Origin of the sequence: Sphingomonas suaedae (assembly GCF_007833215.1) — a bacterium.
GTDB classification, from domain to species: Bacteria; Pseudomonadota; Alphaproteobacteria; order Sphingomonadales; family Sphingomonadaceae; genus Sphingomonas; species Sphingomonas suaedae.
Genome location: NZ_CP042239.1, coordinates 1,917,877 through 1,975,547, shown reverse-complemented (window position 1 = coordinate 1,975,547; position 57,671 = coordinate 1,917,877). Strand labels below are relative to the sequence as shown.

Below are 57,671 nucleotides of genomic sequence, written 5' to 3'. Positions count from 1 at the left end.
CTGTTGACCGCGTCGGAAGTCGCCGAGCTCAAGATGTCGGCGGACCTCGTCGCGCTGTCCGCCTGCAACACCGCCGCATCGAGCGGCAAGGCGGGCGCCGAGGGCCTGTCGGGCCTCGCCCGCTCCTTCTTCTTCGCAGGCGCCCGCTCGCTGCTCGTCAGCCATTGGGCGGTCAGCGACGCGGCGACCTCGCTGCTGATGCAGCAGACGTTCGACAATATATCGAAAGGCGACATTGCCGGCCGCGCGCGCGCGCTTCAGGCTGCGATGAAGACGGTGCGCAACGAAGGCACCGGTCAGTTCGTCAGCCCCAAATATTGGGCGGCGTTCACGCTGGTCGGCGAACCCGGCAAGTGAGATGGCGGCGCTGATGCATGTCAGACCCTGTCGGTCGTGCTGGCAATCCGCGCCAGCCACAAAGGAACCAGTTTCTCACTGGCCTGCAGGACAGCCGATAACCCGATGAAGTTTCTGAACGCCCTTGTTTTCGCCCTCGCCGCGCTGCCCGTCGCGGCGGCGGCTGTGCCGCCCGAAAGGGTGAGCGCGGAGACCGCCGCGTCCGATGCGACGATCGAGCGTGCGGAGTTGGTTCGCGACCTAATCGCCCGCGCCCGCGCCGACCGCGACGTCGCGATGATGATCGTCGCCGCGCGGATGCTGGGGGAGGGGGATTTCGTCCTGGTCCCGGCCGAAAATGCGCCACTGGTGCTGGGCCGTGCGCGTACGGGCGATGAACTGCCGGTCACCGCGCCCGCCGCATTGCTGGTCGAGGCGCGCGACTGGGCCGAAGGCGACGCTGACAAGATGGCCGCGATCGAGGTGGCGCAGGCGGAGGCGAGCAAGGGCATCCTGCCCTCCGCGATCGTCTATACCCATGACTTGCCCGCCGAACGGACGCTGACGATGCGCGCAAAGGCGGAAGGCGGCCGCGTCGCGCTGGTGCGCGTGCGCGGCGATGGCGATGCTGCGCTGGAGCTGGCGGTGACCGACAGCGATGGGCGGGTCGCCTGTACCGATCGCCCTGCTGTCACCAGTGGCATCGCGCGCCGCGACCTGCTGTGCCGCTGGACTCCCGGGCGCACCGAAGAATATCGTATCACGTTGAAAAACAAGGGCCGCGTCTGGACACGCGCGATCCTGGTTTCGAACTGAGGGTGAAGGGGGAGGCTTGATGTTCAGGCAGCTGGCACTGGTATTTGCGGCATTCGGGCTGACGGCGGCGGCGATGCCGCCCGCGCCGGTCGCCGCGCCCCAGCCCCCCGCGCCGGAGGCCAAGGGCCGCATCCGCGCGCTCATCATCGGTGTCGTGAACTATAAGGAGGGCATCGCCTCCCCGATGATCGGCGCGTTCAACGATTCGGTGCTGATTGCCGAGACGCTGCTGCGTGAAGGCGCCAAGCCGGACGATGTGACGCTGTTGCTCGACGCGCCGACCCCCGAACTGCTCGCCGCGCGCGGCAATCCGCGGATGCGCCAGACCAAGCTCACTCCCGATGGCGTCGGCACGCGCGCCAACATCCTCGCCGCGATGAAGCGCATCGCCGATACGACGCAGAAGGGGGACGAGGTGCTGCTGAGCTTTTCGGGCCATGGGATGCAGCAGAACGAGGCGGTCGCCGGGTCCGAGCCGGACGGGCTGGACGAAGTGTTCCTGCCCTATGACACCGGTCCGGCCAATGGGTCGGAGAAGATTCAGAACGCGGTGACCGACGATGAGATCGGCGCGGTGATCGACGCGATCCGGGCCAAGGGCGGCAACGTCACCTATCTCGCCGATTTCTGCCATTCGGGCGATTCGAATCGCGATGCGGCGGGCAAGGACAATGGCGCGCCCACCTCGGCAAAGCTGGGGCTGAAGCTCAACCGCAAGTTCGCGACCGTCAGCGACGGCAATTTCGTCCGCGATCTCGCGGTCGAAACCTCGAAGGGCAAGGCGGGCTGGGGCGCTTATGTCGGGATGCTCGCCGTCCCGTCCTCGCTCCAGGCCAAGCAATATCAGGCGCCGCGCTATGCCGATCCGCTGGAACAGGCCGCGCACGGGCTGCTCACCGTCTATGCGATGGCCAATTGGAACAATCCGCGCGTCTATTCCTATCGCGATCTCGCCAACCGCATCACTGCGGGCATTGACGGGCACAAGGCGCCGCGCCCCGAATTCGACGGCGATCTCGACCGCCCGGTGATGGGCGGCCTGATGAAGACCGCTGCGGCGGCATCGGGCGGCGGCAGCTGGGCGGTGTACAAGCCCGCCCGCGTGTTCACCGCCGAAACCAAATCGACCGATCCGGTGAAGCTCGAGCGGCTGGAAATGAGCGCGGGTCAGCTCCAGGGCGTGGTCGAAGGAACGATCGTCGGTCTCGCGCTCACCTCGCCGGAGGGCGACAAGACCATCCTCTATGGCCGCGTCGACAAGGCCGATGCGTACAAGGCGATCCTGGTGCCGGTGGATTTCGGCGATATCCCGGCGACGACGTGGAACGATGTCCGCGATATCGACGGCAGGCCGCTGTCGCGTGAGGTGCGCCTGATCGCGACGATCGAGCAACAGCCGGTTCAACTGGACTATCGCATCGCGCTGCCCGCAGCACCCGCGAGCCCCACGCCTGCCCAGGCTGCGGCGCTGGCCGCGCTCAAGGAGATCAAGCCCGCCGATATCGGCGCCACCTTCGTTCAACCGGGGCAGGAGGCGGATCTGATCCTTGCCTTCAACGGCGACAAGCTCTCGCTCGATCAGCCTCCGGGGCGGGTGACCGCATCGTTCGGCGATGTCGACCTGGGCGCCGCGATGGCGGCGGGGGGCAGCAACCCGGCAATCCGCGTGCGCTTCACGATCGGCGGCGCGCTGGTCAAGGCGACCCGCTTCAGCCGCCTCCAGCGCGTGCTCGCCAGCCCGGCGATGGAAACGGGCGGTCCGGGCGAGGACCCGGCCCGGAACGTCAAGGTCAAATTCTATGTCGCGCGGCCCCAATCGCTCGCCGCGGGTGCCGAATGCCCCGATACCAGCGCCGACTATTACGCCGTCGCCAAGGATGCGCGTCTGGTCGGCGGCGATGGCAGCGAAGCGGGAAGCTTTTCCTTCCAGCGCTGCGACTGGCTGTTCATCAAGGTGACCAATAGCGGCAAGAGCGACCTTTATGTGAACCCGCTGATCTTCTCGCCGGATGGCGGCATCCTGCTGGTCGATGGACAGGATGGGCGGAGCGCCCTCAAGGCCGATAATCCCACCCGCTTGCGCGCGGGCGAAAGCGGGGTGATCCAGTATAATCTCAGCGACGCCCAGCAAGGTGCGGAACTGCGCGACGACCTGGTCCTGCTGGTCAGCGACGTCAGCGATGGCGTGCCGCTCAGCTATGCGCGGTTGGTCCAGTGTCCGGTGGTGGTCGGGCCGGAGGACGGCGAAGCCTGCGCCGCCTCTGCCGGGCCGACGCTGGCGGGAACGCGAATGCGGAACAATGGCGCGGCGGGGACGGCGATCGAGGATCTGATCGATGCCGCGCTGGTCGGATCGACGACCCGCAGCGGCCCCGTCAAGAAGCCGACGGCGGTGTCGGCGCTGCGCTTCAGCTGGCGGACCGAACTGCCCCCGGCCCAGCGCTGACGATTGCGCTGATCGCGGCGATCGGGCAGGCTGCGTCCGATCGCTGAAGGGGTCAGTGGTGACGGTTCGTTTGCTCATGCTGGGATGTTGCGTGTCGGTCGCGGTGCCGATCTGTGCAAAGGACCGGTCGGCGCCACCGGCAAGAGTTCCGGTCGAGGTGCGCGCGATCCTGCTGGCCGATCATGCGGCGCGCGCTCCTGGCACCGGCAACGGCGAGCTTGAGGAGGAGCTGGCGCGGTTCGAACTTGCCGATCTGCCGCACGCGCGCGCCGATTTCTCGTTCGCGGCACTGCCCGTCACGCCGCGGGAGTGGCGCCTCGCCGCGCCAGCCCCCCCATGTGATGCGGAGCGAGGCCAACGCTACCGATCGCATGGCGCTTGCCGGGATCACGGGCGATCGTCGCCACCGTGCCACCGCTCTCGATGCGCGTCTCGTTCTGCGGATCGACGGGCGCGAGGAGAGCGAACCGTTCAGCCTGGGCGGTGGCGTCGCCCGCGCGGTCTGGACCGCCATGCACGACTGACGCGAAGGCGGAGCCGGTGATTGCGCCGGAATGCCCTTCTTCGGTGTGAACAATGCGGGCACCATCGATGATCCGCTTCGTCCTGGGCGGCAACGCGCCCCAGCGCGGTTTGGTCGTCCGCGAGCACGCAAAGTGCGGAGGAACCCGGCGAACCAGCGATTGAATTGCTTCAGGAAGCGGCGCGATTCTTCTTGCTCCGGCCGCAATCCGCAATCGGGGTTCGAGAATCGGGAACGCAAAACCGAGTATAACGATCGATTTCGGGAGAGTGATTGTCCTGAACTGAAATAGTCCAGTTGAGAGATGTTGTCAGTGGCGTGGACAGTGATCTTGCGGTCTAACATGATCAAAATGTCTTGAGCGGGGGCAGGTGACATGGTCGGGTCGGCGCGTGAACATGTAATCCGGTTGGAAGATTGCGTTCCCGAACGCCTGGACTGGATCAGTCATGAGGCATTTTACGAATCGGCGAACCTGCACCGCCTGGTCGCTTTTGTCGGTTCGGGGCTCTCGCTCGTTTACGGAAGCCTCACCTGGCCGGACTTCATGGCCTCCATTCTGGAAATTTCCAAGGACGCGGTCGGGCGCGCTTTGGGCTTGGCGAATGACCCGGAGGACGACGCGATCATCGAAGACGCGGCGGAGCGCCAGCGGCTCAAACACCTGTTGCGGGTGTCCGAACGGCAGCTGAAGCTGTTCGACGCCAAGAACAAAGAGCCTGTCGTGACGCTGGAAATATGCCAGCAGGCATTTCGGGCGGTCGAACGCTTTTACAAGGCGGCAGGCCGGTCGCCCCCCGGAGCGGCGACATTCGGAGAGGCGCTGCAGGAAGTCTTTCGCTCGGACGCCTATTTCGTGAGGCGCTCCCTGAGCGCCAGACTCAAACTGGCGCTTCGTGCAGATGATCTCGGAAGTGAACCTCTTCAGGCGATCCTCGACGAAACATGCGATTCGTCAAAGGCCCTCGCCGAGGGCAATCGGCCGGGAGAGGATGGTTTTCAGAGGAGCGTGACCCGCGCCGCTTCCGCTTTTTACTCCGGCGCGATGATCGGCCGCCTTGTGGCCGACGACTCCGAAATCGCGCCGCTCGCAAGGCGGCTGATCGACACGCTCGAGGCGCAAGGTGATCGCAACGCTCCGCTTCCGATCGACAGACGCAGCATTCTCAACATTCTCATGGCGAAAAAGATCGTCGCCAGCGGCGATCTGCTTGGAAAAGAGGTGCTTGCGGTCGGCGATCCGGGGGCGGAGGGGACGAGGCTCGCATCCCCCAGGCCGCTGCTCGACCCGATCCACAATATGAGCCGGGACCTCGGGATCAGGCGGTACCTGACGACGAATTATGATATCGAGCTGGAACAATATTTCATCGTCGATGACGTGCGCGATCGTGAGCGATTGCCCCCCAACCTCAGCCGCCTTCCGCACCATTCCGGCACTTCGTTCGGCTCATCCGCGCCAACCGACGCCAGTTGGCTGCGGGACCGGGCCGATGGAGGACAGGTCGCGAGCGATGTCTATGCCGATGGCAACAGCGCCGGGCTGATCGACTTCGCCGTCGGAAACAGCAACCGCGCTGCGCACATCTATCATCTGCATGGGCGGGCCGACCTTCCCGAGACGATGGTCGCCACTGAAAGCGACTATAATCGTATCTATTGGCATTCGGGTCGCGATCGATCGGATTTCGACCGCGCCTATGAAGTTCTGCTGGCCGGCAACCCGATCGTCTTCGTCGGTTCGGGTCTTGCCGAGGTCGAACTCAACCGGCTGTTGCGGCAACAGGTGAGCGATGCCGCGTCGCGCGACGACGCCTTCGTCCTTTGGATGGCGCGCGATCGTGCAGAACAGCTGACCCGCCAGCAGACAAGCCTCAGGACCAAGTTCAGCGTGCACACGTTGCACTTCGGCCATCCGCGGCGCGGGTCGGGCGTCAGCTTGCGTCGGCACCAGATCGCCATCGATCTGGTCGCGCGCAAGTTCGGGATCGCAGGCAAAGCAGCAGATTGGGAAGATTGCGCAAGCGACGTGGACCAACTGTTGATGCAGGAGGCTGCTGCGCTGCTCGTAAGCGCCGGCGACGGTCAGATTCGATTGCCGGACGATCATATGGGAGATTGTGATCTGAAGGATGTGAAAGCCATCCTCGGCCTCGGATCCGTGTCCTACCCAAGCCTGGTCCGGGAAAGCACCGATCCGCAGTCGTTCGGTCACGAACTCACCCTGCTCTCGACACTCGACTTGGACGCGGATGTGTTTGCGTGGCTCCTGTCGAAAGACAGCAACGACTTCGCGTCGGCGGTTCGGAATGCCCCTCGAACCACGGGGCCCGCGGACGCAAACGCAAACGCGCAAAAGCTGATTGCCGAATATCTCCACAAGCTCGACCAGAAGATCGTCACCGCCGCCCTGCGCGTCGAGATCAGGGAATTGGGCCGCGAGAAGAACCGGTTTTTTCTGGATCGCGCGACCCCGGTCCAGCCGCGAAGCGTGACCATTGCCGACGAAAAGGATAAGCATCTGCCGATGGTCCGCCATATCAGTGCGGAAGCCGGACTGTATGCTCCGCCAAACCATTGTCGCGAGCTGATGCTCGATGAGATGGTGATCAGACCGGCGGGCTGGCGTCAGTTCGACATTTCGCCGGACCGGTTCACAAATGCCGCGACCTTCATTGTCGGCGCAGTCGGATGCGGAAAGGGCGCGTTTCTTCGCCTGCTGCTTGAGCAGTGCAAACCAAGAATTGGAACCCAGGGCAACGCGATCTGGTCGTCGGCGCTGTTCGTCAACTGCTGCTTCGGACAGGAATTCGATTCGGTGCTGTCGTTGGTCGAAGAGTTTCTGGACCCGGACCGTCGGATACGAACAGACGAAGAACCTGCGCGCAGCCGACGGGACCGTATCGAGACCGCGCTCGACGATCTGGGTGCGAACCGGGGACCGCGCCTGTTGATCGCATTCGGTGCGATCGACCGGCTTTTCGGGCTGGAGGGGGAACTTCTTTCGACCGACTGTCACTGGCTGTTCAAGGCCCTGATCCGCTGTCGGCGCATTGATCTCGTCGTCACCGGCTCGGAGAAGGTCCTCCCCTATATCGCCAGGCGGAAACGCGAATATCTGAAACGCAAAGGGCACAATCCGAGCCGGTTTCGAATGTTCGAGGTAAGCCGTTCGAAAAGCAGCGTCGCAGCCATGGTCGGATCAACCTCGGCGCAAACCGACGCAAGCGAGCCAAATGAAGGCAATGACGGCACGCAAGCTGGCCAAAGCACCCTGGCACCCGCCATCTCGTTCATCGGCCAGCTTCGAAAGCAAGGGCGTGAGCGCGACAGAAAGGCGCGCAATCTGAACGTCCGTTTTGGTGTGCATGAAGATGTTGCCGCCGACGATGTCGACGATGACGCACTTGAATCGATGCGCCTGAGCGGGGGGCGTCGTGATCGCCTTATCATCGAGCGTGAGATCGATGGGCTGATGCGTGACGATGCCGGAAAGCCGACGAACCGTGATTTCGGCACGCTCGCGCAGGAAATTCTGAAGGTGCTGGCATTTATCGGCCTGCCGGTCGAAGGCGAAGTCCTCATCACGCCGCCAGGCGTGCGAAACCAGGTCGATATCCTCACGCGCGGCAAGCTGAAGGAAGACAAGTCGTCCAGCAATCTCGCGATCAAGGACGGCGTATTCCTGGCGGCGCTCGACCTGCTGCTCTCGCGCAAGCTGGTGACCACGATAGAGCCCTATGGCTTTCGTCCGGCAGAGCCTTTCGAGGCCGTCGAGCCCGACGCTTCCAAGGGCGTTGCCGACGTCAATCGGATCCTGCACGAGATCGACGATGGCGTCGGCGATCGCCCGGTCCGCAGGTCGTTCCCGATCGATAAAAAGGGCAGAACGCCTGCCCAGCACGCCATTCTGCACCGGCATCGCTTCGCGCTACACCGGAGCATTCTCGCCTATGTGCGAAGCAGGCACGATGTGCCGATCGGCGAGACGACTCTGAGCGACTGTTTCAACATGACATTGTTCGTCGCGCAGCCCGACGACATCCCCACGCCGCGCCCGCAGCTTGCGAGCGAACTTGCCGAGTTGGTCGACTGGCTCCAGCGGGGGTGGAAGGATGTGGAACTTTCGAAGAGCCGCATCACCGATGAGATCGTGGAACTCAAGAAAGGAATTGAAGAGAATTATTACGGCGATCCGCGCAATCCGACCCGGGAGCGCAGACTGCGCGAACTGGTGAAGCTGATGCAGATGCGCGGTTCGCTCGCGCCCGCTTCGTTGCGCGCCGCAGGGGGGATCGTGCGGAGTTTCTTCTCCGCCGCCACCCTTTTCGGCCTCGATGTGACCGATATGCACGGGCGTCTGACGCCAGCGGGCGCAATCACGGCCCACAAACAGCGTATTCGGGAGATGCTCAACGCCGCCTTCCTGATGCAGTCTGCCCGAGAGCCGCAGTGCGACAAATTCCAAAAGGCATGGAACGACCATCTCGTCAGCCGTGTGACGATCCCGAACCCGGTGAGCAGCGGGAGCGACCTCAACCACGAATATGAAATGTTCGACACCAATCAGCGCGAAAAGCTCGACACCATTCTCGAGTTCTTCTCCGAGACGCAGCCCTGGTCCGACGCGCGACCCGAATCCGAAAAGTGGAAGACAACGCGCTATTGCGACCATGCCATCGTGCCGCGGTGGGCCCGTATGGCGGGGGTCGCACAGGCGTCGCCCCAGGCTGTGTTCGGTTCTGCCGCACCATCCAACGATCTCGCACGCCGACCTTTTTATGCGGACGAGGTGGCGTGGATGCACAATGAGCGCGCAGTCATGGCCCTGGGGCAGGGCGACCTTTACTCCGCGCAGACCAGCTTTCATCTCGCATTGCAGGCGAATGAGGCGATTGAGGGGACCGAATACCAGCCCAACCGGTGCCGTATCCTGCTCAACAAGGCGCTTGTGCAGATCGAGCGCGGGCGCATCCGGGAGGCATGGCACGAACTTAAGCGGCTGCGAAATGCGATCGATCCCCAAAAGCCCCACCGCCCCAACTCGGTCGATCCAGACACCCTCGAACATGGCCGCATTTTCTGGCTCGCGACTGGCTATATGGGTCTTTGCGAGCATCTGAACGGACAGGTGGACCTTGCACGCGACAGCTACGACGCGGCGCTGAAGTGGCTGATCGCGCATGGAGAGCATCGCGCAGTGGCCATGTTCAGTATGCACCGGGCATCGCTGCTTCAATCAGGGGTTGGCGACTATGATGGCGCGATGGAGGGGTACCGGATCGCGCTGGCGGCGGCTGAATCCGGCCCTCACGCGGATCTCGCCTATCTGATCCAGGTGTCTCGAACCGGCCTTCAGGTGTCCAAGCTGGCGCGCCGCCTCGGCAAGGCGCCGACCCCCGAGGAGCCGCTTGAAATGCTCAGCCGGGCGATCCGCTATGGTGAATTGCTCGACATGTATCGCGTGACGGCGTTTGCACGCAACGTGCGTGCGGCGCTCCGCCTCGATCTGGGCGATGTCGAGGCGGCGGAGATCGACATTGCGCGCGCGCTCGCGATTGCGGCGCGGTGCGGGATGAAGCTGCGTCGCATCTCCCTGCGCCTTCTGAAAGGCCGCGCCTATACCATCCGGGGTTCGCTCGACAATGCGCGCCTCATGTATCAGACGGCGTTAAGCGAGGCGGAGGTCCATGGCTATCAGCAGGGCATCCACCAGGCGCGCGACGGTTTGAAGCGCGTCCTGAGTTCCGGGCAGCTTGAAAAGCTGGAGAGATAGGGGGGGGTGGTCACGCATGTTGCCGCTCCGCATGTCGGGCAACGACAGGTGCGCGGACAAGGCCAAACAGGTCGCGGGGGTCTGCCGGTTCTGCGATCAAATCGAGCCTGCGCGTATAATCGCCTGCACCCAGCAGATCGTAAAGATAAGACAGGGCAGAGAAATCCTCGATTCCAAATCCGACCGAATCGAAGATCGTGATCTCGTCCGCCGAACTGCGGCCCGGCGCGTCGCCGGTGATCACACGCCAGATTTCGGTGACCGGAAAGTCTGCCGGCATTTGCTGGATCTCACCCTCGATCCGGGTCTGCTCGGGATATTCGACGAACACCGTGCCCCGCGAAAGGATGGCGGGTGCCAGTTCGGTCTTGCCCGGGCAATCGCCGCCTACCGCATTGATATGCGTCCCGCTGCCGATCATGTTGTCGGACAGGATTGTCGCTCTGGCCTTGTCCGCGGTGACGGTGGTGACGATATCCGCCCCCAGCACGGCGTCGGGCGCTGACCGGGCAGCGACGACGTCGAAGCCGAGGCCTGCCATATTGGCGCGGAACTTGTCGGTTGCGGCCGGGTCGATATCCCATATTTGCAACCGATCGATGCCGAGCAACGCGCGAAAGCCGAGCGCCTGAAATTCGGACTGGGCGCCCAGGCCGATGAGCGCCATGACGCGGCTTGCGGGCGGGGCCAGGTAGCGCGCGACCAATGCCGAGGTTGCAGCGGTCCGCAGGGCGGTCAGCAGGGTCATCTCGCTCAACAGCACGGGATACCCCGTATCGACATCCGACAGCACGCCGAACGCGGCAACGGTCTGCAGGCCGTGCCGGGTATTTTTCGGATGGCCGTTCACATATTTGAAGCTGAACCGCGCGCGATCGGCCGCAGGCATCAGTTCGATCACGCCGTCGGGCGAATGGCTGGCATAGCGGGGTGCCTTGTCGAATTCCTCCCAGCGGCGGAAATCGGCTTCGATCCGCTCGGCGATGCCGGTGATGAACGGTTCGACCCCGATCGCCGCCACCAGCCTGCTGAGATCCTCCACACCGACATAGAGTGTCATGTTGCGCCTTCCTCCTGGCAATTGGAGAGAGGTTAGCCAGGCAGCTTGTCAGCAAAAATTGCAGGATTGCCAATCATACGGCGCTCTGCTTGGCATAATGAAATGCAGCATTGGACAATTTGCACATGATCATCCTCGACTCGCTCGATCGCCAGCTGATCGCGTTGCTTCGTGCCGACGGACGCGCGCCGGTTTCGCGGCTGGCTACCGCATTGAAAGTGTCGCGCGCGACGGTGCAGGCGCGGCTCGACCGGCTGCTTCAGTCGGGTGCGATTCTGGGCTTCACCGTGCGCGCCGAGGAACAGGGCGGGCGCGAAGGGGTGCGTGCGATCACGATGATCGAAGTGGCCGGTGCCTCGACCAGCGCCGTCATCCGCGCACTTCGCGGCCTGCGCGAAATCACCGCTCTGCACACCACCAACGGCGCCTGGGACCTTGTCGCGGAAATCCATGCCGAGTCGCTGAGCGATCTCGACCGCATCCTTCGCGAACTGCGAACGGTGAACGGCGTGCTGAACAGCGAGACGAGCATCCTGTTGCGCTCGGTGCAGTGACGGTGGGAAACGGAACCATGGCGCCGGGTTCGCGACGTCTGCGCATGATCACTCTGGATACCGCGTTGCGACCGCTCGCCATGCAGGACAGCAGCGCGCTGGCGGTGGCGGGGTGGCTGATCCGCTCTCCTGCAGGCCACTAGACCCTTCCGACGGGTCACCCGGTTTCCGCGCTCCAGTTTATGCAGGACGTGTGATGCGCAGTTCGGCTGCGGCAAGCGCCCCCGGATCGTTCAGATTTTCGAAGGGGTCGTCACCCGGCATGTGAGGCCAGATGACGTCGACCAGATCGCGGGTGACGGCAAAGCGGCGCAGCGACATGCCCCCGGCCAGCAGATAGACATTCAGCGCGGGCTCGTCCACGCGCCACAGGGCCGCGAGGGGCTGATGCTGCTGATTGATGACCGGCATTGCCACATCACGGCTGGCAATCGCATCGACCAGGGTCGCGACCAAATTTCCGGGCAGGAACGGCTGGTCGCATCCGATCAGAAGAACATGCTGGCGCCCTTGAGCGCACGCAAAGCGGAACGCACTTTCAAGCGCGCTGATCGGGCCGATGCCGGCGCGCGCGTCGTGAAGCAGCGGCAGATGGCTCGTGGTCACCTGGTCCCGGTCGCGCACCGCCAGCGCGACGCAATCGGACTGAGCTTCCGCGATTGCGATCGCCCGGTCGAGCAGACTTTGTCCGCCAAGCTGGCGAAGGGGCTTGTCTCCGCCCATCCGCAGTCCTGCGCCGCCAGCGGCGATGACGATAGCGGGGGCAATCATGGTTCTGGCCTGTTTGGGTTCACTGCCTGCACTGCATAGCGATACCCGGCGGCGTTGGAAATCGGACCGGTGCGTGGTGCCCCGCGCCGCGCCGCCGGTATCGAGAGGCTCAACCTTCTCGACAAATTCGAGCAAACGGTGTCGGCGGGAGCAAGCGCCGCGTGCCGGAAAAGAACCACCGACGTCGTCGGATTTGGGTATCCGAGGCCAAGTGTAACTTGAGTGCACCCGATTTGTAACACGCGGTGGTTAGGCGCGCAGCATGTCAGTGCCTTCGCACCATCGCGCGCAATGGCTTGCCCGCTTCATCCTGCCACATGAAGGCGAGTTGCGAGCGTGGCTGGCGCGCCGTCCGCTGGTGGGGCTGGACATCGACGACGTCGTGCAGGAGTCCTATGCGATCCTGGCCGGTCTCGCGGCGGTGGATCATATCCGCAATCCGCGCACGTATCTGTTCGAAGTCGCGAAATCGGTCTGCCTGCAAGCGCTGCGGCGTTCGCAAGTGGTCCCGTTCGGCGCATTGACGGATATCGAGGCGCTGGAGATCCCCTGTGACGCGCCCGGCCCGGAAGCGGTCGCGGCGGGGCGGCAGGAACTGGAACAGGTCGCGGTGTTAATCGCCACTTTGCCCCCCAAATGCCGGGAAGCCATCTTGCTGCGCAAAGTGCATCAACTGCCGCAACGCCAGATTGCCGAACGCATGGGTATTTCGGAATCGACGGTCGAAAAGCATATCGGCAAAGCCCTGCGTCTGTTGGGAAGTGCAATCGGCTATGGCGGAAACCCGCCTTTGTCGGCATCTATCTCGCGTGACAGCCGACCCGCCCGAACCGACGCACCTGAAAACCGCCTCCGAAATTGACGCGGCGGCCGCCGACTGGGTGGCGCGCATCGACGGCCGCTCGCTCGACCCGGTGGAGGAAGCGGCGTTCGCTTCCTGGCTGGAGGCAGACAGCCGCCATGCGGGAGCCTATGCCCGGGCGCTGGCGGTCAATGCATATTTCGACCGCGCGGCGGCGCTCGGCCCCGATTTCGCACCCGTGGAGCCTGCGAACTCCCCACCTGCCGGATACCCCATTCGGCTCAGACGCCGTGCGGCGATACTGGGTGGAGGGGCGTTGCTGGCGGCCTCGGCAGTCGGAATCCTGGGCTGGTCTCTCGCCACCAAAGCGGATGCGATCGAGACCGTCAAAGGGGATCTGCGCCGTGTGACTCTCGCCGAAGGGTCCGCGATCACGCTGAACACGGATAGCCGCGTCGAGCCGCGGATCGAGGGGCAATTGCGCGAGGTCAAACTGGCACGCGGCGAGGCGCTGTTCGACATTGCGCCCGATCCCGACCGCCCCTTTGTCGTCCATGCAGGCGCGGTAGCGATCCGCGTGCTGGGCACGCGCTTCACCGTCCGCCGTTTCGACGATGGCACCGTCGCACTGACCGTGCTCGAAGGGCTGGTCGAGGTTGTGTCCGACGACGGCATCCACCGCGAACGACTGTCCGGAGGCCAGCGCAGCCATATCGTGCCGGGAAGCGCCATCCGAACCGAGCGCCTGCCGCACGAGGCGCTGGAGCGCGCCGTCGGCTGGCGCAACGGCCTGATCGATCTGAACGGCATGACGCTGGAACAGGCTGCCGCAGAATATGCGCGCTATTCATCGCAGCAGATCGAGATTGCGGACCCGGCGACCCGCGCGATGAAGGTCACCGGCGTCTATTCGACCAGCGACCCAATCGGCTTCGCTCGCGCCGCTGCGCTCAGCCTTGGGCTGCGCGCGGAGCCCATCGACAACGGCGTCCGTTTGCAGCCCGGCTGACCCTCCGAACTTTTTTTGTCCCGGCGATGGCGGAACACCAGCCGCCGATCATCCAGCCCATGAACGCCCATGCTTCGGGTAATTCGGGGGACGATTTCGTGCATTTCAAATCCATGCTGGGCTGCGGCGTCGCCGTGGCCGCCGTGACGCTTTCCACCGCCGCTGCCGCGCAGACCATCAATTTCGATATTCCCGAACAAAGCCTGCCTGCCGCGATTTCCGCGTTCGGGCGGCAGACAGGTCTTCAGATCGTCGCACCGGCCGCTGGTTTCGAACAGGTCCGTTCGCGCGCGCTCAGCGGCCGGATGGACGCGCGCGTCGCACTGCGCAGGCTGATTGCAGGAACCGGGCTGGAAATCGCATCGGATCAAGGCGGCGTCATCGTGCTGCGCGCCAGTGGGGCACGTGCGCCGGGACCTTCGACCGGCGCATCCGTCACCGCCGCCCGCGCCGGACAATCCGCCGGGCGGCGGACCGGTGAAGGCGTGATTGCCGGACAGGTCATCGATCCGGCAACGGGCGAGTATCTGCGCAACGCCATCGTCGAGGTTCGGGCTGCAGACGGGCGGTCGCGGACGGTAACCTCTGGTGATCGCGGCGAATATCGTCTGGCTGGCGTGCCCGCCGGCCCCGCACAGCTGCGCATCTCCTACACCGGCTATGCCGATCAGACCGCCACGGTCGATGTGCGTCCGGGCGAAACCGTGCGGTATGACGCATCGCTGGGCGCCACCGGACGCGCGCAGGCCGCTGGGGATGAGGAGGTCGTGATCGTCGCCGGGGTGCTTGAGGGCGATGCCCGCGCGATCATGGATCAGCGCCAGTCGATGGACATCAAGAACAACCTGTCTACCGAATCCTATGGCGACATTGCCGACGGCAATCCGGCCGAGTTCATCAAATATATGACCGGCGTCGATACCGACGGCACCACCGGATCGGCGGTCAACGTCCAGCTGCGCGGCCTGCCTGCGGCGATGACCGGGGTGACGTTCAACGGCGTCGGCCTCGCATCGGCCGACGCCAACAACGGCGCCGACACGTCGCGCGCCTTCAGTTTCGAGGGGCTGTCGCTGGCGGGCATCGATTCGATCGAGATTTCCAAGACGACCAGCGCCGATGTCGACGCCAATTCCCCGGCGGGCACGGTGAACATCCGCACCAAGCGTGCCTTCGACCGGCGCGGACGTCGCGTAACGGTGCAGTTGAGCGGCGCGACACACTGGAATATGTGGGACAAACAGTCGCGCAGCGGACCGGGCGAGGGCGGCTATAATGGGCGCAAGTTCCTGCCCAACGGCCTGGTCGAATATTCCGACACATTCTTCGACCGGCGGCTGGGCATCGTCGCCAGCGTGAGCCAGACCAACACCTATATCGAACGCGAACAGATCACGGCGGGCCGCAACTATGTGCCGACGGCGATCAGTCCGGATCCATTGGCAATCACCACGATTACGCTGTTGGAGGCCCCGCGTGAGACGGCCCGCTTTGCCGCATCGCTGAACATGGATTTCAAGGCGACCGACAACCTCATCTTCTCGCTCGTCTCCGCCTATAACCGCAGCAGCGTGTGGCAGGATTCGCTGCAACCGGTCTTTACCACCGGCGCCCGCACGCGCGGTGTCGAGGGCGACGCCGCGCTGGACATCACGACACAGCAAAGCGCGACGGCCAACACCCTGTCGGTCAATCGCACGGCGACCTACAAGATCAACAAGGGCCTGACCCTCAGCCCCAGTGTCGAGTTCCGCACCGACCGCCTGATCCTCGACGGCAATCTGCTCTATTCGGATTCGACCAGCGACTATGAGCCGCTGCGCAAAGGCGCGGTCGCAGGCTTCACCAGTTCGATCACGTCGCGCGGTAACTTCTCGGCCCAGCGCGAAAATCTCGTCGATCAGAATTGGGACATTCGCCAGCTAAGCGGGGCCGACTGGAGCGATTCAGCGTCGTTCACCCTGTCTGGTACGCCGACGATCCGCACCGACAACGGCCAATATGCCGCGACCCGCTTTACCGGAGGACAGGCGAATCTGGCGTGGATGACCGAGTTCGGTGCGGTGCCGATCGTGTTCAAAAGCGGGTTCAAGCTGCGCAACGCAGTCTATGATTTCGACGATCAGGGCGGGAATTATCTCTATCGGTACGTGGGCCCGCTCAGCAATGCCGAGTTGCTGGCGGCGGTGCGCAGTTCCAACCAGCTCTCCTATGGCGACACGGGCGTAACGGTCGCCTCGCTTTCGGGCTCTTCCGATATCTACCTCCCAAGCCCGTACAAGCTGGGTTCGATGTTCCTCAACAATCCGGAAGAATGGGAGCCGACGCAAACGGCCACCCAATGGTATGATTCCAACGTCGCCAACAAGCGTCATTTCGAGGAAAAGACCACCGCAGCCTATGTCATGGGCACGGCGGAACTGACCCCGACGCTGAAGTTCCGCGCTGGTCTGCGCTGGGAACGGACTGATACCACTGCACTGGAGTTCGATCCGCTGTCAGCCGAAGAGGTGGCCGCCGCCGGCTATGCCGTGTCCGCCTCGACCGGTCGCGCAACCACGATTGCCGGGCTGGAATATCAATATCTGTCGCGTCCCAAGGTAGAACGCACGGGTAACTACGACTATTTCTTCCCCAGCGCGTCGCTGAAATATCAGATCACGCGCGGCACCGAACTGCATCTGGGCTATAGCCGGACCATTACGCGTCCTGAAGTCAATGTGCTCGCCGGGGTGTGGTCGGTCGACGATATCGACCTGATCGTCCGCGCACCCAATCCGAACCTCAAGCCGTCGATCTCCGACAATTTCTCCGCCCGCCTCGCCCATTATTTCGAGCCGGTCGGCATGGTCGCGGTCAATTTCTATATGAACCGGGTCAAGGGCCTGTTCCAGAGCCAGGAAATGACCGCCGAGGAGTTTGGCAACACCGATCCGCGCTATGCCGGATATACGTTCGTAACGACGCAGACGGTGAGCGGGGACGCCGTCAACATCCGTGGGCTAGAGGTCGAGTTCAACCATGCGATGACCTATCTGCCCGGGCCGCTCGACGGCCTCTCGGTCCGGGGATCGTTCATGTATAACGATCCCGACGTGCCGATCGTCCGGGTCGCGGACAAGGTCGGCACGCTGTCGCTGTCCTATAAAAAGGGGCCGGTCCGCCTCTATTTCAACAGCATCTGGACCGACGACAAATATCGCAGCACGACGCCGTCCTGGTTCGCGCGCCGTCTGGATGCCAGCGTATCGGGCGCCTATCGGATCGACCGCAATTTCGAGGCGTTCTTCTCGATCCGCAACCTGCTGACCAAGCCGCTCAACGTGATGGTACCGGGCAGCCTCGCGACGTCCGGGAATATCGGCGACCATAGCGCGATCTACGTCAACAACGGCACGTCGGGGACCATCGGCATCCGCGTTCGTCTGTGATGCCGAACATATACCGGGAACGGAAAATCACCATGCAGACGAACTGGTACGGCCTCGCCCTGTCGGCGGCGCTCATCCTGTCGGTGGCGCCCGCCGACGCCCAGACCGCGCCAACGCCGCCGCTGGGCAAGGCCCCGGCGGCGTTGGAACTGGGCAAGCCGCTATCGCCCTGGCAGACGGGGATGCTGGACATTCATCACATCAATACCGGGCGGGGCGAGGCGTCGTTCCTGATCCTCCCCGATGGCACCAACATGCTGGTCGATGCCAGTGGCAAGACGGTCGAGACGCCGCCCTTTTCCCTCCCCACCAGGCCCGACGCCTCACGTCCGCCGGGCGAATGGGTGGCGCGCTATATTGCCAGGCTGCTTCCGGCGACCAAGGCGCGCGGCATCGACTATGCGCTGATCTCGCATTTTCATGGCGACCATATGGGCGCGATCGTGGCGGACTCGCCGCGCGCGCGTGCCGGTGGCTATCGGTTGAGCGGTATCACCGAGATTGCCGAGCATCTGCCGATCCTCACGGTCATCGACCGGGCATGGCCGGACTATAACTATCCGGAACCGGTCAAGGGGCGCACGGTCGCGAATTATCGGCGCTTTCTCGCGTGGCAGGCCCAGAATCGCGGGTTGCGCGCCGAACGCTTCGTGCCGGGGCGCAACGACCAGTTGACGCTGCGCCATGCGCCGAAAGACTATCCGCAGTTCGAAATCCGCAACCTCTACGCAAACGGCACGGTCTGGTCCGGCACAGGCTCCGGCAGCCGCGCGCTCTTCCCCTCGCTGCAAGGCATGTCGCCAAAGGACATGCCGAACGAGAACAAGCTCAGCATCGCCTTTCGCGTCACCTATGGCCGGTTCGACTATTTCACCGGCGGCGACCTCTCCGCGCTGGAGGACGAAACGCTTTCCCCGGAACAGGGGTGGAAGCATGTCGAAACGCCGGTGGCGCTGGCGAGCGGTCCCGTCGACGCGATGAAGGCCAATCACCACGGAAGCTGGGACGCGAACAGCGCGCCCTTCCTGCGCCTGTTGCGCCCGCGCGTCATCGTCATCCCCTCCCGCGCAGAGGGGCATCCATCGGTCAACACGTTCAAGCGAATGACCTCCCAGGCCACCTGGCCGGGGCCGCGCGATATCTTCATCACCAATGTCTCCCCGGCCACCTTCACGACCACCTATGGCGTCGAAAAGGCCGCGAGCACGCAGGGCCATGTCGTTATCCGCGTCGCTCCGGGCGGAGCGAGCTACCGCGTCTTCGTGCTCGACGACACCGATGAAGCCCAGCGCGTAAAGGCCGTGTTCGGTCCCTATGCCAGCCAGTGACCCCTCCCACGCCTCCGGAGATTTCGCCATGACCATCCGCCGCACGCTCGCGACCTGTGGGTTCGCACTGTTGACGATGCTGTCCGTTCCACTCGCGGCGGCGGAAGGCTATCGCACCGGCGCGTGCGGAGACTTCACGGTCGGCGTCATTCCCGACACCCAGAACTATGTCGATTACCGGCATCAGAAATCCGCCGGGTTCCCATTCGACGCGGCCGAGCAATATTATCGGCAGATGCAGTGGATCGGCGAAAACGCCCGCAGCGCAGGCGGCGATATCGTCTTTGCCACCCATGTCGGCGACATCTGGCAACATTATTCGGTGTGGATGGACCCCGACCATGCCGCACGCGGGTTCAAGTGGATGTCCAATGGCGGCTCCGAAGTCGCGATGTCGCCCAAGGTCCAGACCCGCGCGTTCGAGATCCCGGTCGCGGTGCAGGGGTTTGAGCTGATCGCGGGCAAGCTGCCCTTTTCGGTCGTGCCGGGCAACCATGACATGGATGCGTTGTGGACCGATCCGGCCCATCCGCCCAAGCCCGAAACCGGCGCGGCGGGCGTGCGCCATGTCGGCGGATTGCGCGGATTTCAGTCCGCTTTTTCCGACACCTCGCCCTTCTTCGCCGGACAGCCCTGGTACGTCGCCTCGCACGATGGCGGCGCGGACAGCGCCCAGGTCTTCACCGCCGGGAAATGCCGGTTCCTGCACATCGCGCTTCAATATCACGCGCCCGACGCCTCGCTTGCCTGGGCCAGCGGCGTGGTCGCGCGGTTCGCCGGGCTGCCCACCATCGTCTCGACCCACGACTATCTCGGCCGCGACGGCAAGCGCCACATGAAGTCAAACCCGCGCAACAGCATCCTAGACCCGCGCGACAATGATCCGGAAATGATGTGGGACGAATTCATCAGCCGCCACGACCAGATTTTCATGGTGCTCAGCGGCCATGTCGGCGGGCAGGGATTCAGCATCGACACCAATCGCGCGGGCAGCCGCGTCTATCAGGTGATGGCCGACTATCAGGGCCGCGGCCAGACCGCGAAGGAAGCCGGTGCCGAGGGCAAGCAGATCGGCGACGGCTGGATGCGCCTGATGCAGTTCCGCCTCGATGGCGCGCAACCGTCGATCAGGGTCCGCACCTATTCCACCCATTATGGCAAGTTCGCGTCCGAGCTTCCGACTTATGCCGACTGGTACAAGGCGCGGGACCGGCAGGCCGCGCTGTCCGATGCGGACTATCTCAAGCGCGACGAGTTCACGATTGAGCTGACCGACTTCCACCGCCGCTTCGGCGCTCCGGGTAAACCGTGAGGTGGCGACCCGCACGTCTTGGCCAGCCTGGGTCATGCTGAACGAACTGCCACCTTGGCTGGTCAGATTGATCACGCGAGCCTCATATCAGGTCGCATGGCCGTATCCGGTCACCCCCTCGCGGAACCAGCAAGCGCATCCGGCAATGAGCTGCGAATCCATGGTGAGGCCAACTCATAAGCATGGCCGATTTGCAGAACCGGCAGATCGGCATGATTGGGACCGATGATCTGAAGGCCGATGGGCAGCTTGCGCGCGCCCCCGAACCCCGCCGGCACGGCAAGCGTTGGCAGCCCGGCCATGGTCGGCGGCAGCGTGACTTCCATCCAGCGGTGATAGCTGTCCATCGCCTGTCCGGCGATTTCGCGCGGCCAGCGGGTCTCGACATCGAACGGGAACACCTGTGCCGACGGCAGAACAAGAAAGTCATACCGTTCGAACAGCTCGCGAAACGCCTGATAGAGGCGCGAGCGCGCCTGCGACGCTTCGGCGACCTGACGCCCGGTGAGCTTGAGATAACCCTCGACCTCCCAGATTGCTTCGGGCTGGAGCAGCGCGCGCTTTGCCGGATCGGTGTAATAGTCGTGCAGGTCCGAACCGACCGACCAGTGCCGCAACGTCACCGCCGTCCGCCACATTTCGGCAGCGGACATTGACAGCTTTGCCTCTTCGACCTCCATCCCGATGGCGCGAAACGCCGACAGTGCCTGCGTGCAGGTTTCGAGGACACCGGCTTCGGTCGCGAATCCACCCTGAAGATCGCCCAGCCAGCCGATCCGTCGTCCCTTCCAGTTCCGATCCAGCGGTGCGGCGAACTGCGCCGGATCGCCGGTCAGGGAAAATGGCGCACGCGGATCGCCACCCGCCTGCACCGACAGCATGAGCGCAAGGTCACGGACCCGACGTGCCATCGGACCCGATGTGGCAAAGGTCTGGCCGAACACATCGCTCGACGGGACCGACGGAACCCGCCCGAAGGAAGGGCGGAATCCGAAGATGTTGTTCCAGCCTGCAGGATTGCGCAGCGACCCGCCAAAATCGCTGCCATCGCCAAGCGGCATCATGCGCAGGGCGAGCGCCACCGCGGTGCCGCCACTGCTCCCCCCTGCCGAAACCGCCGGATTCCACGCATTGCGGGTGATCCCGAATACAGAGTTATAAGTGTGCGACCCCAGCGCGAACTCCGGGACATTGGTCTTGCCGATGAAGATCGCCCCGGCATCGCGCATCCGCGACACGACCAGCGAGTCCGCATCGGGAATGTTGTTCCGCAAGATCGGCGTGCCCTGGGTCGAGGCGATGCCGCGTGTGGGCGCGGTGTCCTTTACCGCATGGGGAAAGCCATGCAGTACGCCCCGAAACCGACCCTTTGCCGCGTCTTCGTCACAGGCGGCGGCAGTCTGCATCAACCGATCCGGCGAAACCCGTGAGACGATGGCGTTGAACCGGGGATTGAGCCGGTCGATCTGCGCCAAATGCGCGGCCATGACTTCACGGCTGGAGATATCGCGCCGTCGCAGTCCGGCGGCAAGATCGACCGCATCCATGTTGACAAGGCTGGTCGAAGACTCCTGCCTCGTCGCTGCCAGGGCACCGCTCGCAGCCATGACTGCCGGTGCCGCCAGGATCGTGCGACGGGATAGAGTCATGCCGCCGGGGTGACCCTGACCCTGCATGGACTTGGGCGAATTGCGGTTGGGCACGAACATATCTCCCTACAAATGTCCTCGGCGCGTCAAAGATGAGCGTCGAACCAGGCGAGCACCCGGCGCTGCATGTCGCGCTGATGCTCGAATTCCGAAATCCAATGGGATTCGCGGGGGTAGATGACCATCCGGGCGTCCTTGCCCAGCAATTGCAGACCACGATAAAAGCCCAGTCCCTGCGCCAACGGCACGCGCCGGTCCTGCTCACCGTGCAGGACCAATACAGGCACCTTCACCCGGTCAACTGCGCGCAGGGGCGACGATGCATCCATTTGCGCAAGGGCAGAGGGCGGCAAACCGAAATAGGCGGTGACGAAATCGGGGGTATCCGTCGACAGGGCCATCGTGAGCGGGTCGGTCACCGCCGCACCGACGATTGCGGTCTTGAACCGGCTATCGTGCGTCACCGCCCATGCCGAGAGGAACCCGCCATAGCTCCAGCCGCCAATGCCGATGCGCGCAGGGTCGGCGATGTTCCGCGCGACCAGCATGTCGACGCCATCGGCGACGTCCTGATAGTCGCGGCTGCCCCAGCCCCCTTTTGTCGCGCGCGCGAAATCGGTGCCCTGTCCGGACGAACCGCGCGGGTTGGGCAACAGCACCACATAGCCATTGCTGGCGAGGATGTGCGCCCAGTTCATCCAGCTGCCCTGCCAGCCCGCACTCCAGTTATCATGCGGCCCGCCATGGGCGAGAACGACCGTTTTGCGCGGAACGCCCCCGACAAATGCTGGCGGCTTCACCAGAACCCCATAGACCGGGCGTCCGTCGCGGCTGCTATTCCAGCTGACGTGTTCGACCTTGCCCAGAGCCCAGCTGCGGATCTGCGGATTAACGTCGGTCAGCAGCCGCAGCGCGCCATGGCGATAGACCCAGACATCCGCCGACCGATCGGGCTGATCGCCGGTTAGGGCGATGCTGCCATCCGCCGCCGTCGCGAACCCGTCGATGCGTCCATCGAACGCGACCAGCGGGCGAAAGCGATCCGTTGGAACATCCACGCTATACAAGATGTCGCGGCTGTGGACGGCGGTGCGCGCCAGCACCGTGCGGTTGTCGCGATACCATTCGACCTGCCGGATGGTGCCGTCGAGCTTCGCCCCCAACTGCTTTACCGCGCCGCTGGCTACATCCGCGACATAGGCGCGAATGCCCACCACGTTCGCTTCGGGCGCGATGAAGGCTAGCCGGCGGCCGTCGGGCGACCAGCTTCCGGTGCTATACACCTTGTCGAACAGCTTGCGTTCGACGCTGCCCGTGGTCGCATCGAGCACCAGCAGTTCGGAATGATAGAAATGGTCGTTCAGCCCTGTCGTCGCCGCAGCGCGAACCGCCAGGCGCTGGCCGTCCGGCGACCAGTTGAGGTCCGAAACGGCCCGTCCGGCGACAGCGATGCGACGCAAATGACGCGAGGTCAGGTCGAGCAACCACAGGCGCGAAAGATCGCGCGGCGCATCCACCTCGACCCAGTCCCGCTTGGCTGCGCGCTCCGCCTTTGCATCAGCCGTGAGTGGGTCCGGAGCGATTAATGCGATCGTCTGCCCGTCGGGGGACCAGCGAAAGCGCCGGATATCCCGGTCGAGTGCGGTCAGCGGTTGCGCCTCCCCGCCATCGAGCGCGATCAGCCACAATTGACGCGACGGATCGCCTGCGCCCGGCTTTGCCGATGGCTTCGTTTCCGGGTCGATATCGACACCGGCGACACCGCCCAAGCTGGCGTTCGGACGATTGGACAGGAAGGCGATCCGGTCGCCCGCCGGGGACCATTGCGGGCTGTCGTCGAGCATCGCGCCATGCGTCAATCGACGCGGCGCGGAACTGCCGTCTGCGGCGACGATCCAGATCGTGGATCGACCGGGGCCGTTGGCGATCTTTTGCCGGGTGACATAGGCAATGTGACGACCGTCCGGTGAGATGGCGGTTTCGGTCACATCGGTCAGGCCGAGGATATCCTCAGCCCCGACGGTGCGGGACGCACGTTGCTGCACGTCCGCCTGGGGCTGCGCAACCACCGCCGGGGTCGCCGCTGCGGACAGCAAGAGGCAGGCCGCCAGAATGTGCCTTCGCGGCGATGCGGCACGAAGCCGGTGCGAGCCATTGACCATCTTGCGCCCTTTCCGACGATCGATGTCGAACCGTCGGGGGGACGGACAGTCGGCCCCCGACGGTCGCGACATGTTCTTGGCGATCAGAACGACAGGCGTGCGCCGACCGACATATAGCGACCGATCACGTCGTAATAGGGCGTGAAGGTCGAGTGCAGCGGCGGATCCTTGTCGAACAGGTTGGACACGCTGCCATAGAGTTCAAACTGCTTGCCCGCGCCGACCTGCACCTTCTGGCTCAGTTGCAGATCGACATAGAGATAGGCGGGGATGTGGTTGTTGGCCAGCGTCGGGCGCGTGCGATCCCAATAGCCCGCCGAAATAAACCGCCCACGCACCATCCCGCTGAAGCTGTCGCTGGCATAGCCGATCGAGGCGTTCGCCCGCACCCGCGGCGTACCATCGGTAAAAGCATAGCCCTGCGTTCCGACATACTGGATATTGGTAATGCCATCGTCCTTGGTGGAGCTGTTCACCCAGGTGCCGATCAGGCGGAAATTGACGCGCCCGTTCGCGGCGTTGTTGACTGGCAGGGTATAGGCCAGTTCCGCGTCGATTCCGTCGGTCTTGAACTCGGCAAGGTTCACCTGCGACGAGGATATGCTGGTGATGATGCCTGCGGCGTTGCGTTGAACGTAACGGCACAGATCCGCGTTCCCGGCAAAGCAGCGGTCGACGATATTCTGGCCGCCCAGCGACGAGATGACGTCCTTGATCGAAATGTTGAAATAATCGACCGACGCGGTCAGGCCCCGCATTGGCGCAGCAGTGAATCCTGCGGTCCAGGTATCCGCATATTCAGGGTTGAGCAGCGGGTTGCCGCCGCCAGCGACCAGGGTGCTGACCGTGCCGAGTTGCGGATTTTCCGGATCGACGATGCCGGTATAGGCAATGGTCGGCGTGGTATAGAGTTCGGCGACATTGGGCGCGCGGATATCGCGGGAGCGGGTTAGGCGCCCGATCAGGCCAGGCACGAACTCATTGGTCGCGCCGACCTTCCACGACCAGATGGTACCACTGGTGCTATAGTCGGACACGCGCACCGCACCGTTCAGCTCCAGCTTGCGCAACAGGGGGACGTCGCGCACCACCGGCACGACGATTTCGCCGAATGCTTCCTTGACGTTGTACCGACCGGCATAGCCGCTGAAGTTAAACCCGCTATAGGCGCGCGCTTCGTCCATCTCGCTGATGTCGGCGGTGGTGGACAGGTTGCGTCCCTCTGCGCCGATCGCGATCGACACCGGCCCTGCCGGCAGGTCGAACGGCTCGCCGCGCAGCGAGACACCATAGGTATCGAGCTTGTCGAGCGCATCGAACGCCGGTGTGCCGGTCACATACTCGATCGCGGCCTGATCCGGCGCTCCCGCGCCGAACAGGTTGATCGGAACGCAATCGGTGTTCGGATTGGTCAGCGCGATGCGGCAGATCGGCTCGTTCGTCGTCGGGCTGAGAACCGAATCTACCGCGTTGGCGAAGTTCTCGGTAATCAGGAAACCCGGCGTCCGCAGCTTGTTGCGATATTCGCCGTGGCTGTAATAGGCGCTGTAGCGCCAGCGCCCTTCGCCGAAGCTGCCGTCGAGCGCGACCGACCCCTGAATGTTGCGCCGATCGACATCGATATCCGCGAACGAAAGGTCGCCGTTGAAGCGCGACAGGTTGAAGCTGCTTTGCCCGGCTGCCGTCATCTGCGCGCTGATCTCCGGGCGCAGAAAGGCGTTGTCGGACCGGATGACGACATTGTCCGTGTGGCTGGCGAACCAGGGGTAGCTGTTATAATAGCGCGAATAGCGCAGATCGGCGCTGAGCTTCAGCGTGTCGGTCAGCTCGTAAGATGCCTTGCCCATCACCGCGTAGCGACGCTGTGGTACGACCAGAACGCTGATATCGTCGTTGGAGGGCGCTTCGCCGCCGATCATGCTGCTGCCGACGACGATGCCCAGATCGGGCGTCCGCAACGTCCCGTCGGGATTGAAGCCATAGCCTTTCAGCACGCCCGAATTGATGTAGCCGCCGACGAGCCGGGTGGAATAACCGACATCGGGCGTCAGCGCGGTATTGCCCATCGTGGACCAGCGACCGGTATTCGCACGCGCAGTTCGGGGGGCGATGCCGTCATTGTCGACATATTCGCCGCCGAAAACGAAATAGCCGCGCCCATCGGCGAAAGAGGTCCCGAACTTGCCCTCGAACTTATATTGCTGGGCATCGCCGCGTGAGGAGACCCCGGCCTCTGCGCCAAGGCGGAGACCTTGATATTTGTCGTCGATGAGCAGGTTGACCACACCGGCCACCGCATCCGATCCCCAGGCGGCGGACGCGCCGCCGGTCACGATATCGACACTCCTGACCATGATCGAAGGGACCGTGTTCAGATCGTCATTGACCATCCGCCGGCCGTCCAGAAGAAGAAGCGAACGCTTGTCGCCAAGACCGCGGATATTGACCGGAAAGCGACCTGCTCCGACGTTTGTGCTCGACGTCACCGGGGATTCCGCAGCCTTGAACTGGGGCAGTTCGGCAAGTGCAGCGCCCAGATTGGGCTGGCTTACGACCTGCAGCTCGTCCTGCGTCACCCGCAGCAACGGCGTCGGCGATTCATATCCAGGGCGGTCGATCCGCGTTCCCGTGACGACGACGTCCTCCACATCGGGCTGTGCGGTGGAGGGAGATTCGGCCGCGGCACCGGGGCTGACCTGGGCTTGCGACTGCGAAATCCGCTGCTGTGTGGGTTCGGCGGCACGGATGATGATGATCCCATTGGCATCCATCCGGCTTGCCGACAGTCCGGTCCCTTCAAGCAGACGACGCAGCCCCTCCTCGACGGTGAAATTGCCCTTCACGCGGTTGGTCCGCTTGGCCTGGACGAGTGCGCCGCTGGCAAGGATCTGCACGCCAGCCTGTTTCGCAAACGCCGGAATGCCGCGCGCAGCGGGCTGTGCCGGCACATCGATCGCCCTGCTTTGCGCCGCTGCTGCCGGAACGGCAATCGCGGTCATGGCAACCGCAGCTGCGCCCGCCATCAGGCAGGAGTGGATCGTCTGACCGGAACTATATACGCGCATATTCTCGCTCCCCCGGGGCCGCGTTGGCAGATGGCCTCCAATTGAGAGGACGGGCGGCGTGATCGTTTCCGATGACCCATTACAAAAAAATGACGCCACGGCAGAGATAGCCCGGCTTCCAATCGCGGTCGTAAACCAGCCGCCGCATCTTGCGCCAAGGCATCCAGTTCAGCGAGAGAGATGGATGGTCTCACCCTCGACCGTGACCGTCGCGCCCAGCGCCGTTCCTGCGGCGCGCGCAAATTGTTCGGGCTGATCCACGCGGAAATAACCCACCATCGGTTCGCGAAGCAGGTTCACATTTTCAACCACCAGCTGGCGCTTGTTATAGCGATTAAGCTCAGCCACCGCATAGGCCAGCGTTTCGCCGTTGAGGGCAAGCTCGCCCGTGCGCCATGCGATGGTGCGTTCCGCGCCGTCCGGCACGGTCTTTACCTCGATCACGGGCGCTTCATTGGCGACAAAGCCCTGCGATCCGGCCGCGATCCGGGTGCGACGCATCTCGCCCCCTTCGGACCAGACTTCGACGACCCCTTCAGTCACCACGATGCTCGCACCATTTGCGCGGCGGCGGACGGAAAACGCGGTGCCAACCGCCTCGACCCGAACCTCTCCCGCTTCGACGACGAACGGGCGCTTCGTGTCATGCGCGACCTGGAACCATGCCTCTCCCGCCTTCAATGTTACGGAGCGGCGCGTGCCGGCCATGGTGACGGCGATGTCGCTGGCGGTGTTGACCGAAGCAACCGAACCGTCCGGCAGGGGAACGCGGCGGATTTCGCCTATGGCCGTGCGAATTTCCATCGGCGCCGGCTGGAGCAGATAGGCACCCGACAAGCTGGTCGCCACCACCACCGCAGCCACGCCGCCAGTGGCGAGAAATGACCGCCGGGACCATCCGCGCGACGGTGCCGAACCGGCATCATCCATCACGCGGTCGGTCAGCGCACGCCCGCGATTGAGATACGCCAATGTCGCTTCGGCACGCAGCAGCGCGCCGTGGCGGCGCGGGTCCGCGCGCAACCATTCCTCCAGTTCGCGCTGCCCGTCGCTGTCGAGCGTTCCGTTCTCCACCCGGATCGCCCAGCGCGCGGCATCGTCGTCATTTGCGCTGCTCGTCACCCTCTCGTTCTTTCATCTTGCGATTGCGCGTGCGAACCACACCTTCGTCACCCGCTGCAATCGCCTTCATAATCAGTTTCAGGCCCCGGATTGCCTGGGCCTCGACCGTATGCTCCGGCAAGTTCATCCGAACGGCGATCTCCCGCTGCGGCAAACCTTGGATTCGACGCATCTCAAAGATTTCTCGGCACCGATCGGGCAATCCGGCAATCAACATTTGTACGCGATCCAGCTCCATCCGCGCGCTCACGCGACGCTCCGGCCCCGGATCTTCGTCGACCAGCGTCAACGCCTCCGCTTCGGTCATGCTGTCAATGCGGACGATCCGGTTCCTGCGGATTCGGTCCAGCAAGACCGAGCGCGCGGTTGCGAAAAAATAGGCGCGTCCACTGCGGATGTGGGCAACGCTGTCGAGCCGGGAAATCTTTACATAGGCGTCCTGAACAATGTCTCCGATCTCATCCTCGGGCACGGCCATGCGACGCAAACGGACGCGCAGATCCCCCTCGTGCGGAACGATATTGCTCCCCACCCAGGTAATGATCTCGCGCCTGTCTCGTGCCAAATACCGATCCATCCGCCCTGACTGCTACATTGTTAGACGATCGGGGACAGCATTTCCGATGATCGAACATCATTTCCTTCGCTGAGAAGGCAGGGCCCTTGGAGCGCGGCGCCGTGACCCCGCCGACATGTGCGTCGATCTCGTTCCACAGGAAGGTCGCGGTTCGCATCGAGATGCTGCCGGCCTGTCCATCATCCGCCAGCTTCCGGGCTGGTGTCGGCACGAGTTGTCGCTCTGTGAGGCGCTCCATAGTTCATTCGTTATGGCAGCGAGAATGCCGATTACGGGCCGACACCGGGCGTGCTGGTCGCGCGAAGCTGCGCGGCCAATCAATCGTAGATTGGCCGCAATACGCTATCGAGATGATAGCGGGTCAGCGCCATCGACGCGAGGAGATCGGGTGAGCCATCATATTCGATCGACATCCAACCCTTGAACGCGTGTTGCTTGAGCAGGCGGTAAAGACCCGCAAGGTCAAGTTCGCCCAGGCCGGGCTCCCAGAACCACCGAGTCCCATCGTCAGCGATTTCCGGATCGCGGGCATAGCGGACGCTGTCCGGCTGCCTGGCCGAACCGGTATCCTTAAGGTGGAAGGTGCTGATCCGGTCGTGATAGTCGTTATAGAAGGTCAGCAGGTCTTCGCCCATGATCGCAATCTGCGCAGTGTCGATGCAATAGTGCACCAGCTTCGGATCGGTCGACTCGATCAGCTCGCGATGATTTTCGATATTGATCGCGCAGAAGAACTCGTTGTGCAGGCCGAGCTTCACGCCATGATCGGTGGCATAGCGGCCGATCTCGTTCATCACCTTGGCGCATTGCTGCACCTGTTCGCGGCTGAGCGGCCCGGTGCCGCAATAATTTTGCGTCGGGCAGGTATTCATATACTGGCCGCCGAACCTGACGATCGTGTCCACCGCCTCTCGTCCCGATCGCACGGCTTCGTCGAAATGGTCGGCGGCGTGCGAGGCATGGGCGCCGTGGAACATGCCGATCACCTCGACCCCGCGATCCTTCGCGAACGCGGTGAAGTTTTCGGGCGAACCGAACAGCGGAAGGATATCGGCCAGATCCCAGGGCGCGATCTCGATCCCGTGGAAGCCGAGCGCCGACTGGTATTTGAGGATCGTGTCCCAGTCCGAATAATAGGCGCTGTTGGTCTTGTCCTCGTAATAGAATTCACGAAAATTGTCGATCTGGCGATAGGGGATCGCCTTCCAGTGACACATGTTGGCGTAGCGGATGTTCGGCATCGCGGAAGGCTCCGTCCGTCTTAATTCAGCAGTTGGTCGAGAAGGGTGCGGATCCGCAGCAGCGCGCGGAAAGGGTCGCGCGTCTGTCGGGCGCTGAAGACGACCGGCCCGTCATAGGCCTGCCGACCGAGCAGCGCGACGATGCCGGGGATGTCGACCCCGCCGGTACCCGGGTCGCGAAACACCTGCGTCGCGCGATGCTCGGGGAATTCGGGATTGGGCGTTTTCCACGTCTCGTTCGTGTCGACGAAACTTGTGTCGGTCAGGTGGACGCAGCCGATGCGACTCTTGTGCGCGGCGATGAACGCTGCCGGATCGACCCCAGCGATCGTCAGGCTGGCAGTGTCGACGTCGAGTTTGACGCCCGCTGGCAGCGCGTCGAGCAGCGGAAGGATCCGTTCCCCGCGAAACAGGCTCCAATAGTCGTTGCGCAGCACCAGCGTGACGCCCGATGATGCCGCCTTGTCCGCCAGTCCGCGCAGCGCATCGGTCACGCGCTCGGTAAAGCCCGCGGACTTCGCTTCGAGATCGGGGTGATAATGGGCTGCGCGCCCGTAATAGGGGGAGGGGCTGATCGCGATGTAGTCGGCCCCCAGTGCAGCGGCATGGGCCACGGCCTCGCCGGCGAAATGCCCGCTCGCGCCGAAGAAGAAGTCGAGATTGTCGTTGCGCATGAACAGGTTCGGGTCGAACATCACCCCCGCGACCCGGTCGATGCCACGCTCTGCCAGCGCCGCGCGATATCCGTCGGCCGATTCATATTTGGTTTCGACGCAATAGCGGTTCATCGGCACGCCGCTGCGCCCGCCGAACTGCCACACCGGTTCATACGGGATTTCAATCGCGCGAAACCCACTCGCGCTGATCAGGGAGTAGAGTTCTTCCCAGAAATATCGGCTTTCGAACCGGTTGCGGTTCGGCTCCTGATAGTGGCGGTTGATCAGGTCGAGGCTGATCGAGATCTGGTCGCTGTTCATCACGCAATCCATTTGTCTGAGGCGCCGCCGACGATGGCGGCTGGCAGCGGGGCCGAGCTTTAGTCGGCGAGCATTCGCCGCGACTGGGCGAGCGACTGATCCATCGGCATCGTCGGGAAATATTCGAGCCCGATCGCGCCCGCATAGCCAAGGTCGCGCAGCGTCTGCCTGACCTGGTCCCAATCGACGTTCCCCGTGCCGGGTTCGTTGCGGTCGGGCATGTCGGCGACCTGCACATGGGCGACGAGATGCATGCGCCCGGCCAGTACCTGCGCCATATCCTCACCCATCACGGCGCTGTGCCAGACATCGTAGAGCAGGCGCAGGTTGGGGCTGTCGACCGCCTCGACCAGATCCAAGCCAAGCGTGGTGCTGACAAGATACATGGTGGCGAACAGCCGGGTGTTGAGCGGTTCGAGCAGCAGCATAACGCCCGCTTCCTCGGCCAGATCGGCAGCGGCGCGCAGCGCCGCCACGGCGTTCGCGAAATGCTCCTCCTCGCTCATCCCCTCGACGCGGAAGCCCGACGCGACGATCAGGTTCGGCTTGCCGAGCACCGCCGTCGCGGCGATCGTCTCACGCACCGCATCGACCATCTCGTCACGCTCCCCCGGATCGACGATCGAGCGGCGCGGATCGACGCACAGGCTGGTCAGTCGCATCCCGGTTTCGGCGAGCGCGGTCGCCAGCGCGTCGACCGGCTTGTCGCGCCAGAGATGGAATTCGGCCAGTTCGAAGCCCGCCGCCCTGGCCGCGCGCAACCGCGCGTCGAGGTCGCCGGCGTCGGCGAACTGCCATTCGATACAACTGGATAATGGATATGCCGCAGACAAAGGAATCTCTCCTGTTCTACGGCCCCGTGGTGCAATCGCACTCGTATGCCTGGCGGGTTCAGGCCCGCTATTTTGTCATCGCGACCTAGGGCTATTCGGCGGGAAGATCAAGCTGGCGCCGCGCGTTCGCCCCCCGCGGGCAGCTTGAAGACGCGCTCGGCATTGCGGTGAAAGAACAAGGCGGCGTCGGCGCGCGACATCGGTATGGCGGCTGCCTTCGCAACCGCGTCATCCTCGTCCTCGAACGGATAGTCGACCGCGAACAGCACGCGGTCCGCACCCAGGATCTCCTGACAAGTGCGGACCGCGGGCGACCAGTTGGTGCCGCTCGTGGTGATCCAGAAATTCTCGCGAAAGACGGTCGCCGGGCTGCGCTTGAGGGGACCGAGACCGCCGCCGTGCATGACCCGGTACCGATTGTCGATCCGGTCGAGATAGAAGGGGATCGCCTCGCCATTATGACCGATCACGATGCGCAGCCGGGGAAAGGTGTCGAACACTCCGGCCATGATCAGCCGCAGGATGTGCAGCGACGTCTCCGCCGCATAGCCCCAGACCGCACCTTCCAGTCCGCGTGCCGCATAGGCCGGCAGCGCGGGCGGCGCGGGATCGCGCGGGTGGATATAGATCGGCACGTCGAGCGCCTGTGCGGCCTCGAAAATGGGCCAATAGTCGCGCTCGTCGAGATAACGGCCCTTGGTGTGCGAGTTCACCACCGCGCCCTTGAGCCCGGCGCGCACCGCGCGCTCGAGTTCTTGCGCCGCCTGCGCCGGGGCCTGTGGCGCAATGGCGGCCAGCGGGGCGAACTTGTCGGGCCAGCGGCGCATCCACGTCAGTGCGCGCTCGTTGATCGACCGGGCGAGCTCGGTCGCCTGCGCCGGATCAAAAATCTGGACGCCGGGCGAGTTCACCATGATGACCTGCATGTCGACGCCAGATCGCGCCATATCCTTGAGGCGCACCTCGGGATCGAGCAAGCGCGGCCAGCGTGGATATTTGCCGCCGCCGATCATTGCCTTCAGGCCCGGCTCCTCGTCGCCGCGCGTGGCCATGTACGCGTCGATCGCATCGATCAGCTCCGGGGTCGAAAAGCCTTCCTCGGTCGCGATGCGGCGCATGCGTCCGCGCGGCGCCGCCGTTGCGGGGAGCGTGGCCGTCGCCGCGGTCGCGGCGATCAGGGTGCGGCGTGACAGGTTCATCGATGGCTCTCCCTGCGAGAAACGCGAAGCTTTATGGCGTGGGCGACGCGACCGAATTGCGCGTGCGACCCAGCCCGGCATCGGCGATCAGATAAGGTGGCAGGAGAGAAGGGTCGCGATCACGCCTCGCGCGATGGTCGCTGAACGCCGCGCACGGGCCGGCCAGATTGCGGCCTTCGGCCATATCCTCACCTAACTAGAATATAGATTCTTATATCCTGATAGGCGGAGTTAGCGGCGATGACAATGGGATGGGGCAGGGGGCCCGGTCAGCCCTCATATTGCAGGTAGGCGAGCGCCATGACCGACAATTCCGACTTCACCGTGTCCCAGATCTTGTCGTCCGCCGACTCGGCGGTCGAGCCGAGGCCGAACTGCCGCGCGGCGGTGGCGAACACGATGCGGAAGACGGCATGGGCGCGGCGTTCGGCATCCTTGGCGCGGATCTCGTCGCGGAAGGTGAGGATCGCCTTCGCCGACAAGTCCGCCGACTTTTGCGCCGTCTCGCGGCCTGGCGCGGAGACCGCGGGATCGAGCGACGCGCGCTGCATGATCGTGCGGAGCAACTGGGCATGGGTGGCCAGGAAGCCGCTATAGCCGTCGACATAGCGCGGCAGGAAATCGGCGAGCGAACTCGATTGGGCCAGGATGCCCTCGATCAGTTCACGCTCCTTTTCGACGATATTCTGAAGCTCCTCCGCGATCACGGCATGGAGCAGGCGATCCTTGCTTTCGAAGCGCAGGTAGATCGAACCGATCGACACCGCGCCGCGATCGCTCACATCCTGAAGCGTGAAGTCCTCGCTGCCCCGCTCGAGCATCAGCGCCTTCGTGGCATCCAGCATACGACGAAACGAAGCGAGGCTGCGTCCCTGACGCGGTGCGCGGCTGATCGCGCTGTCGGCGAGCGTCTGGGTCGGGGATTCCGATGGGCTTGACATGCTCGCCATAAGAAATATCAAAATAGGAACGTCAATTCTAATTTCTAAATGCGCGAACATTCTGATTCGCTAGGAGGGGTAATGCGGTTCTCGGTGTTTCTTAACGCGCGGTCGATGCGTCCGGAGGATGACCGGCAGTTGATGCACGACCTGGAGACCCATGCCATCCTGGCACGGGACCGGGGGTTCTCTGCGATCTTCATGCCGGACCACCATTTCAACGGGTACATGCCGCTGGCCAGCGACAGCTTCATCTTCGCCGCCTATCTCGCGGCGAAGATGCCCGAGATACACTTCGGCTTTTCGGTGGTGTCGGTGCCGCTGCATCACCCGGTGCGCTTCGTCGAGCGGATCAATCTGTTGGATCAGATCACCGACGGCAAGCTGCTGGTCGGCGTGGGCAGCGGGACGACGCCCGAGGAGATGATCGGGTTCGGCGTCAACTACAAGGATGCCGGCACCGTCTCCGAACGTAACCTCGAACTGGCCGAGCAACTCTGGGCCAAGGGCATGGAAGACCCGGCGATCGAGATCGACAATGGCCCGCACCAGGGGCGCGTGCTCCAGCGGATCGCGCCCGCGGCCTACACGCCGGGCCATGCCCGCCTGATGCCGGTTGCGATGAAGGAAAGCAGTGCGCGCCGCGCCGCGACGCACGGCTGGCCGGCGTTCATCCCGGCCTTCACCCCGCCGAACATCGGTGGGACCGAACCCTTTATCCATGTGAAGAAGTATTTCGACGCCTATCGCGCGATGCTGGATGAGGCAGGACATGACGCGCCCACGATCGCATCTGCGCTCGACTGGACGACGCACACCTATCAGGCCGTGCACGTCGCCGAAACCGACGAGCAGGCCCGGGACGAGTTGATGGTGATCCTGCGGTCCTATCAGGACGCGATCGAGCGCGAAGCCGAATTCAACGCCCGCGCGGAATCCGACGATGCCAATCGCAAGACGGATCGCACACCGAATGCGCTCACCGATGACTGGATCGGTACCTGGTGCCTCTATGGTTCACCGGAGACCGTGATTGAGCATCTGAAACCCTATCAGGCTTTGGGCATCGGCAACATCCTGTGCGGAACCGTGACCGGGCCGCTGACGGAAGAGCGCCTTCGCCTGGGCAACCAGACGCTCGATCTCCTGTCGCGGAAGGTCATGCCCGCATTCGGCGGCGGTCGCGCGTGACGCGGATCGTCGGCATCGGCGGCACGTTGCGGGCGGGGTCGTCGAGCGAGCGGCTCGCGCGCGCCGTACTCGATTGCTGCGGCGCGCAAGGCGCCGACACGACGATGTTCGACGGGCCGTTCCTGGCACAACTGCCGCATTACGACCCCGGCGCGCCGACACGGTGTGCGGCGGAGCAAGCCCTGGTCGACGCGGTGCGGGAGGCTGACGCGATCGTCATCGCCTCTCCCGGCTATCACGGCGGCATTTCCGGGCTGGTCAAGAACGCGATCGATTTGCTGGAGGAAACTGCCCGCGACGATCGCCCCTATTTCGACGCACGACCGGTCGGGCTCATTGTATCGGCCGCGGGGTGGCAGGCGACGGGCGTGACGCTCGCGGCGCTGCGCGGGGTCACCCATGCGATGCGCGGCTGGCCGACGCCGCTCGGCATCGCAATCAATTCGGTCGAGCAGCGTCCTTTCGATGCCGAGGGTGCCCTCGTCGACGCTCATATCGCAGTCCAGATCGAGGCGCTTGCGCGTCAGTTATTGCGGCCGGTCGGCCTTTCCAGGGCGGCTTGACTCGGACTTAAACAAAACTAAAATAATGGTTCTATTTAGTAGACGCGGGACGTTACCCGCGCTTAAATTGGGAGGGGATAATGGGTATGTTCACGTTCAAGTCGTGCCTGTTGATGGGCACCGCAGCACTCGCCGTTACGCCAGTCATGGCGCAGGACAGGCCGTCGGCGCCGGCCTCGGATGTCGAGGAAATCGTCGTCACCGCACAAAACCGCGCCGAGAGCGTGCAGGACGTGCCGATCGCCATCAACGTCGTGTCCGGCGAGGCCCTGCAGGACGCCGGTGTGACGGATCTGCGCGAGCTTGACCGAGTCGCGTCGGGTGTTCAGATCACGCAGGACCAGCAGAATACTTATGTCGCGGTGCGCGGCATCGGCACCGCCAGCAACAATGAGACGCAGGACACCTCGGTCACGATCAACATCGATGGCGAGTACATCAACCGCACCACGGTGCTTAACGCAGCGGTCTTCGATCTCGAACGCGTCGAGGTGCTGCGCGGGCCCCAAGGCACGCTCTACGGCCGCAACGCAACGGCGGGTGCGGTCAATTTCATCACGCGCAAGCCGGGCGACACGTTCAGTGTCAACGGGTCGGCGAGCTACGGCAATTATGACCAGATCATCCTGAACGCCGGGGTCGATCTGCCCATCTCAGACGGCTTCGCGATCCGCGCGTCGGGCATCTATTCGAACCGCGGAACGGGTTACACCTTTCATCCGAACATGGCTGGGCTGCGCGCTGGCAATCCGCTTGCCGGCAAGCCCTATCAGCCGAACTATGCGGACCGCAGCGGTACTCAGGACCTCAAGGGCGGGCGCTTGTCGGTCCGGTTCGAGCCGACCACCAACCTGCGCATCGATGCGGCGGTCGAATATGCCGACAGCTACGCGCTTCTCGAAAACTACGCCTATGTAGATTTGAACGCGGCGGGCAACGCACCGACCGCAGGCTGCGCATCGGGCGGCTATGTCGAAGTCGCGCCGTTGCAGCCGGGCACGCAGTGCATCCCGCTCAACACCAACTTCCTGGCGAACATCGACCGTAGCAGCTACAATGGCCCGACCACCGGGGTTGGCTATCAGTCGATGGAATCCCTAGCCGTGCGCGGTCGCATCGCCTATGACCTCGGCGATGCGACGGTGACCTATATCGGCGGTTATCGCCACACGGATTCGATCGAGCGTCCGACGCTGCCGCCCGCCTATGTGTTCCTCGACTTCGGGTCGAAGGTCGAAACCCAGAGCCACGAATTGCGGCTCAACGGCGAAGCCGGGAACATCCTCTATCAGGTCGGCGCCTTCTATTATCGCGAGGAGCTGAACCAGGAGAAGGGGCTGCACAATCCCTTCATCGGCCCGAATGGCAGCTACATCACCTATTTCCGCCGGTCGCCGGTGGTCAGCAAGAGCTGGTCGGTGTTCGGCCAGGTCGATGTCCCGATCACGGCGGAACTGACCGCGCAGGGCGGAATCCGCTACACCAAGGGTGATCGCGAGGCGGTGTACGAGAACTACAATTTCGTCTTCAACGCCGGACCCAACCCGCTGACCACTCCGGCGCCGGTCACGCTGAACCTCGCCCAGTCGGAGGATAATATCAGCTGGCTGGCGGGCCTGAACTACAAGCCCAACGCCAGCACCATGTTCTATGCAAAGGTCAGCACCGGCTTCAAGGGCGGCGGCTTCGACGCGGTCGGCACCTATGGGCCGGAGAAGAACACCGCCTATGAAACCGGCATGAAACTCGACTTCGGCGAGCGCAAGCAGCACCGGTTCAACCTGGCCGGTTTCTATTACGACTATGCCGGTCTGCAGAATGCCGTGCTGCTCGACAACACCAAGGGCGGCCAGATCTTCAACGCCGGCAAGGCGACGATCTGGGGCGTCGAGGCGGAATGGGACATCGAGCTCAACCAGTGGAACCGCTTCTACGGCAGCTTCAACTATCTGAATGCGAAATTCGATGACCTGGCCGCCGCCTATGCGGTGATCTGCGTCCCCGCCAGCGGTTGCGTCGCGCCGAACGATGCCAGCGTCGGCGACCTCGATCCGGTCACGCCGGGCGTGCAGGCGCCCAACCTCGCCGGGAACACGCCGCCGATGTCGCCGGAAGTCGTCATCTCGGTCGGATACGACCATATCTTCAGCCTGGGATCGGCCGGCACGATCACGGCAAGCGCCTTCTCGCGCTTCAAGAGCAAGTATTTCCTGACGATCTTCAACGAGCGTGACCTGACGCAAAAGGCGTTCACGCAGACCGACCTTTCGTTGACCTATCGTCCGGAGAACCGGAAGTTCTCCGTCGCCGGCTTCGTCCAGAATCTCGAGAACGAGCGGCCGATGGTATTCGGTGCGTTCGTGGCGGCAGGCCCCGATCGCGTGCTCAATGCGGGCTTCTCGCGGCCGCGCACTTATGGCGTGCGGGTCGGGTTCGACTTCTGATCGACCGACTGACGGGGCGGCCCTTACGGGTCGCCCCGGTTTCTTTTGGGTACAGGAAGCGGGGCAAGCCCTGTTTTGCTTTGCGGATCGCGAGGGAGCCGATCATGGCTGAGACCGTTGCCGGGACAGGCGTTTCACTTTCGCTTACCGAGCGGCTAAGCTATGGCTTCGGCGATTTCGGATACAGCCTTGCCTATAACATGGCGGGCGCCTTCCTGCTCTTCTACTATACCAATGTCGAAATGCTGCCGGCGGCGGCCGTCGGCACGATCTTCCTCGCGGCGCGGCTGCTCGATGCGGTGGTCGATATCCTCGTTGGCATAGCGGTCGACAAGACGCGGACCCGGTGGGGCCGGACGCGACCTTATTTCCTCTTCACCGCGATCCCCTATGCGCTGGTGCTCGTCCTCGTCTTCTCGGTGCCGGACTGGTCCGAGAATGCAAAGCTCATCTACGCGTTCCTGACCTTCAAGGCGCTCGGCGTGCTGATGTCGCTCGGATCGATCCCGTACACCGCGCTGATGCCGATGATGACGACCGATACGCGCCAGCGGCTCAAGCTGGGCGGCATGCGGTCGATCGGCACGTCGGTGTCGGTCATTCTCGGCACCGCGGCGACGATGCCGCTGGTCGGTCTGTTCGGCGGCGGCGACCAGCAGCGCGGATTCCAGGCGACGGCGATCCTGTTCGCCGGCTTGTCGCTGATCGCGCTGTTCATGCTGTTTCGCAACTGCAAGGAGCGGTTCGACGACGGCAGCTCGCCGCGGTTCGCCGTGATGCCGGCAATCGGCGAGATGCTGCGCAATCGCGCCTGGCTGATCTGCTTCGTGTTCACATTGCTCTATTTCGTGCGGTTCGGGACGATGATCTCGCTGACCGCCTTTTTCGCGATCGACGTGCTGGGGCATCCCTGGATGATCTCGATCCTGCTGCCGGCGATTTCCGGGACGCTGTTGATCGCGGCGTTCATCGCGCCGCCCGTGCTGTCGCGCACCGGCATCCGCAAGGGGTGTTTCGGTGCGATCATCGTTGCCATTGCGCTGTTCGCGATGCTGCCGCTGGCTGAGGATCGGCCACCGCTGTTTCTGGCGCTGTATGTCGCCGCGTCGATCGCCACATCGGTGACCATCACCGGCATCTTCACGATGGCGGCGGAGGCAGTCGACTATCATCAATCGCTGTTCGGGACGCGCAACGAGGGATTGCTGTCGTCGGGCATCAGCCTCGCCACCAAGATCGGCATGGCGGTCGGCACGGCGGCGATCGCCTATTCGCTGGCTGCGGCGGGCTATGTGCCGACGGCCGTCAGCGAGACCGCGCGCGAGACGATCCGCTGGTCCTATTATGGCTGGCCGATCGCCCTGCTCGCGCTGCAGGCGATCGTCGTGCTCGGCTGGCCGATGAACGCACGTCGGGCGCCGCAGCCGGCCTCCCCGGCGGAGGCCGCGGCCTGACTTCCATACGCTTTGTTCACCTCGTCATCGGAGTCTCGAATGCGGATCAAATCTGTCCTGATCGCCGTGGCCCTGTCGTGCGGTGCCGGCACTGCCATCGCGCAGACCGTGCCCGTCGCCGATATCCCGGTCACCGTCGACAATGTGCCATACGCGCCGCCGGAAACCGTGCAACGCGTCGCCACGCCGAACAATCCCGCCGAAGCGCTGCTGAAGGTGCTGATCATCAGTGGCCAGAACAGCTACGAGCATGACTGGACCGGCGTGAACAACCGGCTGCGCACCCAGCTCAAGGACACCGGCCGGTTCGACGTGCGCGTGACCGAGGATTTCGACGACGGCACGCTCGCCATGCTGAAGAAATACGACGTCGTCATCCTGAACTATTCCAGCCGCTGGAACTATGCCGACCAGAAGCAGCATGTCTGGTCGGACGCTGCCTTCAAGGCGCTGTACGACTATGTTGCGCAGGGCGGTGGACTGGTCGCCTACCACTCTTCCTTCACCTGGGGCCGCGACATTCCCGAATATCGCAAGCTGATCGGCGCGGTCATGGTGCCCGGCATCAGCCGCCGTTCGCCCCCCGACGCCTTCACGATCGAGATCGTCGATCGCGAGCATCCGATCACGCAGGGGCTGCGCCGCTATCACTGGAACTTCATGGAGGACAAGTACACCAACATGGTGTTCGATCCCGAAGCCAAGGTGCACGTGCTGGCGACCGCGATCGACGATCCCGCCGATTACGCGCCGGAGCGGGCCGGTCCCAAATACGACCCCAAGGCCTATGCGCCCGATCAGCTCAAGAAGATGGGCGGTATGGGCAAGCCGAACCCGCAGGTGTGGGTGCAGAATTACGGCAAGGGGCGCGTCTTCTCGATCACCCTCGGTCACGGCCCGGACACGATCCAGTATGATGGTTTCAAGACGCTGTTCGCACGGGGAACGGAGTGGGCCGCGACCGGCAAGGTCACGATCAAACCCTATGACAAGGCGGCCGAATTCACCGTCGGAAAATAGATCCCCGACAGGGGGTAAAAGGGGAAGGGGGCGGTGATCATCCGCCCCCTTTTTTGTCAGTAGGAAAAGGTTTCGGAGAAGGTGCGGTAGGGCACCGGCGGACGCGCCTCCAGCGATTGCGCCGAGTCCGTCCGATAGGTGTTGTTGCGCACCGTCACCGGTTCATCGGGCTTGGGCATGAAGACCGGCTTGCCGTCGTCGCCGATATACATCAGGTCGAAGTTGAAGCTGTCGTCCTGCGCGGCGGCCGCAAACGGGATCCAGCCCATCGAGTAGGGCGCGCGCGCCACCTCGAAACAGTGGAAGTGCCAGATCTTCCACTCGCCGTCCTGTTTGATGAAGTCGATGCCATATTTGAGATACACATTGTGCATCCACACCTTTTTCCCGTCGACCTCGACATTGGGTTCGAACATCCAGGCGGGCATCTTGGCGGCGTGTTCCGGCTTGGTCAGGCCTGACTCCAGGCCGTTGACGATCCAAAGGCCCTTGGCGGTCTGACCGTCTTCGGCCACCTCGATCACTGGAGTGGTCACATAGTGCATCACCAGCTTGCCGATCGGCGACGGGCGGTCGCGGTGATAGGCCATGATGCTGTCCCAGTTGGTGTATTTGCCCAGGTTCGAATATTGGGCGCTGATGCCGGGCGTCCCCTTCTTCGCCCAGAGCGGGATGATCTGCGCGTCCTGAAACGCATTGTGCAGGTACATGTAGCGCGAGAAGAGGTTCTCGACAGCCGAGCGATCGCGCGCGGCGCTGGTGGCGCGCTCGAGCTTCTCGATCTTCGCGCTGAGCTCGGCGACGCTGGGCGCCGCAGTCTGCGCCATGGCGTGCGGCGCGGCGGCGAACGCCGAAGTCGCTACGGCGAGTGCCAGGCTGTGCTTGAATTCCCTCATTCGGTCTCTCCCTAGGTTGAACTGGTTGCCTGGCGCCGCACAATGAACGCCGCCACGATCGCGGCGAGGCCGGCGAGCAGTGCGTTCTGCGGCAGTGCGCCGGTTTCGCCGCGCGCGAGATGGACCGCCGCCGCGCAGGCCTGATTGACGATCAGGTAGAGGGCGCCGCCGCGCGCAAAGCGGTGCCAACGCGCGCTGGCGGCGCCGAGCAGCAGCGCGAGCGCGGCGGCGAGTTCGGTCGCGCCGACGATGCGGCCAGCCGCGACGGGCAGGGCGAGCGTCCACGCATGATGCTGCGCGAGCACCGCGATGGAAGCGAAGGTCTTGAAATAGCCGAAGAACGCGAATGCGAACGCGAGCAGCAACGCGACGATCCTTGCGATACTGTTCGCGCCGCGAGCCACCCCGAGCTACCCCCTCATGTCAAATCCGGCCTTGACGCGACCGACTCTTTATAGAATGACGGTTCTAATTCGGATACATGGCGGGCGCAAGTGCCGGGGCCGGATACAGGCGGACAGGCCGCACCCGATGAAGCGAGAGGGTCTATGGGTACGATCAAGCGGGGCGTGAGCCTCTACAGCTATCAGAACGAGACGTTTCAGGGCAAAATGTCCCTGGAGGACTGCATCCGGACCAGCGCCGAGTTCGGCGCCTACGGCATCGAGGTGATCGGCGAGCAGACCTTCTGGGGCTGGCCCGAGGTCGGCGTCGAGGACGCGAAGATCGACGAGTGGCACCAGCTGATCGCCAAATATGACTGCGTCCCCGTCAGCCACGACTTCATGCTCGACTACAAGCGCTACAAGGGGCGCGAGATGCCGTTCGACGAGCAGGTCGCGAGCGTGCGGAACGACATCGATTTCGGCGCGCGGCTGGGTGCGAAATATATTCGCGCGCTCGTTTCGATCGCGCCCGAAGTGCTGGTCGCCGCCGCCCCCTATGCCGAGGAAAAGGGCATCAAGATCCTGATCGAGGTGCACGCGCCGCTGCACTTCGACCACCCGTGGATCGTCCGCCACGCCGAAGCCTTCGAAAAGAGCGGTTCGGACGCGCTCGGCTTCCTGCCCGACATGGGCATGTTCCTCCACGCCTATCCGCCGGTGATGGTCGAGAAGTTCAAGCGGCTCGGCGTGCCGGCGAACATCGCCGACTATATCGTCAAGGCCTATGCGGATCGCGTGCTCAGCGAATATGTGATCCTCAATGTCCAGGAGATGGGCGGCACCGGCCCGTCGATCGCGATGGCCGAGGTGCTGCGCCACAACGCCGCATACGAGCCCAAGCGGATGCTCGACTACATGCCGCGCATCCACAACATCCACGGCAAATTCTATCAGATGACCGCCGATTATGTTGAGCCGTCGATCCCCTATGACAAGATCGTCGCGGTGCTGAACCAGGGCGGTTACGACGGCTATATCTGCTCGGAATATGAGGGCAATCGCTGGATCGAGGACGCCGAGGAGCCCGACAGCGTCGAACAGGTGCGTCGCCAGCAGGTGATGCTGGCAAAGCTGATCGGCGAACCGACGCCGACGGCGCTGGCCGCGTAAGGGGAGGGCGGGACCATGATGGACAACAAGATGATCTGCACCGAGCAGTTCGAGAATTTCGTCGAGGATGGCGTGGTCAAGGGCTTCGCCTTCCTGGGCCGTCTGCCCTATTATCGCGGCCTCGGGCTCTCGATGGTCGAGGATATCCAGGTCACCGTGGACGGCGAGAAGATCGCGCGCGAGGATGTGCGCTTCTCGGTGCGTGGCAAGACCTACACGCTCGACGAGATGGAAACCGTCTATGACGATCGCTGGAACTTCGGGGAGAAGGCGCGGATCATCGCGCTGAAGCCGGGCGGCCTGGCACCGGGCAACCACCGGATCGAGTTCGCGGTGCGGATGCGGGTATCCTACCTGCCGTTCGTGCCGACGACCAGGGACAGCAAGGACCTGGCGCTCGCCGCCTGACCCATTCGGGCGGCGACGGGCACCGTGCCCCGCCGCCCGCCTGTCGCGCGTCCGCGCGCGGCGCAACGGATAGCGTTGATGACAGATCTGACTCTCGACCAGGCCGCCTCGCTGACCGCGGGCGGCGCGATGTGGTCGTCCGTGGCCATTGCCCAGGCGGGGATCCCGTCCTTCACGATGAGCGACGGTCCTATGGGCATCGCCAGCGGCAAGGTGGACGAGCGCGACATCGCCCGCCTGTCGCCCTGCGCCACCGCGCTGGGTGCCAGCTGGGACGTCGATCTGGCGCAGCGGATCGGCGTTCTGGTCGGGCAGGAAGCGGTCGGGCGCGGCGTCGACGCGGTGCTGGCCCCCAATATCAATCTGGCGCGCAGCCCGCTGGCGGGACGCGCCTTCGAATATTTTTCGGAAGACCCGCTGCTCGCCGGGATCATGGGTGCGGCCTGGATCACGGGCCTGCAATCGACCGGCACCGCGTCTGTGGCCAAGCACCTGGTCTGCAACGACAGCGAGACCGACCGCGACACGGTCGATGTCCGGGTCGACGAGCGGACGCTGCGCGAAGTCTATCTGCTCCCGTTCGAATTCGCCGCGCAGGCGGGGTGCGCCGGGATGCTCGCCGCCTATAACCGGGTCAACGGGCTGCACTGCGCGGAGCAGCATCACGTGCTCACCACTGTCGTCAAGGGCGAGTGGGACTATCGCGGCGCAATCATGAGCGACTGGTTCGGCACCCATTCGACCGAGCCGACACTGAACGCCGGACTCGACCTCGAAATGCCCGGACCCGCACGCTTTCTGGGCCTCAAGGCAGCGGCGGCGGTGGCATCGGGCAAGGTGACGCGCGCGCGCATCGACGATGCGGCTGCGCGCGTCGTGGGTCTGGCGCGCCGTGCGACGGGGGCCAAGACGACCCCGCTGAGTGCGGAGCAGATCGACGCGCTGCTGGTCGAAGCGGCGGCGGCGGGCTTCGTGCTGCTGCGCAACGCGGGCGATCTTCTTCCGCTGTCGCCGGAGGCGATCGACACGCTGGCGGTGATCGGCCCCAACGCCGCGTCCCCGTGTTTTCAGGGCGGAACCTTCGCCAAAATCTCGGTGTCGCCCGAGCTTGCCTCGCCGGTGGAGGCGATCCGCGGACGCTTCGGCGACCAGTGCGAAATCCTGTTCGAGCCAGGTGTGGACCCCGCACCGCGCCTGCCCGCCATGCCGGTACGCCCGGCGCGCGATCTCGGCGACGGCTGCGCGCGGGGCATGACGATCGACTATTTCGTCAGCGGCGACTGCACGGGCACCCCGCTGTCGAGCGAGACGCGCGACGCCAATTCGCTGGTGTGGTTCGTCGGGGTGCATGAACAGGCGCGGTTCGCGGAGGGCGGGTCGATCCGTGCGAGCGGGGTCTTCACCCCCGATCGCGACGGCATCCACCGCTTCCATCTCGGCGCCACCGGCGTCTCGCGCATGTGTGTCGACGGGGTCGAGATCGTTGCGACCACCCATTGCCCGCCGGGCGATGTCATGGGGGTACTCAAGGCCGGCGATTCGATGGTGGCTGAGGTCGAGCTGACCGCAGGCGAGCCGGTGGACGTCGTCGTCGAATTCAGCTTCGATCCCGCCCGCGTCCACGGCCTGTGGTACGGCATCCGCGCGCCGGGCAGCCGCGCGGAACTGCTCGCAGCCGCCGAAGCCGCTGCGCGCCGTGCCGATGCGGTGGTGCTGATGGTCGGTGAAACCTCGGACTCCAGCGTCGAGAGCAAGGACCGGCCCGATACGCTGCTTGCCGCCGATCAGATCGAACTGATCGCGCGGGTCACCGCCGCCAACCCGCGCACCGTCATCGTCGCCAATGTCGGCCACGCATTCGACACGTCATGGGAGGATCGCGCCGCCGCGCTGATCAGCGCCTGGTATCCCGGCGAGGGGTTTGCGCAGGCGATTGCCGAAGTGCTGGCGGGCGACCGCGAGCCGGGCGGACGGATGCCGGTCACGATCGCGCGGAATGAAGGCGATTATCCCGGCTATGCGCTCAAGCCCGATGCTGCGGGTCAGCTGCGCTACACCGACGGAGTCCGCTTCGGGTATCGCGGGCTGATCGCGGCGGGCAAGTCCGCGCGGCATTCGCTGGGGGCGGGGTTCGGCTATGCGCGCTTCGACTGGCAGGACGCCGCGGTCGAGGGCGATGCGGTCGCGGTGACCATCCGAAATATCGCGGCGCGCGCGGGGAGCGAGGTCGTCCAGGTCTATCGCGACGACCCGGAAGCAACGCTGGTCGGCTTCACCAAGGTACAGCTCGCGCCGGGCGAGAGCGCGCGGGTCCGCGTCCCCTTGACGCGCCGCCGCTTCATGCAGTGGGGCGAACAGGGCTGGACCGCGCTTGGCGACCGGGTCGCAGTGCGTGTCGCGCGCCATGCGGAGGATGCCGGGACGACGCTCACCGTCGACGTGACGGCCTTGCCAACCACCGGATTGTAACGCGGGGAGGCCGGCTATGCGGTTGCGAATGGGGATGATCGGCGGCGGACCGGGCGCGTTTATCGGCCCGATCCACCGCATCGCCGCCGAACTCGATCGCGAGATCGAGCTGGTTGCGGGCGTGTTCAGCAGCGATCCCGACCGATCGCGCGCGGCCGCCGCGGACTATCATATCGATCCCGACCGCGCCTATCCCGACCTCGACACGATGTTCGCAGGAGAGGCTGCGCGCGCGGACGGGATCGATTTCGTGTCGATCGTCAGTCCCAACCATCATCATCTGCCCGCCGCGCGCGCCGCGCTTACCGCCGGGGTCGCGGTGATGAGCGACAAGCCGATGACTGCGTCGCTGGCGGAGGCGCGCGCGCTGGCCGACCTCGTCGCGACCGCCGGGCGTCCCTATGCGCTCACCTACACCTATTCGGGCTATCCGCTGGTGCGCGAGGCGCGCGCGCGCATTGCCGCGGGCGCGATCGGGACGGTGCGCAAGGCCGTGGTCGAATATTCGCAGGGCTGGCTCGCTGGCCCCGCCGAGGGGAAGCAGGCGGAATGGCGTGTCGATCCGGCGCGGTCGGGCGCGGGCGGGTGCATCGGCGATATCGGGGTCCACGCCTTTCAGCTCGCCGAGTTCGTGACCGGGCTGCGCGTCACGCGCCTGCTCGCTGACCTTGCGGCGGTGGTCCCGGGTCGGGCGCTCGACGACGACTGCTCGGTCCTGCTGCGCTTCGACAATGGCGCGCGCGGCGTCCTGCTCGCCTCGCAGATCGAGGTGGGCGAGCTCAACGGGCTGCGCATCCGCGTCTATGGCGAGACCGGCGGGCTGACGTGGCGGCAGGAGACGCCCAACGACCTGACGCTGCATCATATCGACGGGCGCACCGAGATCGTCCGTGCGGGCGATGCGTCGCTCGGGCCCGATGCCCGCGCGCGGACCCGCACGCCTGGTGGGCATCCCGAGGGCTATCTGGAGGCGTTCGCCAATCTCTACCGCGATTTCGCCGCCCTGCTGCGGGGCGAGGTCGCGCCGCTGCTGCCCGACGCGACCGAGGGGCTGCGCGGCATGGCGTTCATCGAGACGGCGGTGACGGCAAGCCGCAACGAGGCCGGTTGGGTCGATCTGAAGCTATGAGGAGAGCGCGATGAAGACGTTGAAGGGACCGGGCATCTTCCTCGCCCAATTCGCGGGCGATGCCGCGCCGTTCAATTCGCTCGACAGCATCGCGGCCTGGGTCGCGTCGCTCGGATATAAGGGCATCCAGATTCCGAGCTGGGACAAGCGCCTGTTCGACCTCGACCGCGCCGCGGAGAGCCAGGATTATTGCGACGAAGTGGCGGGCATCGCCGCCTCGCATGGCCTCGTCATCACCGAGCTGTCGACGCATCTCCAGGGCCAGCTGGTCGCGGTGCATCCCGCCTATGACGCGCAGTTCGACGGCTTTGCGGCGGAGCATGTGCGCGACAATCCGGCGGCGCGGCAGCTATGGGCGGTGGATCAGGTGAAGAAGGCAGCGACCGCCAGCCGCCGCCTTGGCCTTGCCGCCCATGCCAGCTTCTCGGGCGCGCTCGCCTGGCCCTATGTCTATCCCTGGCCGCAGCGCCCGGCTGGCCTGATCGAGGATGCGTTCGACGAGCTGGCGCGACGCTGGCGCCCGATCCTCGATCATTTCGACGGCGAGGGCGTCGATATCGGCTTCGAGATCCACCCGGGCGAGGACCTGCACGACGGCGTGACGTTCGAGATGTTCCTCGAGCGTGTCGGCAATCATCCGCGCGCCAACATCCTGTACGATCCCAGCCATTTCGTGCTGCAGCAGCTCGATTATCTGGCGTTCATCGACATCTATCACGACCGCATCAAATGCTTCCACGTCAAGGATGCCGAGTTCCGTCCCAATGGCCGTTCGGGCGTCTATGGCGGGTACCAGGGCTGGGTCGACCGGCCCGGCCGCTTCCGCTCGCTCGGCGACGGACAGGTCGATTTCGGCGGCATCTTCTCGAAGATGGCGGCGAACGACTTTGCCGGCTGGGCGGTGCTCGAATGGGAATGCGCGCTCAAGCATCCCGAACAGGGGGCGGCGGAGGGCGCGCCGTTCATCGACCGCCACATCATTCGCGTCACCGACCATGCGTTCGACGATTTCGCGGCGGGTGGTGCCGATCGTGCGCTGAACAAGCGCATCATGGGGATTGGCTGATGGTCGCGGCGGAGCAGGGTGGCATCCTGCCGCGGCTCGGCTGGCCGACCCGCTTCGCCTTCATGGCCTGTGCCATGCCGGAGCTGATCAAGAGCTTCGCCTGGGACGCCTTCGTGCTGTTCTTCTATGCGCAGGTGGTCGGGCTCGACGGACTGCTGCTCGGTCTCGCGCTGGCGATCATCCTCGTCTTCGATGCTGTGGCGGACCCCTATATCGGGGCGCTGTCGGACCGGATGGACCGCGCGCCGCTCGGTCGTCGGCACACGCTGATGGCGGCGGCGGTCGTGCCGTTCGCGGTCGGCATCGCGATGGTGTTCCGCGTGCCGGGGGGACTTGAGCAATGGCAGATCTTTGCCTGGCTGCTCGGCTTCGGGCTGCTCGCGCGCGTCGGAATCTCCTTCTGGACCGTGCCGGCCTATGCGATGGGCGGCGAGCTGACGCGCGAGAGCGGCGAGCGCAATATCGTCGCGGTGATGCGCAACCTCGGCAATCAGCTCGCGATCCTGACCGTGCCCTGGGCGGCGTTCGCCTGGTTCTTCGTGCCCGGGGGTGGCTTCAGCAAGCCGCAGCTCAACCCGGCACCCTATCCCGATTTCGGGCTGTTCATCGCCGGGGCGGGGGCGGCGCTGATGGTCGTCGGCCTGATCGGCACCCGGGCGCGGATGCGCACGGTCGAGCAACTGGACCGGAGCATTGCAAGCGAGGCGCCCGAGACGCTGCTCCAGCTGTTCCGCCGCCTGGTCGCGGCGATCCGCATCACCCCCAATGTCGGGCGCTTGCTGCTCGTCGCGCTGCTCGTCCTGTTCACCAATTCGGTGGTCAACCAGCTGACGCTCCACCTCGCCACCTATTTCTGGCAGCTCGACGGCAGCTGGACCCCGCGGCTGCTGATCGCCGGGGTGCTGGGGTCGATGGTCGCGATGTTCCTCGCGCCCGCCTGGATGAAGCTGGTCGGCACGCGCGCGGCGATGATCTCCGGTCTTGCCGTGTTCTTCGTGGTGCAGGCCGGGGCGGTGCTGTTGCCGCTGTTCGGACTGTCGCCGCCGCCCGCCACCGCGGCGATCGGGGCATTCGTCTTCGCGTTCCGCGTGCTCGGCGGGCTCGCCTATGGCCTGTATGTCGTGCCGTTCAACACGGTAACCTACGATATCGGCGACGAGCATGAGGCGAACACCGGCAAACCGCAGCAGGGGCTGGTGGCGAGCTTCATGTTCATCGGGCTTCAGGTCGGCAGCGGGCTGGTCGCGCTGTTCGCCGGATCCTTCCTCGGCATCATCGACTTTCCCGTCGGGCTGCCGGTCGACCAAATGCCCCAGGACAAGGTGCGCGCATTGGCCTGGTTCTTCACCGGCCTGATCCTGGTGGCCGGAACGGCGATGGCCTGGCTGGTCGGCCGGTTCGATGTCTCGGCGGAAAAACAGGCGCGGATTCGGGCCAACCTCGCCCGGCTCCGCGCCATCGACGCTCAGCCGGAAGAGGTGAAGCCGGCCCCTGCGCCGTAGAACCTGACGGTGCCGTCGGTTTCGGTCGCGCTGACGCCGACGCACAGCTGGAGTCCGAACCGCAGCGGCAGCGCGGTTTCAAACGGCAATGTGGTCAGGCGGCGATTGGACCGCGGATAATAGTCGCGCCACTGTTCGGGTGGATCGAACGGCGCCGCTTCGCTCGGCGGCTCTGCCAGCCGTTCGGTCAGCGGCAGGCGCTCCATCCCGCCATGCTGCAGCACCATCCAATGAATCCGTGCGCCGTCCAGCACCTCCCACATCACCGAAAGTTCGGCGAGCGCCATCGCCGCTCCCGCGCGCGTGACAGGCGTTGGCAGCGGGAAGTGAAACCAGGCGTCCTTGCCCGCGCGCAAGCGGAAGCTCGAAAAGAAGCCGCGGTGCCACCCGAACCCATCGGACCAGTCCGCGCCGTCGACCGGCGCGAAATAATCGGTGCCGCGCTCCTGCGGCACGACGGCGGCGGAGGGCACCCAGATGCGGTCGACGATCGTCACGCCCATGTCGGCGCATTCCCTGCGAGCCACTTGATCGAACAGCCTGCGCTGGGTCGCTGCGGCTGGGGCGGCTGCCCGCCGGCCAGCAGCGCGTCCGCCGCACCGCGCAGGTCCGCGCCGGTCACCGGCAGGTCCGTCCGCAGCGGTGGCAGTCCCGGCACGGGCGGGCGGTTGATCTTGGGCCGGCTCGCGTCGAATTGCCCGGCATAGAATAGCCGCAGATCGCCATCGAACAGGAAGAAGTCGGGTGTGCAGATCGCCTCATAAGCGATCGCGACACGCTGATCGGGATCGTGGAGATAGGGAAAGGTGAAGCCGCGATCGGCAGCGAACGCGACCATGTGCTCGAAATCGTCCTCGGGGAACTCGACGATATCGTTCGACGAGATCGCCACCACCCCGATGCCGCGTTCCTGATACTCTCTGGCGAACGCGACGAATCCATCGATCAGATGCAGCACGAAGGGGCAGTGGTTGCAGATGAACGCGACGACCAGGCCCTCCGGACCCGCAACGTCCGCCAGCGTGCGCACGGTGCCGGTCGTGTCGGTGAGGGCGAAGTCGGGCGCGGGAGTGCCCAATGGCATCATGCGTGACATGCGAAGCATTCAACTCTCCCGCTAGAAATAGAATATACATTCTGATATCAGCCGCGTTCGAGGTCGGCAAGGATCGACGGGGAGAGGGAAAGGCATGTCCCAGACGGGATGGACCAGACGCGAATTTGGCGGTGCGGCGGCATTGATGGCAGCCGTGGTCGGTATGCCCGCGGCCGTATCGATGCTGTCGCGGCAGACCGAGGATGACGCACCGACCGATCGCCAGCGGACGATGATGCGCGCTGTCAGTCAACTCGTTGTTCCGCGTACCGGCACGCCCGGCGCCGGTGACGTCGGCGTCGGCGATTTCGTGATCCTCGCGCTCGCGCATGGGCTGGACGGAACGCGCCGGCCGGCTGCATCGCAGGCGCTGCCGCCGCTCGCCACCGGTCACGTGCGCCCCGACGGCAGCTTGCGCTTCGTCGCCTGGCTCGAGGCGGAGCTCGACCGCGCGGCAAATGGCGACTGGGTCGGCAAGTCCGAAGCGCGCCGCGCGGCCGTGCTGACCAAATTCGACGCCGATGCCTATGCGGCGCAGGGCGACCATCCATGGAAAAAGGTGAAGGGATTGATCCTGACCGGCTATTACACGTCCGAAACCGGCGGCGCACGCGAGCTGCGCTATGAGCTGACGCCGGGCCTCTTCGATCCCGCGGTGCCGCTGAAGTCCGGCGAGCGCGCATATTCGAGCGACTGGACCGCAGTGGATTTCGGCTGATGGCGCAGGACATGCAGTTCGACGCGATCGTCGTCGGCTCCGGCATTACCGGCGGATGGGCGGCCAAGGAGCTCGCCGAAGCGGGCCTCAAGGTGTTGATGCTCGAACGCGGGCGGATGATCGAGCACCAGACCGGTTATGTGAACGAGACCAAGGCGCCTTGGGAAATGCCGTTTCGCGGGCTCGGCGACGCGGAGAACTATGCGCGCGAATATCCGGTGCAGATGCTCAACCGGCACTTCACCGAATTTACCGAGCCGCATTTCGTCAACGATGCCGAAAATCCGTACAGTCGGGCCGAGGGGACCGATTTCAACTGGTTCCGCAGCTATAATCTGGGGGGCAGGTCGCTGACCTGGGGTCGGCAATCCTATCGCTGGTCGGACTATGACTTCGGCGCCAATGCGCGCGATGGCCATGGCACCGACTGGCCGATCCGCTATGCCGACCTCGCGCCGTGGTACGATAAGGTCGAGGAATTCATCGGCGTATCGGGCGCGGCGGAAGGCCTGCCGCAGCTACCCGACGGCAAGTTCCAGCCGCCGATGGCGCTCAACGTCGTCGAGCAGGCGGTGCGCGAGCGGATCTCGGCGCGCTGGCCCGAGCGGCGGCTGACCATCGGCCGCGCCGCCAACCTGACCCAGGCCAAGGAGGGACGTAGCGAATGCCAGCGCCGGTCGATCTGCGCGCGCGGCTGTTCCTATGGCGCCTATTTCTCGACGCAATCGAGCACGCTGCCGGCCGCGCAGAAGACCGGCAACCTCACGCTCATCACCGATGCGGTGGTGGAAAAGGTCGATTACGATCCCGCGACGCGCCGCGTAACCGGCGTGCGCTGGATCGATACGAAGAGCAAGGCGCGGGTGAGCGCGACCGCGCGGATGGTGTTCCTCAACGCCGGCGCGTTCAACTCCGTCCATCTGCTGCTCAATTCCGCCAGCGACGCGATGCCGAACGGGTTGGCCAATACCAGCGGGGTGCTGGGCACCCACATCATGGATCATGCCAGCACGCTGGCGGCGATCGCGCTGATGCCGGGGTTCGAACAATGGACGACCTTCGGCAATCGGCCGACCGGGATCGTCATCCCGCGCTTTCGCAACATGGATGCGATGGACGGCGTCGGACACAGCCGCGGCTTCTCTTTTCAGGGCGGCGCGCTGCAGTCGGGCTGGACGCGCGGCAAGCGCGAGGCTGGGATCGGCGCCGCATACAAGGACTCGCTCCAGCCGCCGGGGCCGTGGCGGATGGTGCTGGTCGCCTTTGCCGATTGCGTGCCGCGCGCGAGCAACCGGCTCACGCTGGACCACACGCGAACCGATGCCAACGGCCTGCCCGTGCTCAAGGTCGCCTTTGCGTTCGGTGCCGAAGAACATGCCGCGCTGGCACAGGCCAAGGCGGACGCGGCCGACATGATGACCCAGGCCGGGGGGCAGGTCATCATGGGGTTCGACCGGCCCAATCCGGGCGGCAGCGCGATTCACGAAATGGGCGGCGCGCGCATGGGCAATGATCCGGCGACATCGGTGCTGAACAAGTGGAGCCAGGCGCACGACATCGCCAATCTCTTCGTGACCGATGGCGCGCAGATGAGCTCGACCGCGTGCCAGAACCCCTCGCTCACCTATATGGCGCTGACCGCGCGCGCCGCGAACCACGCGGTCGAACAACTCAAGGCCGGAGCGATCTAGTCGGAATGCGTTCGGCGGTTCAACGGTCGGCGCTCTCCAGCATCCCGATGCTGTCGAGCCAGCGGTAGAACTGCTCGATCCACTCCGACGACGCCGTGCCGGGACGGCCGAGGCCGAAGCCATGGCCGCCATTGGCAAGCAGGTGAAACTCGATGGGGCGTCCGGCCTTGCGATAGGACTCGACCAGCGGAAAGCCGTCGACATTGCGCAGCAGGAAATCGTCCGCCGCGATCGCCACGAACATCGGCGGCGCGTCGGCAGGCACGGTCATCGCGGCCATGTTGGGATAAATCGGCGCGGCGAAGGCCGGCATCGTCGCGCCGCCCTGCGCGACCACCGATCGGGTCAGGAACCCGCCCGCGGAAAAGCCCATGAACCCGACCCGCCTGGGATCGATGCCATAGCGCGCGGCATTGTCGCGGACATGCGCGAGCGCGGCGAGACCGTCTGCCAGCGCTTCGGGCGGGGTGTCCTTGGGGTTGGCGAAGCTCACCTTCTCGCCGGCAATCATCCGGTTGAATTCGGCGTCCCACACCGCATTGTCGCGCGGCGTCGGCAGCACGCGATATTTGAGGACAAAGGCCGCAATGCCGTGATTGGCGAGCCAGCGCGCGACCTGCCACCCCTCCGCATCGATCGCCAGGCCCAGGAAGCCGCCGCCCGGCGCGACGATCACTGCGGCGCCGGTCGAGGGGCCCGCCGGCAGCACCGGGGTGAGGGTGGGGTGAGAGACGTTGCGCACGCCGATCGCGCCGTTCTGCAACATCCATTGTTCGCGATCCGGGCCCTGTCCGGGCGCAGTGGCGAGCGGTTCCGCGCCCGGCTGAAGCGGCGCTTCGATGACGTCGTGGCGGAACCGTGGCGGCTCCTGCGCCAGCGCCGGAGCCGTCCCCAGCAAGACGAGCAGAAGCGACGCCGTGATATGCCAGTGCGTGCTGGTCATGCGGTTGCCTCCACGGGCCGTGTGCGACCGATCAGGAACAGCACGGCGACCGCGCCGACCAGCCCGGTGATGCCGGCGACGAGGAACGCGCCCTGCATCGTGCCGACCTGTCCGCGCACGACGCTGACGATCAGCGGCGAGACGAACTGGCCGAAGAAGAAGCAGGCGGTCCACAACCCCATGCCACGACCGCGATGCGCGTAGGGCAGCTGTCCCTGCGCCCAGTAGATCAGCGTGACGACGCCCATCCCGGCGCCGGTCTGCTGCACGGCCATGCCCAGCACCATCATGCGCCAGTCGCCGGCGATCCCGATCAGCGCGAGGCCTGTTCCGAGAACGGCGAGGAATGCGGAAACCTGTCCGCGCGAGCTGATGCCATAGCGACCCAGTAGCCAGTAGATCAGCGCGCCGAGCAGCACGAACAGGCTGGGTAGCGCGGTGATCCGGCCGATCTTGCCCGGATCGGAGACGCCGAGCTCCTGCCAGACCAGCCCGCCGTTGATGATGAAGACATAATAGAGGATCGAGGAGAACAGCGTGACGCCGCCGATCGTCGCGAACACCCCCCACGGCACCTTGCCCGCGTCTGCGGCGCCGTTCGACACGGTCGCGGTCGTTTCCGACCGCGGCTCGTACATGAAGCGGAGCATCGCGAGGAAGATGGGGAAAGCCACCAGATAGAGCAGGAAGATGCCGTTCCACCGCCAGGCGGTGAGCGTGCCGGCGAAGAAGATCATCAGCGACGACAGGCCGGGACCGATCAGACCCTGGAGCGTGAGCCAGTTGCGACGGCCGCGGTCGTCCCAATAGTCCGCGATCAACGTGTTCAGGGTCGTGAGGATCGCCGCCTCGCTCAATCCGAGCAGCAGGCGCGAGGCGTAGATCGCATCGAGCGATTCGAGCAGGAACGGGACCGCCCCAAACACGCCGTAGAACAGGGTCGAGATCAGCAGCAGCTTGCGCCGACCGAACTTGTCCACGAGCATCCCGATGAACAGTGCGACCAGAGCGATCGTGAGGCCGGGCGCGGAAACCATCGCGGGCACCTTCCACCCGGCATTGGGATCGGCGCCGAAATGCTGAATCATCGCCGGCACGGCGGGGAACATCGACACGATCGCCATGATGGGCAGGAAGCCCGCGACGATCACGGTCAATCCCTGCGGCACGCCCGGCGTGCGTGATTTTACTGAAGCGTCCAACGCACCTGTCTCCCCTCGGTCGCGGCAATCTGAGGTGTTGGGCCCAGCCGCTTGCCTTGACGATAAGAGAAGTTCCCGCATAATAGAAGCATCATTTTAATTAGTGCCGACGGATCGCTCGTCGCATGGTTTCCGACGCGGAATTGGGGGACGGATGGTTGGGACGGCCAAGGCGCCGGCAGGCGCGGGCGCGGGCGAGGCACTGACCAGTCGCCAGAAGACCGTCGCGTTCGTGACGGTGCTGATCGCGCTTGTACTGGAAGTGGCCGACACCACCATCGTCAACACCGCGCTGCCCGAGATCCGCCGCGCGCTCGATGCGTCGCCGGCCGCGATGCAATGGATTGTGGCAGGCTATCTGCTGGTGCTCGGCGCGCTGCTTCTGCTCGGAGGCCGGCTCGGGGATGCGTTCGGTTATCGTCGCATGTTCCTGATCGGGGTCAGCGCGTTCATCGTGACATCGACCTTTTGCGGGCTCGCGCAGACTCCCGAACAACTCGTCATCGCGCGATTGTTGCAGGGTGCTGCGGGGGCGATGATGGGACCGCAGGTGATGGCCATCGTCCAGGTGCTGTTCACGCCCCTCGAACGCGTTGCCCGGCTCGCCTGGTTCGGCGTGATCGGCGGGCTGGCCGCGATCCTCGGGCCGATCCTGGGCGGGCTGTTGATCGAGGTCGATCTGTTTGGGCTCGGCTGGCGGCTCATCTTCCTCATCAATCTGCCGATCGGCCTGTTTGCCCTGTGGCTGGGCATCCGCACGATTCCGCGCACCCATGGCGCGCACGGGTTGCGGATCGACATACCGGGCGCGGCGCTGTTCGCCGGTGGCTTCGCCGGCGTTTTGCTGGCCTTGATCGACGGATCGGAACATGGCTGGCCCGCCTGGACTCTGGTAAGCGGACTGGGCGGACTCGCGGCGATCTACGCCGGATGGTGGCGTGCGCAGGTTCGTCGGCGCGACGGTCTGGCGGCGATGATCGAGCCGACGCTGTTCGAACTGCGGACGTTCCGCTGGGGCCTGCTCGCCATCCTCGCCTTCGCGTCTTCGGCGACGGGGTTCCTGCTCGTGCTGGCGGTCTCGCTCCAGCAGGGCCTGGGCAAGTCGCCGCTACAGACCGCGCTGATCCATGTGCCCTTCAGTCTGGGCGTCATGGCGGGGATCAGCCTGATCGGGAAACGCTATCTGCCGCGATTCGGGCGGTGGCTGCTGGTCGGTGGCACGGGCGTGCTGGCGGTCGGTGGCGCGCTGTCGCTCGCGCGGGTCGCGCAGGGGGATGGCGGTAGCGCGATCCTGCTCGCCTTGCTGGGCCTTGCCGGCATGGGCATGGGCATGGTCGCAGGCCCTCTCCCCCCGGTAGTGGTCGCGGACGTCGACCGGATCCATGCCGGAACCGCCAGCGCAACGCTACGGACCGCGCAGCAGCTGGGCGGGGCGCTGGGCATCGCGATCGTCGGCTCGGCCTTCTTCCTTGGCGCGAACGGGGAAGGGGCCGGACGGCTCGCGGGGCTCATGCCGGCCAGCGCAATATTCGTCCTGCTGCTGGCGCTGTCGGCAATCGCCTCGCTGCGCCTGCCTGCCGACATATTTGGAACGCGCGCACCGAGTCCGCGTTGAGCTGCGCGCCGGGCCCATATTCACAGTAACAATTCCAATATCTCGCCGATGTCCGCGCCGATGCCGGCACGTCCCAGTCATGAGGTCGTCCGCAGCCTGTATCCAACGCCCGGTTCGTTCTGAATCAGCGCCGGTCGCGCCGGGTCTGCTTCCAGCTTCTGTCGAAGGTTGCGCACGACAATCCGCAGATAGTCGACCCGCGTCGCATGAGCCGGTCCCCAGACAACCTGTAACAATTGCGTGTGACTGATCACCCGGTCGGGGCGCCGCGCAAGTTCCGCGAGCAACTCATATTCCTTGGGCGACAGGTGCACTTCCTCGCCGGCGCGTCGAACGCGGCGGTGGACCAGATCGATCTCGATCTCGCCGACAGTTACAAGTTCGCGGTCGGCGCTGCTTGCGAGACGGTGGCGCAGGGCGGTGCGGATGCGCGCCAGCAGCTCGTCGGTATCGAACGGCTTGGTCAGATAATCATCCGCGCCCAGGTCGAGCGCGGCGACCTTCTCCGCGACATCTTCGCGCGCCGAGACGACGAGCAGCGTTGCAGTCGAACGTGTCTTGATCGGCTGGATGAGTTCGATCCCGTCGCGGTCGGGCAGGCCAAGGTCGAGCAGCACCGCGTCGGGCTTCTCGATGTCGAGCAGCGACAGCCCTTCGCGCGCGGTGCCCGCCTCGACCGCCACATGCCCCGCGCGCTGGAGGGCAGCGCGGAGCAGGCGGCGGATATGGACGTCATCCTCGATGACGAGAACTTTGGTCGACAGGGCCATCCCCCCGT

45 protein-coding genes and 1 pseudogene (1 of these 46 running past the window's edge) are annotated in these 57,671 nt (G+C 64.7%); 26 read left to right on the top strand and 20 right to left on the bottom strand.

The annotated features are described in order from the left end of the window. The 4 genes from FPZ54_RS09360 to FPZ54_RS09345 form a co-directional block, all read left to right on the top strand. On the top strand, positions 1–357 hold the 3' end of the coding sequence (locus FPZ54_RS09360; protein ID WP_186456983.1) for a CHAT domain-containing protein. 720 nt of this gene lie to the left of the window's left edge; only the last 357 of its 1,077 coding nucleotides appear in the window; the start codon falls outside the window, past its left edge; it ends in the stop codon at positions 355–357. Between the two features lie 105 nt (positions 358–462). Next, a complete protein-coding gene (locus tag FPZ54_RS09355; RefSeq protein ID WP_145846630.1) occupies positions 463–1,152 on the top strand; it encodes a hypothetical protein in 690 nt (229 codons plus the stop codon). A 19-nt stretch (positions 1,153–1,171) separates the two neighbouring features. Then, positions 1,172–3,598, top strand: a complete 2,427-nt coding sequence (locus FPZ54_RS09350) for a caspase family protein (protein ID WP_145846629.1) — start codon at positions 1,172–1,174, stop codon at positions 3,596–3,598. Between the two features lie 338 nt (positions 3,599–3,936). Beyond that, the gene (locus tag FPZ54_RS09345) at positions 3,937–4,122 is read left to right on the top strand and encodes a hypothetical protein (protein ID WP_186456982.1); all 186 of its coding nucleotides are present in this window, start codon (positions 3,937–3,939) and stop codon (positions 4,120–4,122) included. Between the two features lie 954 nt (positions 4,123–5,076). Here FPZ54_RS09345 and FPZ54_RS20185 read toward each other — a convergent pair. After that, on the bottom strand, positions 5,077–5,553 hold the full coding sequence (locus tag FPZ54_RS20185) for a hypothetical protein (RefSeq protein WP_239019786.1): 477 nt from the start codon (positions 5,551–5,553) through the stop codon (positions 5,077–5,079). Here FPZ54_RS20185 and FPZ54_RS20470 point away from each other — a divergent pair. Then, a pseudogene (locus FPZ54_RS20470) lies at positions 5,503–5,904 on the top strand (SIR2 family protein); the annotation flags it as partial. The gene FPZ54_RS20185 and the pseudogene FPZ54_RS20470 sit on opposite strands and share 51 nt — an antisense overlap. A gap of 3 nt (positions 5,905–5,907) precedes the next feature. Further along, the gene (locus FPZ54_RS09340) at positions 5,908–9,897 is read left to right on the top strand and encodes a tetratricopeptide repeat protein (protein WP_239019784.1); all 3,990 of its coding nucleotides are present in this window, start codon (positions 5,908–5,910) and stop codon (positions 9,895–9,897) included. A gap of 10 nt (positions 9,898–9,907) precedes the next feature. Here FPZ54_RS09340 and FPZ54_RS09335 read toward each other — a convergent pair whose 3' ends face one another. Then, positions 9,908–10,957 carry an ornithine cyclodeaminase gene (locus FPZ54_RS09335; RefSeq protein ID WP_145846624.1) on the bottom strand — a complete coding sequence of 350 codons (1,050 nt, stop codon included), beginning with the start codon at positions 10,955–10,957 and terminating at the stop codon, positions 9,908–9,910. 125 nt (positions 10,958–11,082) lie between these two features. Here FPZ54_RS09335 and FPZ54_RS09330 point away from each other — a divergent pair, with 125 nt between their 5' ends. Continuing rightward, on the top strand, positions 11,083–11,511 hold the full coding sequence (locus FPZ54_RS09330) for an Lrp/AsnC family transcriptional regulator (protein ID WP_145846622.1): 429 nt from the start codon (positions 11,083–11,085) through the stop codon (positions 11,509–11,511). A gap of 180 nt (positions 11,512–11,691) precedes the next feature. On the opposite strand, the gene mobA is transcribed toward FPZ54_RS09330, so the two are convergent. Beyond that, the gene (gene mobA / locus FPZ54_RS09325) at positions 11,692–12,282 is read right to left on the bottom strand and encodes a molybdenum cofactor guanylyltransferase (protein WP_145846620.1); all 591 of its coding nucleotides are present in this window, start codon (positions 12,280–12,282) and stop codon (positions 11,692–11,694) included. A 328-nt stretch (positions 12,283–12,610) separates the two neighbouring features. Between mobA and FPZ54_RS09320 the strand changes: the two genes are divergently transcribed. From FPZ54_RS09320 to FPZ54_RS09300, 5 genes are read left to right on the top strand one after another with little or no spacing between them, the layout of a single operon-like run. Next, on the top strand, positions 12,611–13,144 hold the full coding sequence (locus tag FPZ54_RS09320; protein WP_222428362.1) for an RNA polymerase sigma factor: 534 nt from the start codon (positions 12,611–12,613) through the stop codon (positions 13,142–13,144). Beyond that, on the top strand, positions 13,092–14,093 hold the full coding sequence (locus FPZ54_RS09315; RefSeq protein WP_186456981.1) for a FecR family protein: 1,002 nt from the start codon (positions 13,092–13,094) through the stop codon (positions 14,091–14,093). The genes FPZ54_RS09320 and FPZ54_RS09315 overlap by 53 nt, the downstream gene beginning before the upstream one ends. 59 nt (positions 14,094–14,152) lie before the next feature. Further along, complete coding sequence (locus tag FPZ54_RS09310; RefSeq protein ID WP_186456980.1) at positions 14,153–17,524, top strand: TonB-dependent receptor domain-containing protein; 3,372 nt, start codon at positions 14,153–14,155, stop codon at positions 17,522–17,524. Between the two features lie 32 nt (positions 17,525–17,556). Continuing rightward, complete coding sequence (locus FPZ54_RS09305; RefSeq protein ID WP_145846613.1) at positions 17,557–18,852, top strand: ComEC/Rec2 family competence protein; 1,296 nt, start codon at positions 17,557–17,559, stop codon at positions 18,850–18,852. 28 nt (positions 18,853–18,880) lie between these two features. Then, entirely contained in the window at positions 18,881–20,164 is a 1,284-nt protein-coding gene (locus tag FPZ54_RS09300) for a metallophosphoesterase family protein (protein ID WP_145846611.1), read from the top strand. Positions 20,165–20,274: 110 nt separating this feature from the next. Here the strand turns inward: FPZ54_RS09300 and FPZ54_RS09295 are convergent, their stop codons facing one another. From FPZ54_RS09295 to FPZ54_RS09250, 10 genes are all read right to left on the bottom strand, one after another. Further along, on the bottom strand, positions 20,275–21,867 hold the full coding sequence (locus tag FPZ54_RS09295; protein ID WP_239019783.1) for an amidase: 1,593 nt from the start codon (positions 21,865–21,867) through the stop codon (positions 20,275–20,277). A 32-nt stretch (positions 21,868–21,899) separates the two neighbouring features. Further along, positions 21,900–23,909: a S9 family peptidase gene (locus tag FPZ54_RS09290; RefSeq protein ID WP_186456979.1), complete on the bottom strand. Its 2,010-nt coding sequence runs from the start codon at positions 23,907–23,909 to the stop codon at positions 21,900–21,902. Positions 23,910–24,058: 149 nt separating this feature from the next. Beyond that, positions 24,059–27,040: a TonB-dependent receptor gene (locus tag FPZ54_RS09285; RefSeq protein ID WP_145846607.1), complete on the bottom strand. Its 2,982-nt coding sequence runs from the start codon at positions 27,038–27,040 to the stop codon at positions 24,059–24,061. Between the two features lie 168 nt (positions 27,041–27,208). Next, positions 27,209–28,162, bottom strand: coding sequence for a FecR family protein (locus FPZ54_RS09280; RefSeq protein ID WP_145846606.1), 954 nt, complete (start codon positions 28,160–28,162; stop codon positions 27,209–27,211). Further along, positions 28,143–28,739 carry an RNA polymerase sigma factor gene (locus FPZ54_RS09275; protein WP_145846604.1) on the bottom strand — a complete coding sequence of 199 codons (597 nt, stop codon included), beginning with the start codon at positions 28,737–28,739 and terminating at the stop codon, positions 28,143–28,145. Before FPZ54_RS09275 ends, FPZ54_RS09280 begins: the two co-directional genes overlap by 20 nt. Before the next feature lie 317 nt (positions 28,740–29,056). Continuing rightward, positions 29,057–29,980 carry a sugar phosphate isomerase/epimerase family protein gene (locus tag FPZ54_RS09270; RefSeq protein ID WP_145846603.1) on the bottom strand — a complete coding sequence of 308 codons (924 nt, stop codon included), beginning with the start codon at positions 29,978–29,980 and terminating at the stop codon, positions 29,057–29,059. A 20-nt stretch (positions 29,981–30,000) separates the two neighbouring features. Beyond that, positions 30,001–30,957 carry a sugar phosphate isomerase/epimerase family protein gene (locus tag FPZ54_RS09265; RefSeq protein ID WP_145846601.1) on the bottom strand — a complete coding sequence of 319 codons (957 nt, stop codon included), beginning with the start codon at positions 30,955–30,957 and terminating at the stop codon, positions 30,001–30,003. Between the two features lie 59 nt (positions 30,958–31,016). Then, positions 31,017–31,790 carry a TIM barrel protein gene (locus tag FPZ54_RS09260; protein WP_145846600.1) on the bottom strand — a complete coding sequence of 258 codons (774 nt, stop codon included), beginning with the start codon at positions 31,788–31,790 and terminating at the stop codon, positions 31,017–31,019. 107 nt (positions 31,791–31,897) lie between these two features. Continuing rightward, positions 31,898–32,989, bottom strand: a complete 1,092-nt coding sequence (locus tag FPZ54_RS09255) for an amidohydrolase family protein (protein ID WP_239019782.1) — start codon at positions 32,987–32,989, stop codon at positions 31,898–31,900. Positions 32,990–33,258: 269 nt separating this feature from the next. Then, a complete protein-coding gene (locus FPZ54_RS09250; RefSeq protein ID WP_239019781.1) occupies positions 33,259–33,939 on the bottom strand; it encodes a TetR/AcrR family transcriptional regulator in 681 nt (226 codons plus the stop codon). 72 nt (positions 33,940–34,011) lie between these two features. Between FPZ54_RS09250 and FPZ54_RS09245 the strand changes: the two genes are divergently transcribed. From FPZ54_RS09245 to FPZ54_RS09225, 5 genes are all read left to right on the top strand, one after another. Then, positions 34,012–35,121: an LLM class flavin-dependent oxidoreductase gene (locus FPZ54_RS09245; RefSeq protein WP_145846598.1), complete on the top strand. Its 1,110-nt coding sequence runs from the start codon at positions 34,012–34,014 to the stop codon at positions 35,119–35,121. After that, positions 35,118–35,684 (top strand): NADPH-dependent FMN reductase, encoded by a 567-nt coding sequence (locus FPZ54_RS09240; protein WP_145846596.1) that lies wholly within the window; start codon positions 35,118–35,120, stop codon positions 35,682–35,684. Before FPZ54_RS09245 ends, FPZ54_RS09240 begins: the two co-directional genes overlap by 4 nt. 80 nt (positions 35,685–35,764) lie before the next feature. Further along, a complete protein-coding gene (locus FPZ54_RS09235; protein ID WP_239019780.1) occupies positions 35,765–38,128 on the top strand; it encodes a TonB-dependent receptor in 2,364 nt (787 codons plus the stop codon). A gap of 104 nt (positions 38,129–38,232) precedes the next feature. Then, positions 38,233–39,582, top strand: coding sequence for an MFS transporter (locus FPZ54_RS09230; protein WP_145846595.1), 1,350 nt, complete (start codon positions 38,233–38,235; stop codon positions 39,580–39,582). A 39-nt stretch (positions 39,583–39,621) separates the two neighbouring features. Further along, positions 39,622–40,602 carry a ThuA domain-containing protein gene (locus FPZ54_RS09225; protein ID WP_145846593.1) on the top strand — a complete coding sequence of 327 codons (981 nt, stop codon included), beginning with the start codon at positions 39,622–39,624 and terminating at the stop codon, positions 40,600–40,602. Positions 40,603–40,658: 56 nt separating this feature from the next. Here FPZ54_RS09225 and FPZ54_RS09220 read toward each other — a convergent pair whose 3' ends face one another. Together FPZ54_RS09220 and FPZ54_RS09215 are read right to left on the bottom strand one after the other, a co-directional pair. After that, on the bottom strand, positions 40,659–41,498 hold the full coding sequence (locus FPZ54_RS09220; protein WP_239019779.1) for a nuclear transport factor 2 family protein: 840 nt from the start codon (positions 41,496–41,498) through the stop codon (positions 40,659–40,661). 11 nt (positions 41,499–41,509) lie between these two features. Beyond that, positions 41,510–41,863, bottom strand: a complete 354-nt coding sequence (locus FPZ54_RS09215; protein WP_186456978.1) for a DoxX family protein — start codon at positions 41,861–41,863, stop codon at positions 41,510–41,512. Between the two features lie 183 nt (positions 41,864–42,046). Here FPZ54_RS09215 and FPZ54_RS09210 point away from each other — a divergent pair, with 183 nt between their 5' ends. From FPZ54_RS09210 to FPZ54_RS09185, 6 genes are all read left to right on the top strand, one after another. After that, complete coding sequence (locus FPZ54_RS09210; protein ID WP_145846590.1) at positions 42,047–43,054, top strand: sugar phosphate isomerase/epimerase family protein; 1,008 nt, start codon at positions 42,047–42,049, stop codon at positions 43,052–43,054. A 15-nt stretch (positions 43,055–43,069) separates the two neighbouring features. Next, complete coding sequence (locus FPZ54_RS09205; protein WP_145846588.1) at positions 43,070–43,462, top strand: C-glycoside deglycosidase beta subunit domain-containing protein; 393 nt, start codon at positions 43,070–43,072, stop codon at positions 43,460–43,462. A gap of 78 nt (positions 43,463–43,540) precedes the next feature. Continuing rightward, positions 43,541–45,931: a beta-glucosidase gene (locus FPZ54_RS09200; protein ID WP_145846587.1), complete on the top strand. Its 2,391-nt coding sequence runs from the start codon at positions 43,541–43,543 to the stop codon at positions 45,929–45,931. Between the two features lie 16 nt (positions 45,932–45,947). Then, on the top strand, positions 45,948–47,060 hold the full coding sequence (locus FPZ54_RS09195) for a Gfo/Idh/MocA family protein (protein WP_145846585.1): 1,113 nt from the start codon (positions 45,948–45,950) through the stop codon (positions 47,058–47,060). 10 nt (positions 47,061–47,070) lie between these two features. Beyond that, the gene (locus tag FPZ54_RS09190) at positions 47,071–48,126 is read left to right on the top strand and encodes a sugar phosphate isomerase/epimerase family protein (RefSeq protein ID WP_145846584.1); all 1,056 of its coding nucleotides are present in this window, start codon (positions 47,071–47,073) and stop codon (positions 48,124–48,126) included. Beyond that, the gene (locus FPZ54_RS09185; protein ID WP_239019778.1) at positions 48,126–49,628 is read left to right on the top strand and encodes an MFS transporter; all 1,503 of its coding nucleotides are present in this window, start codon (positions 48,126–48,128) and stop codon (positions 49,626–49,628) included. Before FPZ54_RS09190 ends, FPZ54_RS09185 begins: the two co-directional genes overlap by 1 nt. Here FPZ54_RS09185 and FPZ54_RS09180 read toward each other — a convergent pair. Further along, positions 49,592–50,131 (bottom strand): hypothetical protein, encoded by a 540-nt coding sequence (locus FPZ54_RS09180; protein ID WP_145846583.1) that lies wholly within the window; start codon positions 50,129–50,131, stop codon positions 49,592–49,594. The genes FPZ54_RS09185 and FPZ54_RS09180 overlap by 37 nt on opposite strands. Further along, positions 50,122–50,733, bottom strand: coding sequence for a thioredoxin family protein (locus tag FPZ54_RS09175; protein WP_145846581.1), 612 nt, complete (start codon positions 50,731–50,733; stop codon positions 50,122–50,124). The genes FPZ54_RS09180 and FPZ54_RS09175 overlap by 10 nt, the downstream gene beginning before the upstream one ends. An 85-nt stretch (positions 50,734–50,818) precedes the next feature. Between FPZ54_RS09175 and FPZ54_RS09170 the strand changes: the two genes are divergently transcribed. Together FPZ54_RS09170 and FPZ54_RS09165 are read left to right on the top strand one after the other, a co-directional pair. Beyond that, positions 50,819–51,442, top strand: coding sequence for a gluconate 2-dehydrogenase subunit 3 family protein (locus FPZ54_RS09170; protein WP_239019777.1), 624 nt, complete (start codon positions 50,819–50,821; stop codon positions 51,440–51,442). Continuing rightward, positions 51,442–53,133: an FAD-dependent oxidoreductase gene (locus tag FPZ54_RS09165; RefSeq protein ID WP_239019776.1), complete on the top strand. Its 1,692-nt coding sequence runs from the start codon at positions 51,442–51,444 to the stop codon at positions 53,131–53,133. The genes FPZ54_RS09170 and FPZ54_RS09165 overlap by 1 nt, the downstream gene beginning before the upstream one ends. Positions 53,134–53,152: 19 nt before the next feature. Here the strand turns inward: FPZ54_RS09165 and FPZ54_RS09160 are convergent, their stop codons facing one another. Both FPZ54_RS09160 and FPZ54_RS09155 read right to left on the bottom strand, forming a co-directional pair. Beyond that, entirely contained in the window at positions 53,153–54,076 is a 924-nt protein-coding gene (locus FPZ54_RS09160; protein WP_145846580.1) for an alpha/beta hydrolase, read from the bottom strand. Beyond that, a complete protein-coding gene (locus FPZ54_RS09155; RefSeq protein ID WP_239019775.1) occupies positions 54,073–55,278 on the bottom strand; it encodes an MFS transporter in 1,206 nt (401 codons plus the stop codon). The genes FPZ54_RS09160 and FPZ54_RS09155 overlap by 4 nt, the downstream gene beginning before the upstream one ends. Before the next feature lie 154 nt (positions 55,279–55,432). Here FPZ54_RS09155 and FPZ54_RS09150 point away from each other — a divergent pair, with 154 nt between their 5' ends. Then, positions 55,433–56,893, top strand: a complete 1,461-nt coding sequence (locus FPZ54_RS09150; protein WP_239019774.1) for an MFS transporter — start codon at positions 55,433–55,435, stop codon at positions 56,891–56,893. A gap of 77 nt (positions 56,894–56,970) precedes the next feature. On the opposite strand, the gene FPZ54_RS09145 is transcribed toward FPZ54_RS09150, so the two are convergent. Next, positions 56,971–57,663, bottom strand: coding sequence for a response regulator (locus FPZ54_RS09145; protein WP_145846577.1), 693 nt, complete (start codon positions 57,661–57,663; stop codon positions 56,971–56,973). Positions 57,664–57,671 lie beyond the last annotated feature (8 nt).

What these genes read in the sequence shown, in the direction of transcription:
- FPZ54_RS09300 (WP_145846611.1), top strand. Translation starts at nt 18,881, where the DNA reads ATGACCATCCGCCGCACGCTCGCGACCTGTGGGTTCGCACTGTTGACG.
- FPZ54_RS09230 (WP_145846595.1), top strand. Translation starts at nt 38,233, where the DNA reads ATGGCTGAGACCGTTGCCGGGACAGGCGTTTCACTTTCGCTTACCGAG.
- mobA (WP_145846620.1), bottom strand. Translation starts at nt 12,282, where the DNA reads ATGATTGCCCCCGCTATCGTCATCGCCGCTGGCGGCGCAGGACTGCGG.
- FPZ54_RS09165 (WP_239019776.1), top strand. Translation starts at nt 51,442, where the DNA reads ATGGCGCAGGACATGCAGTTCGACGCGATCGTCGTCGGCTCCGGCATT.
- FPZ54_RS09210 (WP_145846590.1), top strand. Translation starts at nt 42,047, where the DNA reads ATGGGTACGATCAAGCGGGGCGTGAGCCTCTACAGCTATCAGAACGAG.
- FPZ54_RS20185 (WP_239019786.1), bottom strand. Translation starts at nt 5,553, where the DNA reads ATGGTGCGGAAGGCGGCTGAGGTTGGGGGGCAATCGCTCACGATCGCG.
- FPZ54_RS09350 (WP_145846629.1), top strand. Translation starts at nt 1,172, where the DNA reads ATGTTCAGGCAGCTGGCACTGGTATTTGCGGCATTCGGGCTGACGGCG.
- FPZ54_RS09270 (WP_145846603.1), bottom strand. Translation starts at nt 29,980, where the DNA reads ATGCCGAACATCCGCTACGCCAACATGTGTCACTGGAAGGCGATCCCC.
- FPZ54_RS09285 (WP_145846607.1), bottom strand. Translation starts at nt 27,040, where the DNA reads ATGCGCGTATATAGTTCCGGTCAGACGATCCACTCCTGCCTGATGGCG.
- FPZ54_RS09330 (WP_145846622.1), top strand. Translation starts at nt 11,083, where the DNA reads ATGATCATCCTCGACTCGCTCGATCGCCAGCTGATCGCGTTGCTTCGT.
- FPZ54_RS09335 (WP_145846624.1), bottom strand. Translation starts at nt 10,957, where the DNA reads ATGACACTCTATGTCGGTGTGGAGGATCTCAGCAGGCTGGTGGCGGCG.
- FPZ54_RS09190 (WP_145846584.1), top strand. Translation starts at nt 47,071, where the DNA reads ATGAAGACGTTGAAGGGACCGGGCATCTTCCTCGCCCAATTCGCGGGC.
- FPZ54_RS09180 (WP_145846583.1), bottom strand. Translation starts at nt 50,131, where the DNA reads ATGGGCGTGACGATCGTCGACCGCATCTGGGTGCCCTCCGCCGCCGTC.
- FPZ54_RS09235 (WP_239019780.1), top strand. Translation starts at nt 35,765, where the DNA reads ATGGGTATGTTCACGTTCAAGTCGTGCCTGTTGATGGGCACCGCAGCA.
- FPZ54_RS09150 (WP_239019774.1), top strand. Translation starts at nt 55,433, where the DNA reads ATGGTTGGGACGGCCAAGGCGCCGGCAGGCGCGGGCGCGGGCGAGGCA.
- FPZ54_RS09145 (WP_145846577.1), bottom strand. Translation starts at nt 57,663, where the DNA reads ATGGCCCTGTCGACCAAAGTTCTCGTCATCGAGGATGACGTCCATATC.
- FPZ54_RS09245 (WP_145846598.1), top strand. Translation starts at nt 34,012, where the DNA reads ATGCGGTTCTCGGTGTTTCTTAACGCGCGGTCGATGCGTCCGGAGGAT.
- FPZ54_RS09170 (WP_239019777.1), top strand. Translation starts at nt 50,819, where the DNA reads ATGTCCCAGACGGGATGGACCAGACGCGAATTTGGCGGTGCGGCGGCA.
- FPZ54_RS09205 (WP_145846588.1), top strand. Translation starts at nt 43,070, where the DNA reads ATGATGGACAACAAGATGATCTGCACCGAGCAGTTCGAGAATTTCGTC.
- FPZ54_RS09265 (WP_145846601.1), bottom strand. Translation starts at nt 30,957, where the DNA reads ATGAACAGCGACCAGATCTCGATCAGCCTCGACCTGATCAACCGCCAC.
- FPZ54_RS09355 (WP_145846630.1), top strand. Translation starts at nt 463, where the DNA reads ATGAAGTTTCTGAACGCCCTTGTTTTCGCCCTCGCCGCGCTGCCCGTC.
- FPZ54_RS09250 (WP_239019781.1), bottom strand. Translation starts at nt 33,939, where the DNA reads ATGGCGAGCATGTCAAGCCCATCGGAATCCCCGACCCAGACGCTCGCC.
- FPZ54_RS09255 (WP_239019782.1), bottom strand. Translation starts at nt 32,989, where the DNA reads ATGAACCTGTCACGCCGCACCCTGATCGCCGCGACCGCGGCGACGGCC.
- FPZ54_RS09220 (WP_239019779.1), bottom strand. Translation starts at nt 41,498, where the DNA reads ATGAGGGAATTCAAGCACAGCCTGGCACTCGCCGTAGCGACTTCGGCG.
- FPZ54_RS09175 (WP_145846581.1), bottom strand. Translation starts at nt 50,733, where the DNA reads ATGCTTCGCATGTCACGCATGATGCCATTGGGCACTCCCGCGCCCGAC.
- FPZ54_RS09305 (WP_145846613.1), top strand. Translation starts at nt 17,557, where the DNA reads ATGCAGACGAACTGGTACGGCCTCGCCCTGTCGGCGGCGCTCATCCTG.
- FPZ54_RS09200 (WP_145846587.1), top strand. Translation starts at nt 43,541, where the DNA reads ATGACAGATCTGACTCTCGACCAGGCCGCCTCGCTGACCGCGGGCGGC.
- FPZ54_RS09310 (WP_186456980.1), top strand. Translation starts at nt 14,153, where the DNA reads ATGAACGCCCATGCTTCGGGTAATTCGGGGGACGATTTCGTGCATTTC.
- FPZ54_RS09225 (WP_145846593.1), top strand. Translation starts at nt 39,622, where the DNA reads ATGCGGATCAAATCTGTCCTGATCGCCGTGGCCCTGTCGTGCGGTGCC.
- FPZ54_RS09275 (WP_145846604.1), bottom strand. Translation starts at nt 28,739, where the DNA reads ATGGATCGGTATTTGGCACGAGACAGGCGCGAGATCATTACCTGGGTG.
- FPZ54_RS09195 (WP_145846585.1), top strand. Translation starts at nt 45,948, where the DNA reads ATGCGGTTGCGAATGGGGATGATCGGCGGCGGACCGGGCGCGTTTATC.
- FPZ54_RS09185 (WP_239019778.1), top strand. Translation starts at nt 48,126, where the DNA reads ATGGTCGCGGCGGAGCAGGGTGGCATCCTGCCGCGGCTCGGCTGGCCG.
- FPZ54_RS09160 (WP_145846580.1), bottom strand. Translation starts at nt 54,076, where the DNA reads ATGACCAGCACGCACTGGCATATCACGGCGTCGCTTCTGCTCGTCTTG.